Here is a 54,839-nt window from a genome sequence, read left to right on the forward strand (position 1 = left end):
CCGCAGCGGGGCGCACGCCGCGCCGGCCGCGCCGCCGCTGGCCGCGCTCAGTTCCAGCCCGACGCCGGCGCCCCGTGCGCGCCGGCGCCGCAAGGTGCTGCTGGCCGAAGACAATCCGGTCAACGTCGAGGTGGCCAGCGCCATGCTGGAAGGGCTGGGACTGGACGTCAGCCGCGCCTGCAACGGCGAGGAAGCGCTGCGCTCGGTGCTGCACGGCGATTACGACCTGATCCTGATGGATTGCCAGATGCCGGTCATGGACGGCTTTGCCGCGACCAATGAAATCCGCCGCCATGAAAAGCAGCGCGGCCGCGCCCGCAGCCTGCCGATCATCGCCATCACCGCCAACGCGCTGCAGGGCGACCGCGAATCCTGCCTGGCCGCCGGCATGGACGACTACCTGAGCAAGCCGTTCACCCAGCAGGCGCTGGGACAAACCATTTCGCGCTGGATCAGCCTGCCGCGCATGCCGGCCCCGCAGGAAGCCGCCGCCACCGGCGACCTGCCCGGCGGCCAGATCAACCGGCAGGCGCTGGAAAACATCCGCGCCCTCAGCGCCGTCCATGGCGACGCGCTGCTGGAACGGGTGCTGCAAGCCTATCTCGACGACACCCCCACCCACCTGCAAACGCTGCGGCAAGCCATCGCCATCGGCAACATCAGCCAGATCCGCAAGGCCGCGCACAGTCTCAAGTCCAGCAGCGCGAACGTCGGCGCCGACGTGATGGCGCAGCGCTGCAAGGAGATGGAGCAGCTGGCGCGTCACGACACCACCGCCGGCGCCGCTGCCCTGCTGGCGGACATGGACCGTTCTTTCCAGGCCGTGCGGCAGGCGTTGGGAGCTATCCTGGAAAAGGAAATATGACATGGCAAGCTCAACCTCCCCCAAGCGCGGCCTGGTGCTGGTCGTCGACGACGATCCCGTGATGCGGCTGCTGATGCTGGAAATGCTGGCCCAGGTCGGCCTCGACGCGGTCGAGGCCGAAAACGGCGACAAGGCCGTGGCCTGCTATCAGGCGATGGCGCCGGACCTGGTGCTGCTGGACGTGGAAATGCCCGGCATGGACGGCTTTGCCGTGTGCCGCGAAATCCGCCGGCTGGAAACGCAGACGACCGTGCCCATCATCATGGTCACCGGCGGCGACGAACTGGAATCGGTGACCCAGGCCTACGAGGCCGGCGCCACCGATTTCGTCTCCAAGCCGATCAACTGGCCCATCCTGGGCCACCGGGTGCTGTACGTGCTGCGCGCCAGCGACGCCATCACCCGCCTGCGCATCGCCGACGCCCACCACCGCGCGGTGCTGGCGGCGATCCCCGACACCTTCTTCCGCATGAACAAGGACGGCTACTACCTGGACTACGAACAAGGCCACGAGGCCAGCGGCGTATTTTCCAGCGACCACTGCGTCGGCCGCCACCTGAGCCAGGTGTTGCCGGAGGATATCGCCCGGCACATGCTGGAGCAGGTGCAGACCGTGCTCGAGACGCAGCACATCCATTCGCTCGACTACGAGCTGCCGATACCCGGCGCCGCGCCGCGCGTGCGCCAGGGCGAGCATGCCGCCCCCGCGCCGGTGCGGCACTTCGAGGCGCGGCTGGTGGCCACCGGCGCCGACGAGGTGCTGGGCCTGGTGCGCGACATCAGCGAGCGCAAGCGCACCGAAGAGCAGATCCGCCGCCTTGCCTATTGCGACAGCCTGACCGGCATCCCCAACCGGCAAGCCTTCCTGGAAACGCTGGAAGCCGAGCTGGTGCGGTCGCGCAAGGCCAACAAGAAGTTCGCCGTGCTGTTCATGGACCTGGACGCCTTCAAGCGCATCAACGACACCTTGGGCCACGACGTCGGCGACCACCTGCTCAAAGCCGTCTCCGAGCGCCTGCGCGAAACCACGCGCCCCAGCGACCTGGTCTCGCGCACCGAGCTCGGCGGCAACAACCTGGCGCGTCTGGGCGGCGACGAGTTCACCATCCTGATCCCGGACCTGGAGCGGGTCGAGAACGCGCTCAACGTCGCCCACCGCGTCAAGGAGGCGATGCGCCGCCCCTTCCTGCTGGGGGCGCATGAAATCTTCGTCACCGCCAGCATCGGCATTTCGCTGTATCCGGAGGACGGCGAGGATTGCAACTCGCTGCTCAAGTATGCGGACACGGCGATGTACCACGCCAAGAACTGCGGCAAGAACAACGCCAAGCTGTACAGCTCCTCGCTGACGATGCAGATCATGAGCCACGTCAAGCTGGAAGTGGGCTTGCGCAAGGCGCTGCAGAACGACGAGCTGTACCTGCTGTACCAGCCGCAGATCGACGTGCAGAGCTCGCAGATCGTCGGCGTCGAGGCGCTGGTGCGCTGGCGCCATCCCGAGCGCGGCATCATCTCGCCGACCGAGTTCATCCCGCTGGCCGAGGAAACCGGCCTGATCGTGCCGATCGGCGAATGGGTGCTGCGCACCGCATGCCGGCAGGCGATGGCGTGGCAGGCGATCGGCCAGCGGCCGGTGCGCGTCGCCGTCAACCTGTCGGCCAAGCAGTTCAAGGACGAGAACCTGACGCAGATCGTCATCTCCACGCTGCACGACACCGGCCTGCCGCCCGAGTTGCTGGAGCTGGAGCTGACCGAAGGCACGCTGATGGACGATGCCCGCGCCACCATGGTCACGCTGGAGCAATTGCGCGCCATCGGCGTGTATCTGTCGATCGACGATTTCGGCACCGGCTATTCGTCGATGAACTATCTGAAGCGCTTCGACGTGCGCGCGCTGAAGATCGACAAGAGCTTCATCAGCGGCCTGCCGCAGGATTCGGAAAACGCCGCCATCACGCGCGCCATCATCGCCATGGCGCATGGCCTGAAGATGGCGGTGGTAGCCGAAGGCGTGGAGACCGACGCCCAGCTCGTGCTGCTGGAAGAGTACGGCTGCGACATGGCGCAAGGCTACTACCTCGGCCACCCGTCGCCGCCGGAATCGATCAACATCATGCTCGGCAACCAGTTCGCCCTGGTCGGAACCGCGGCCAACGACACCGCGCCCAAGATAAAGTTCCCTGCTCAGCTTTGACGCCCGTCCCTCCGCCGCCGGCTCAGCTGTCTATGATGAATAGACCGCTGACCGATCACAGGAGTTCGTATGGACGACAAAGAACATTCCTTCCGCCTGGTGTTCGCGCCCGAGCGGCATGCCCATCGACGGCCGCTGGTGCTGCGGGCGGCAGGCGTCGCGCGCAGGGTGGACGCGCTGTTCAAGGCGATGGCGCAGGATTACCTGCTGCGCGAACAGTTCGTCACCGATCCGGCGCAGGTGCTGGCCGAATATGTCGATGGCGGCCAACTGCCGGAGCAGCGCAGCTCGGTCAGCAACCAGCTGGTGTATGCGTTGCTGTCCAATCGGCGCCTGCTGCGCTGGCTGAGCGACTACGCGGGCGAAAACCGCCACCGTACTCCCAGCCGCAATGAATTCATGACCGCCTTCGGCCATGCCGTCGTCGAACATGGCGGCGACCATGTGGTGCTTGCGCTGATACGCAGCGGAATCGAAAGCGCCTCGCCGTTCGCCACCATCGGCGTCGAACAGGCGATGCTGTTCACCAGCAGCCCGATCTTCGCCAGCGGTTTCCTGGTGCCTACCGACCACCGGACGATCAACGACTCCAACAGCACGCAAAGCTTCGAGCACAGTTCGGCCACCATCGGCACCGGCCCCGGCACGCAGCACGGCACGGAAGTGCGCACCGACGGCAACGGCACCCAGACCGGCACCCATCTGGGCACCGATGACGGAACGGACGACGGCACCGACGATGGCACCGATACCGGCACGGACACCGGCACCGATACGGGCACCGACACCGGTACCAATACCGGCACGGATACAGGCACCGACGATGGTACGGACGACGGAACCGACGACGGCACGGACGGTGGCACCGACACCGGCACCGACGACGATTCCCGCTTCGATCCCTACCGCGGCCAGGAATACATCCGCGTCACCATCGAAGCGCTGGTGCAGTACGCGGCAACGTTGCAGGCACGCGGCATCCTCAACATCGTCGACGAGCAATTCAATGTCTCCCGCTGAAACGGAAACGGCGATGCTGCGCCGGCGCGGCCACACGCTGTCCATCATGCCGACCTTCACCTGCCCGGCCGAATGCGCCGACTGCGGCACGCTCTCCAGCCCGCGCGACCGCACCCGGCTGGGGCCTGCCGTGGTCCTGGCCGCCATCGACGAGGCCAGGCATCTGAATTTCCACAACATCGTTTTCACCGGCGGCGAAGCCACGCTGGAATGGAAAACGCTGTTGCTGGGTATCCGCCGCGCCGCCGATCATGACTTTCCCGTGCGGCTGGTCACCAACGCGCACTGGGCCACCAGCCTGGAGACCGCCCGCGCCAGGCTCGCCGAACTGATCGACGCAGGCCTGTCCGAAATCAACTACAGCACCGGCGACGAGCACGTCCGTTTCGTGCCGCTGGAGCGCGTGGTCCTGGCCTGCGTGGCCGCCTGCGAACGCCGGTTCCGAACCCACGTGATGATGGAGCTGAAGCAGGACCGCGGCATCACGCCGGACTTGATACTGGAGCATCCACTCATCGCCACGCTGCCGCCCCACCAGTTCGAGGCGCTGACGATATTGAGCAGCCCCTGGATGCCGCTGCGCCACGAAACGATTTATCAATATCCCGAAGGCGTAGCCTGCGACGTGCAGGCGGCGGCGATACGCGGCGGCTGTTCCAGCGTGCTGAAGACCTACACGCTGCAGGCGGACGGCCGCATCGGCGCCTGCTGCGGCCTGGGCCTGCGCGTCATCCCCGAGCTCAACGTTGCCGATACCGCGCAACCGCAATTCCTGCGCCGGGCCATCCTCGACGCCGAGGAAGACTTCCTGAAACTGTGGATACACCATCAGGGCCCGGCCAAGATTGTCGCCTGGGCGGCCACGCACGACCCTTCGATCAGCTGGGAAGGCATGTACGCGCACCAATGCCAGATGTGCCAGCGCCTGTACCACGACGACGCCGTGCGCAAGGTCATCGCCGAGCACTGGCAGGAAATGATCGCCGACGTGCTGCAGGCGGCCTGGCTCGACAACGTGCACATCCCGGACACGCTGGGCAAACTGTCTGCGGCAGTCAACGCCTAGGACCGCGAGATGACGCAGGCGTCCTCCCCACTTTCCGTTGCCAAGCTGCGCCACGACGTCGCCCAGTTTTCCTATCTGCAGCGCCTGGGGGCCTTGGGAACCGAATTCACGCCCATCGTAAAGCGCTACCGTCAGATTGCCGACCAACTGGCCGCCAGCAAGATCAGCCGGCGCGAACAGCTGACATTGGCCGAGCAGATACAGATCGGCGCCGTCTACAACCGCACGGTCTACCTGCGCCCCACGCCGCGCGTCGAGCAACCGTTCTCCGGCACATGGCAAGGCGCCGAGGTGGAACAGGCGTATCAGACCCAGGCGCCGGGCATCGTCGTCATTGACGACTTCCTGTCGGCGGAGGCGCTGGAGGGATTGCGCCGCTTCTGTCTTGAGTCGACGATATGGTCGTCGCTGCGGTATTCGCACGGCCGCCTGGGCGCGCTGTATCACAACGGCTTCAACTGCCCGCTGCTGCGCCAGATCGCGCACGCGTTGCGCCGCACACTGCCGCAGCTGATCGGCGAGCGCCACCGCCTGACGCAAATGTGGGCCTACAAATATCCGCCGCTGCTGCCCGGCGACGATATCCATGCCGACTTCGCCGCCATCAACGTCAACTTCTGGCTGACGCCGGACGACGCCAACCTCGATCCCGAAAGCGGCGGCATGGTCATCTACGATGTGGAGGCGCCGCCGGATTGGGACTTCACCAGCTACAACCGCAGACCGGACCTGATACGCCGCTACCTCGGTTCGGTCCAGGCGAGTGCCCGCTACATTCCGTACCGGCAGAACCGTGCGATCATCTTCAACTCCGACCTGTTCCACGGCACCGCCGCCTGCCGCTTTCGCGACGACTACGAAAGCCGCCGCGTCAACGTGACGATGCTGTACGGCCATCGCCGCAACGATGCCTTCCGCCGCCCTCCGCCGGCGCCCGAGCGAACCGCCGATGCCACCGAGCCATACGCAGCCTGGCGGTCCGCCGCGTTGCGCCGTTCCCGCCGCTAGAAAAAAGGACCGCGATGAGCTCGCAGCTGGGGCAAGACCATTTCGTGCTGTCGGTATTGAACGGCATGCGCGGCGGCTACTTCCTCGACTCCGGTGCGGCCGACGGCATCCGCTCCAGCAACACGCTGTTGCTAGAATCGGCGTACGGCTGGCGCGGCATCTGCATCGAACCCAACGACCGTTATTTCCGGTTGCTGCAAGCGAATCGCCGTTGCATCTGTGTGCACAGCTGTCTCTACGATCAGGCGGGTGAAGTGGATTTCGTGGAAAACGCCAACATGTTGGGCGGCATACTGCAGGAATATCCGCCGGCGATGCTGCGTTATGCCCGCTCGCTGTTCGGCCCGCTGAACGCCGTGCGCAAGCCGGCGCGTACGATAGCCTCGATATTGAAGGAACACAAAGCGCCAGCCGTCATCGACTACTGGAGCCTGGACACAGAAGGCTCGGAGCTGGCGATACTGAAAAGTTTTCCGTTCGACGAATATCGATTGCGCCTGCTGACGGTCGAGCACAACCGGCAACCGGTGCGCGAGGCCATCCAGCACCTGCTGGAAGCGCGCGGCTACCGGCGCATCCATGACTTCGGCATCGACGATGGCTACCTCGGTCCAGGCGAACCGTTGCCGGGCAATTATGCGGCCTGGCGCAGCGCCGCACGGCGTCGTTAAAGCACGCCGTCCTGCTTCATGGCCGCGATGTCCTGCGCGCTGTAGCCCAGCGACTGCAACACCTCGTCGTTGTGCTGGCCCAGCGCCGGACCGATCCACTTGGTGTGGCCAGGCGTGGCCGACAGCTTGGGCGAAATCGCCGGCAGCTTGACCGGCGTGCCGTCGGCGAAGTGGTGCTGCTCGAACATCTCGCGCGCGATGAACTGCGGATCGACCATCATGTCGCGCACCGAATAGATCTTGCCGGCCGGGACATCGGCCGCCTTCAGCACCGCCAGCGCGCTGTCGATGTCGTGCGTGTCGCACCAGGCCTGGATGGCGTCGTCGATTTCCTGCGTGCGCTTGACGCGGCCGTCGTTGCGTTCCAGTTCCTTGTCGCCGGCCATGTCGATGCGGCCCATCGCCAGCATCAGCCGCTTGAAGATCGCATCGCCATTGCCGGCGATGACGATGTTCTCGCCATCCCTGGTCGTGTATGTGTTGGATGGCACAATGCCGGGCAAGGCGCCGCCGGTACGCTCGCGCACCACGCCGGCGTGGTCGAACTCCGGCACCAGCGATTCCATCAGGTTGAACACGGATTCGTACAAGGCGACATCAACCATCTGGCCTTCGCCCTTGAGCTTGCCCCCGGTCGCGTCGCGGTGACGCAGCGCCATCATCGCGCCGATCACGCCGTGCAGTGCCGCCACCGAATCGCCGATCGACACGCCCACCCGCACCGGCGGCCGGTCCGCATGGCCGGACACGTAGCGCAAGCCGCCCATCGATTCGCCGATGGCACCAAAGCCTGGCAAGTCCTTCATCGGCCCGGTCTGGCCAAAGCCCGACAGACGCACCATGATGGTGGCCGGATTGACCGCCTTCAATTGCTCGTAGCCGATGTCCCATTTTTCCAGCACGCCGGGACGGTAGTTCTCGATGATGATGTCCGCCTCCAGCGCCAGCTGGCGCGCGATGGCGCGGCCGCGGGCATCCTTCAGGTTCAGCGTCAGCGATTTCTTGTTGCGCGACTGCACCGACCACCACAGCGACGTGCCGTCCTTCAGCACCCGCCATTTGCGGATCGGATCGCCGCCGTCGGGCGACTCGATCTTGATCACCTCGGCGCCGAACTCGGCCAGCATGCGCGCACAAAAAGGGCCCGCGATCAGCGTGCCCAGTTCCAGTACCTTGATACCGGCAAGGGGGCCAGCAGGGGTTTCAGGCGGCATGCCGCCTGCCTGCTTGCGGTCTTCCCCTGCAGGGGAAGACTCCTTCCCAGAGATCTTTTCAGTCATGTCGCCCTTCGATCCAGCATCGCGCGGGCGATGGTGCCCGCGTCCACGTATTCGAGTTCGCCGCCCACCGGCACGCCGCGCGCCAGCCGGCTGACGTTCAGGCCGCGCGCCTTCAGCAGCTCGCTGATATAGTGCGCGGTCGCCTCGCCTTCGTTGGTGAAGTTGGTGGCCAGCACCACTTCGGTGACCAGGCCGTCGGCGGCGCGCGCCACCAGTTTTTCCAGGTGAATATCCTTGGGACCGATGCCGTCCAGCGGCGACAGCCGTCCCATCAACACAAAGTACAAGCCCTTGTAGGTCAGGGTCTGCTCGATCATCAACTGGTCGGCCGGCGTCTCCACCACGCACAGCAGGCGGCGGTCGCGCTGCTCGTCGTTGCAGGTGTCACAGATGTCTTCCTCGGTGAAGGTATTACACAGCGCGCAGTGATGCACGGCGCTCACGGCCTGATGCAATGCGCGCGACAGCATGTCCGCGCCTTCGCGGTCATGCTGCAGCAAGTGAAACGCCATCCGCTGCGCCGACTTGGGGCCGACGCCGGGCAGACGGCGCAACGCTTCCGTCAGGAATTCCAGCGATTTGGACATGGAGTCAGGCTGACGCTGTCCTTAGAAAGGCATCTTGAAGCCGGCCGGCAGATTCATGCCGGCGGTCAGGCCGCCCAGCTTTTCAGCGGAGGTGGCTTCGGCTTTGCGCACGGCGTCGTTGAAGGCGGCGGCGACCAGGTCTTCCAGCATGTCCTTGTCGTCGGCCAGCAGCGACGGATCGATCGTGACGCGCTTGACGTCGTTCTTGCAGGTCATGACGACCTTCACCAGGCCGGCGCCGGATTGGCCTTCGACTTCGATCAGGGCCAGCGCGTCCTGCGCCTTCTTCATGTTGTCCTGCATTGCTTGCGCTTGTTTCATCAAGCCAGCCAGTTGGTTCTTCATCATGATGGATACTCCGTGTTTGGAAACGAGTTTTTGAAAATTAAGGGTGTGATCAGTTGGCGGCCGCGGCAGGTGCCGAAGCGGCCGGCGGCACGATCGATCCCGGAACGACCCAGGCATCGAACTCGCGGATCATGCTGTTCACAAAGGGATCATTGGCCACCACGTCCTCGGCGGCGCGCTGGCATGCTTCGCGATGCGCTTGCGCTTCGGCGCTGGCGGTGTACCAGACGGCGCCCAGTTCGGTGTCCACGCGTACCGGGCGGCCGAAGCGTTCGGTCAGCGCGACGGTGAGCTTTTCGACGTTGCCGGGCGTGCGCCAGGTTTCGATCGGCACGCGCACCTTGAACACCACCGCGTTGCCGTCGATGGAGCAGTCGATCAGCTCGGCCTGCATCGCCAATTGCTGGGCCACACCGCGCAACGGCAAGGCGGCGGCTACGGCCGGCCAGTTGCCATCCCAGTTCAGTTCCGGAACCGGGGTGATGACATAGGCGTGCGGGGCCTTGGCGGGGGCCGGCGCGGCGCGGGCGGGCATGACGACCGCTTGCGCCTCATCGGCATAGGACAGTGGCGCCGGCGCCTGGTTGTGGGCTTGCGGCTGCGACTGCGCTGCGGGCGGCGCGTAAGCCTGCGCCGGGGCCGATTGCGCTACGGCGCTGTCGTCGGAAAATTCGGTCACCCAGGGTGGCAGGTCGTCTTCCTCATCGGCCTGCTGTTGAGCGGACTGCGCGGCCGGGGCGACGTACTGGGGCGCGGCGGCCGGTGCGGCTTGTTGTACCGGCTGTACCACGGCCTGGCGAACAGGCGCTTCCAGGACAGCCGCTTGCGCGTCGCCGCCCATGGTGGCGGCTGGCGGCATATCGTCCCACGGCGCGGGCCGCGACGGTGCGATAGCCGATGCGCTCGGCGGCGTGTACGACGCGGCAGGCGCTTGTGGCGCGGGAGCCGGCGGTGCGGCCATCGCGGGTGCGGTGTATGGTGCAGCCGACGGAGCTGGTGCGGCGGCGGCCGGTGGCGCCGAAGCGGCCGGCGCGGCGCTTGCCTGCGATGCCGACCGCGCACCAGGCTTGGACGCAGCGCGCGCAGCTTCCAGCGCCGCATTGATCGCGGCGCGTGCGGTGCTGATCGGCGCGGCTGGTGCGGCAGGTGCGTTCGCTGGCGGCGGCGCGGCGGGCGGCTGTGCGGCTGGCGCAGCGGCAGCCTGCGGCGCGGCTTGGGCAGGCTGCGGCGCGGCTTGGGCAGGCTGCGGCGCGGCTTGAACTGCTGCGGCCAGCGGCGCCGCTGGAGCTGCTGCGGCCTGCGGAGCAACTGGAGCCGCGGCGTTCGCCTGCGGTGCGGCTTGCACGGCAACCGCTGCCGGCGCTTGCGGCGCAGTCACCGCAGCCGGCGCGACACTGGCAGACGGGTTTGCAGGTGCGGTGTATGCCGCAGCATCGGCCCGCGCCATCGCGGCAACAGCGCCGGCAACCACCGCCGGCGGCGTCACGCTCGCGTGGCTCGCTTGCACATGCGCGGCCGCGCGCGCAGGCGGCGCACCGGCAGCGGCGCGTGCCGATGCCATCGCCGCCTGGCGCGACATCGCCGGCGCTGCGGCGGGTTGTCCTTCTGCCCCGCCTACGCCGGGCCGAAAGGCGAGCATGCGCAGCAAGGTCATCGAGAACCCTGCATATTCATCCGGCGCCAGACCCAATTCATTGCGGCCATGCACGGCGATCTGGTAATACAGTTGCACCTCTTCGGCGTCGAACGCACCGGCCAGGCGGACGATATCCGCGTGTTCCGGCAAATCGTCCGGCAGCGCGGCCGGCACCGTTTGCGCCAGGGCGATCCGATGCAGCAAGGTACCCAGATCCTGCAAGGCTCCGTTATACGACAGGCTGCGCGTGGCCATCTCATCGGCCACGGCCAGCAGATCCGCGCCATCCTGCGCGGCCAGCGCATCGAGCAAGCGAATCAGGTAAGACTGGTCCAGCGCGCCCAGCATGCCCTGCACCGCATCGAGCGTCACGGCGCCGGCGGCGTAGGCGATCGCCTGGTCGGTCAGCGACAGCGCGTCGCGCATCGAACCGTGCGCACCGGCGGCCAGCAGGCGCAAGGCCGGCTGTTCGAAGTTGATACCTTCCTGGCCCAGGATGTTTTCCAGGTGGCCGATGATGTGCCCCGGCGGCATCTGCTTCAGATTGAACTGCAGGCAGCGCGACAGCACCGTCACCGGGATCTTTTGCGGATCGGTGGTGGCCAGGATGAACTTGACGTGCTCCGGCGGTTCCTCCAGCGTCTTCAGCATCGAGTTGAAGGCGTGGTTGGTCAGCATGTGCACCTCATCGATCATATAGACCTTGAAGCGCGCATTGCTCGGCGCGTACACCGCCTGCTCCAGCAGCTGCGCCATCTCGTCGACGCCGCGGTTGGACGCCGCATCCATCTCGATGTAATCGACAAAGCGCCCCGCGTCGATCGCCGTACACGCTTCGCACACGCCGCATGGCGTCGGCGTGATGCCGCCGGTGCCGTCCGGGCCGACGCAATTGAGCGACTTGGCCAGGATGCGCGACAAGGTGGTCTTGCCGACCCCGCGCGTTCCGGTGAACAGATAGGCATGGTGCAGGCGGCCGCTGTGCAAGGCGTGCGTCAGCGCGCGCACGACGTGCTCCTGGCCGACGAGCGTTTCGAAATTCTTGGGGCGGTATTTACGGGCGAGGACTTGATAGGACATGCTGGAATTTTACCGTAGATAGCGGGTGCCAAAGCGGCAATTGTAACAAGCCGCGACCGGATTAGGTAAGTCGGCGATCAGGCCTTACAATTTGTTTTTCTTTTAACATGACAAAAATGAAAAAATCAGCCCTCCTCCTGCCATTGTTGTTCTCCCTCACAGCCCACGCCGACGAGCGCGAATGGCTGCCATATAAGAAGCTGGTCGAAGACCTGCGCATCGACAAGTTCTACGCCCTGCCGGCCCCCGAGCGCGACAAGATCAACCTGTATATCACCGTCAAGCCGAAAAACAAGAACTACAAGCCGGCCGACGTGGTGCTGACCGTGGTCCACGGCGCCGAACGCCAGCCGCTGCCGGCGCTGTCGCCCGACTTCCGCATGACGCTGGTGCCGAATTCCAAATGGATGACCGACGACACCAAGATCATGACCAGCCTGCCGAAGGAAGAAAAGTCGCAGGTCAACTACGACGTCACCACGCCGCTGCCGGAAGGCACGCAGTGGAACTATGCGCCGGTGATGGGCAGCGTCGGCCAGATGAACCAGGCGATCAAGAAGATGGCGGGTGCGCTGAGCATGTTCGCGCCCAGCGTCAAGGTGGTGGTGTTCAAGTTCAGCAAGCCGGCGCAGCTGAAGGTCGGCACGACGGTCTACAGCACCGATGCCAAAAACCAGATCAAGCTGAAACCCGAATCGGCATGGCTGAAGGAAAATCCGCTGATGGTGGCGTCCGAGCGGCCGTTCGAGGCGGAATTGGATAGTGAGTAAATAAGGAAGCAAATAAAAAAGCTGCCCATGGCAGCTTTTTTAATATCCCGAAGGAGGCGAGCCTGATCTGCGGCACTTATGGTTAATAGCCGTGGCTGCTTCGTTCCCGACCTGACCAGGTTAGCCATGCCACAATGCGCAGGGGCCCGCCGAGGGTGATTATACCCTACAGGCCCAACTCCTGCCAAATCTGATCCACCCGTGCTTTCACTTCGGGCGCCATGGTGATCACCGTGCCCCATTCGCGCGTGGTTTCGCCCGGCCACTTGTTGGTCGCGTCGATGCCCATCTTGCTGCCCAGGCCGCTCACCGGCGAGGCGAAGTCCAGGTAATCGATCGGCGTGTTGTCGACCAGCGTGGTGTCGCGGGTCGGATCGACGCGCGTGGTGATCGCCCAGATCACCTCGTTCCAGTCGCGGATGTTGACGTCCTCGTCCACCACCACGATGAACTTGGTGTACATGAACTGGCGCAGGAAGCTCCACACCCCGAACATCACGCGCTTGGCGTGGCCGGCGTACTGCTTCTTGATCTGCACCACCGCCATGCGGTAGCTGCAGCCTTCGGCCGGCAGGTGGAAATCGGTGATCTCCGAAAACTGCTTTTGCAGCAGCGGCACGAACACCTCGTTCAGCGCCAGGCCCAGGATCGCCGGTTCGTCCGGCGGCTTGCCTGTATAAGTAGAGTGATAGATGGGATCGCGGCGCATCGTGATGCGGTCGATGGTAAACACCGGGAACGAGTCCTGCTCGTTGTAATAGCCGGTGTGATCGCCGTATGGACCTTCGAGCGCGTGTTCGTAGCCGCTCGGGTGGTTTTCGTCAGGATAGATATGGCCTTCCAGCACAATCTCGGCCGACGCCGGCACCCGCAGTTCGCTGCCGATGGCCTTGACTAGCTCGGTGCGGCTGCCGCGCAGCAGGCCGGCGAACTGGTATTCCGACAGGCTGTCCGGCACCGGCGTGACCGCACCTAATATAGTAGCGGGATCGGCACCCAGCGCGACGCAGATCGGATAGGGCTTGCCCTTGCTCTGTATGGCGTGCTCGCGGAAATCCAGCGCGCCGCCCCGATGCGCCAGCCAGCGCATGATGACCTTGTTCGGACCCAGCACCTGCTGGCGGTAGATGCCCAGGTTCTGCCGCTTCTTATTAGGACCCTTGGTGATCACCAGGCCCCAGGTGATCAGCGGCGCGACATCGCCGGGCCAGCAATGCTGAATTGGCAATTTCGACAAATCGACATCGGCGCCCTCCCAGACGATTTCCTGGCACGGCGCGCCGCGCAGTTCCTTCGGCGCCATGTCCCACACGGCCTTCACCAGCGAGCCCATGCCCATCAAATCCTTGAAGTCCTTGGGCGGTTCCGGTTCCTTCAGCCGCGCCAGCACGTGGCCGATCTTGCGCAGCTCGCTGACGCTGTCGGCGCCCATGCCCAGCGCCACGCGGCGCTCGGTGCCAAACAGATTACCCAGCACGGGGATGCTGTGGCCGGTCGGGTTCTGGAACAGCAAAGCCGGTCCGGCGGCCCGCAAAGTGCGGTCGCAAACCTCGGTCATCTCCAAATACGGTGAAACGGGGATCAAAATGGGCTTAAGTTCGCCCATTCGTTGCAGTTGAGAAATAAAATCTCGCAGATCAGAATATTTCATCGTTTTTTAATTATTTCTTACAACGCAGCATACTGTTTAAAAAGACAGGTCAAGTAGTTGATTTTATTGGTTTTAGGCGCAATACAAGCAAAAAAGTAAGATTTAAAAGTTATAGCTTTCGATTGCGTTAGTATTGACTTGATATAAAACGGCTTCTACAATTTGCCCTACTTGAAGAGAACACGGTTCAGCGCGAACTTAGATCGCTAAACGAACCACATACATGTGTTGCTTATTCATTCACGGAGTCGGGGCTCCACATGACATTTTAAGGAGTGTTTTCAAAAGGCGTCTGCCTTACCCCCGAAAGAAGTTGTATTGCCACTGATCGAATACCACAGGGAAAGATCAGCTCAAGCAAACAATGACGGCGTCCAACGCGCGCTCCCAGCGGCGGCGGACGATGAGATATTTCTGATGCACGGCATTAGCACCCGGTTTAGCTGCGTTCAACGCTGGCAGGGACCCGCTTTTACGGACATTTCAGGGGAACTATATGATCAATCGCATCACCGGTGCAACGCAGTTTGCCCGCACCATGGCTCGCCAGCCAGCAACGTGGTTTTCCACGACTCGCGTTTCGGCAAAAGGCGTGTTAACCACCGCCCAACATACTCTGACCATTTTGGGTGTAACCGCTTTAGTAGTGATGGCAGTCCTGTTTGTCCGTCCGGACCTGGCCAAGGCATTGAGCAACAGCCTGAACCACGAACCAGAAGCAGAAGCCGTTGCCGTCGTGGCGCCGCCGCTGTCGGCCCTGATGGAAACGCCAGCCTCGGCACCGGTTCCCAGCCCGGCGCCGCTGACGGCCGAAGAAAAAGCCCTGCTGGGCACGCAGAAGCAGCAACAATGGGTTACCTCCTGGCTGTCCAAGCGTTACCGCGTAGCCGGCGACGCCGCCAACATGCTGGTGTCCACCGCCTACCTGACGGCACGCGAGATCAAGCTTGATCCGCTGCTGATCCTGGCGGTGATGGCGATTGAATCGGGCCTGAATCCGTTCGCGGAAAGCCCGGTCGGCGCGCAAGGCCTGATGCAGGTGATGTCGAAAGTGCACCACGACAAATTCCAGGAAATGGGCGGCCTGCAGGCAGCGCTGAACCCGGTGGCCAACATCCGTGTCGGCTCGCTGATCCTGAAGGATTACGTGACCCGCGGCGGTTCGGTGGAAGCCGGCCTGAAGATCTACGTCGGCGCCGGAGCTTTCGAGCACGACGACGGCTACGGCTCGAAAGTGCTGGCCGAGTACCAGCGCCTGAAGCAGGTTTCGGCAGGTAAGAAAGTGCCAACCATTACCCCGATGATGGCCGCAGCGCCAGTCAAGCCGGTGCCACCGGTGGCGGCGGCTGAAAAGTCGGTCAGCGGCACCCAGATCGCCGGCCTCTAATATATATGTAGGGCAGCAACGACGAAGCCACCGCAAGGTGGCTTTTTTACGTCCGTACTCCGCCTATGGACAAGACCGGACCGAGGCCCTCCCGGTATCCCGGAACGGATCGCGACCGCCGCTGAAGGTGTTGGGCTCTTTGTAGATGCACGCGGTGCCGCCACCCGGCATGCGCCATTTGGTCACGCGTGAGCCGTCGGCCATGACCATTTCCCCGATCGCGCCGCTGCCGCCGCCCACGTAGGCGCTGCCGATGGCCGCCGCCAGCGGCGTGGTGTCGTTGACGACCGCCCTGTCGCGCTGCGTCCAGGCTTCCTTGCGCAGTTGCTTGTCGACGTTGAAGGCACTTTTCAGCGCGCGCTGTTTCAGGTCGTCCTCAGGCTTGACCGGCAATGCGAAGGGATCGGGCGGCGCGGCCTGGGTAATGGCTTGCGGCTGCGGCGCGGCCGGAGGCGGAGGCAGCAGCGGCATCGGTGCCGGTTCGACGCTGCGGGCGTTCGTTGGCCGCACCGGCCGCATGCGCTCCGAAGACTGCACCGTTTTCGGCCGCTCCGGCGGGAGACGCCGCATCGGCGCCAGAATATAAGTGACCGGCGCGCGGACCGCCACAGACGCCGTTAAAGGCCGCTCAGGCGCCCGCCAGCAGAGAAACGCCACGATATGCACGCCGCCGATCAGCGCCAGCCAGCCGCACCGTCGCCAGGCCTGCGGGCCGGATGGTCGATTCAGTTCGATGATATGGCCTCTAGTTAGCTTACATTGGGCAGGTGCCGACCTTGGTCTTGACACCGTCGCGGAAGGGATCGCGGCCACCGGTCAGCGCGTTCGACTCCATGTAGGCGCAGTAGGTGCCGGCGGGGCCGTGGATCTTGGTCATATGGCGTCCGTCGGGGAGGCTGACCTCCTCGTACGTCACCGAGCCGCCGCCGATGTAGGCGCCGCCGATCTTGGCCGCCAGCGCGGTCTGGTCGTTGGCGACGAACTTGTCGCGCGGATTCCAGGCTTCCTTGCGCAGCTGCTTGTCGACGGCGGCCGCGCTTTTCAGGGCGCGCTGCCGCAAATCCTCGTCCGGCTTGGCCGGCAAGGCGAAGGGATCGGGCGGTGGCGCTGTCTGGGTGATGGCCTGCGGCACGGTCGGATGCACCGCCGGTGCCGGCGCCGGCAACGATGACGACGCCGGCGCTTCCCGCAACCGCCTGACTGGCGCCTGTGCCGTCTTCGGCCGCTCAGGCGGCGGCTGGACAGGGGCCAGGATATAGGTGATGCCCGCCTGGGGCGCCACGGGGGCCGCCAAAGGCCGCTCAGGCGTCCGCCAGCAGAGAAACGCCACGATATGCGCGCAGCCGATCAGCGCCAGCCAGCCTCGCCGTCGCCAGGCCTGCGGGCCGGATGGTCGATTCAGTTCGATGATATCGCCTCAAGTTAGCTTAAAACCAAGCGATACTGCTGCGCCCTCCTCTGCCCGTCAAAGCAAATATAAAAAAAGCCACCGCAAGATACCTTGGGTGGCTTTTAACAGTACCGGACGCCGCTTAGCGTTTCTTGTCGGCGGCGACCTCGTCGGGACGAACCTTGGCAGCCAGCTTGTCCAGCACGCCGTTGACATATTTATGGCCATCGATACCGCCGAAGGACTTGGTCAGCTCGACCGCTTCGTTGATGACGACGCGGTAAGGGATTTCCAGGTTGTTCTTCAGCTCGAACGCACCGATCAGCAGCACGGCGTGCTCGATCGGGGACAGTTCCGCCACGCCGCGGTCGACCAGCGAGGCGAAGCTTTCGCGCAGCGCCACCGAATCCTTGATCGCGCCGTACAGCAGCACAGTGAAGTGATCGCCGTCCGCCTTGTCGAAGCCGTGCGCGGCGCGGATGTTGTTCACCACGGTGGCGGCGTCTTCATTGTTCAGCAGCCACTGATACAAACCCTGCAACGCAAACTCGCGCGCGCGGTGGCGCGGCGTACGGTTCTTGCTAGGGTTGGCGTGCAAAATTTTATCTGTCATGGTTATACCTGTTCTTAAATACTTACAAAATTACTGATTACTCGTCGTCGCCGTTGTCCTGGTTCAGCTCTTCCAGGGCGATGGTCAGATTGGCCATCTCAACCGCGACGCGCGCCGCGTCGGCGCCCTTCTCGGCCATGCGCACTTCGGCCTGCTCATCGGTCTCGGTGGTCAGGATCGCGTTGGCGATAGGAATACCATAATCGAGGCCGATACGGGTGATGCCCGCGCCCGATTCGTTCGACACCAGCTCGAAGTGATAGGTTTCGCCGCGGATCACCGCGCCCAGCGCGATCAGCGCGTCGAACTGCTGCGACTCCGCCATCTTCTGCAGGATCAGCGGCACTTCCAGCGCGCCCGGCACGGTCACGTGCAGCACGTCTTCATCGGCCACGCCCAGGTGTTTCAGTTCGGCCAGGCAGGCCGACAGCAGGCCGTGGCAGACGTCCTCGTTAAAGCGGGCCTGGACGATGCCGACACGCAGGCCATCGCCGGACAAATTGGTTTCGTAGCTTCCTACAGTCATGGAGTGCCTCTTTATATGTTGGGTTGTTAGTTCGGTTTGGCCAGGTAGCCGGTCACTTCCAGGTCGAAGCCCGTCATCGACGGCATCTTGCGCGGGCTGGCCAGCAGCTGCATCTTGCAGACGCCGACTTCACGCAGGATCTGCGCGCCGATACCGTAGCTGCGCAGGTCCATGCTGGCAGCGCGGCCCTTCGGCTTGGTTTCCGGCTTGCCCAGCGCGTCGAACTGGGCGAAGAACTGCTCCGCCGTCTCTTCGCAATTGAGCAGCACGATCACGCCGCGCTCGGACGCCTTGACCGCCGCCAGCGACGACGACAGGTTCCACGAGTGGGTGGTCGCTTCCGATTCCAGGATATCCAGGATGGACACCGGCTGGTGCACGCGCACCAGGGTTTCCTTGCTCTTTTCGATGTCGCCGTGCACCAGCGCCAGGTGTGCCGAGCCGCTTGGCTTGTCGCGGAAGGCGATCATGCGGAAGTCGCCCTGCGCCGTCTTCAGCGGACGCTCGCCGATCTTCTCGACCAGCGACTCGTTGCGGCTGCGGTAGTGGATCAGGTCGGCGATGGTGCCGATCTTCAGGCCGTGTTCCTTGGCGAACTCCAGCAGGTCCGGCAGGCGCGCCATGGTGCCGTCGTCCTTCATGATCTCGCAGATCACCGAGGCCGGCGTCAGGCCGGCCATCGAGGTCAGGTCGCAGCCGGCTTCGGTATGGCCGGCGCGCATCAGCACGCCGCCCTTTTGCGCCTTCAGCGGGAAGATGTGGCCCGGCTGGACGATGTCCGACGGCAGCGTGTCCTTGGCCACGGCCACCTGGATGGTCTTGGCGCGGTCGGCCGCCGAGATGCCGGTGGTCACGCCCTCGGCCGCCTCGATCGACACCGTGAAGTTGGTGCCGAAGGCGGTGCCGTTACGGGCCGACATCATCGACAGGTTCAACTGGTCGCAGCGCTCCTCGGTCAGCGTCAGGCAGACCAGGCCACGCGCGTGCTTGACCATGAAGTTGATGGCTTCAGGCGTGACAAAGTCCGCCGCAAGCACCAGGTCGCCCTCGTTTTCCCGGTCTTCCTCGTCGACCAGGATCACCATGCGGCCAGCGCGCAGTTCGGCGACGATTTCTTCGGTGCTGGAAATAGACATTTTTAATCCTTTGTAGCTGAGCTAGAACGTTTCTTAACCCGCTATTTTAAAGGATTTACGCCACCCCAACCGGAAACGCCGGTTTTTCCGCGAAAAACCGCTGCCCAACGTGGTGACAGTCCTATTCTCCTCGATAGTGCCCGGCTGCGATATCTTCCAGCAGTGTCGGATGCCGTGGTTGCCAATCCAGCAACTCGCGGGTGGCGGCGCTCGATGCGGCCGCATCCAGGCCGAAGAACATGCCGAGCCAATCAAAATGCTCGCGCGCCTGGTCCGCCGGGATTGTCGTCACCGGCACATTGAGAAACTGGCCCAGCGCAGCAGCGATCTCCCGCGTGGCGACGCCTTCCTCGCCAACAGCGTGCAGCACGCTGCCCGCAGGAGCCTTGTCGATCGCCAGTTGAACCAGCTTGCCTGCATCCAGCCGGTTCACCGCGGACCACCGGTTCCGGCCATCGCCGATGTACGCCGACACGCCCTTCTTGCGCGCGATGCTGGCGAGCACGGAGACGAATCCATGATCGCCGCCGGCGCCGTGCACAGTCGGCGAAAAGCGCATCACCATCGCCCGAATGCCGCGCTCCACCAGGCTCAGCGTGTACGCCGCATTCCCCAGGCGCGGATGCATCGAGATATTGGGCATGTCGCGTTCCGTGCCGATCCGCCCCGTAGCCAGCCCCAGCGTGCCGGAGGCGATGAGCAGCGGACCATTCGAGTCTTCCAGCACATCGGCGAACGTCTCGATGGCCGTGCGGTCCATCCGCGCGGCGGCCGCCATTTGAGAGAAGTCGTGGCTGTAGCCGAGGTGCACCACGCCCTCTGCCCGCCCGGCGGCCGCGCGCAGGCTGACCAAGTCATCCAGGCTGCCGCGAACCACTTCGGCGCCCAGCTTGTCAACTTTGGCGGCGGCTTCATCCGATCGGGCCAGCCCAAGAACATGATGTCCTGCGGCGATCAGTTCGGTGACGGTGGCCGAGCCGATCCAGCCGGACGCACCGGTAACGAGTAAGCGCATGGGATTTCCTTTCGAAGTGATGTCATCAAGTGTCATCAGTATAGACCTATAATGTCACTTTGTGTCAACACCAGGAAAAATCATGGGGCGATGGGAACCGGATGCCGCAGGCCGCTTTCGGCAGGCGGCACTGGAATTGTTCGGTGATGTGGGATATGAGCAAACGACCGTTGCCGACATTGCCGCGCGGGCCGGGCTGACTGCGCGCACGTTCTTTCGCTACTTCGCCGACAAGCGGGAAGTACTTTTCAACGGGTCTGAGCGCCTGCAGCAGGTAATGATGGATGGGCTCGGCAACGCGCCGGCAAACGCTTCAGCGATGGAAGCTATTGCGGCCGCGTTGAACGGGACGGCCGACTTCTTCGTCGCCACGCATCGCCCGTTTTCGCGGCAGCGCAGTGCGGTGATCGCCGCCAATACAGAACTTCTTGAACGCGAGCTGATGAAGCTCGCCAACCTGGCGCTGGCGCTGGCCGCAGGCTTGCGCGCGCGCGGCGTTCCCGAGCCGGATGCCAGTCTCGCAGCCGAGACGGGCATCGCAGTTTTCCGCGTGGCCTTTGGTCAGTGGGTCGACGCATCGGAACAACGCAGTTTTGGCGAAATCGTCAACGAAGCGCTGGCCCGGCTCAGGGGCCTTGCCGCGCCCGCTTGAGGTTCCCCTTTACTTACCGATGATGCTGGACACCGACACCATCCGCTCCACGTAGCGGGCGATCAAGTCGATTTCCAGGTTGACCTGCTTGCCCACTTCCAGATGCTTCAGCGTAGTCATGGCGATCGTGTGCGGGATGAGGTTGATCGAGAACTGGCAGACCAGGTCCTTGCCGCTGCCGATGTCGGTCACGCGGTTCACCGTCAGCGACACGCCGTTGACGACGATCGATCCCTTGAATGCCAGGAACTTGGCCAGGTCGTGCGGCGCTTCGATGACCAGCTCCCACGATTCGCCCACCGCCTCGAACTTGCGCACCACACCCAGGCCATCCACGTGGCCGGAAACCAGGTGGCCGCCGAGACGCTCGTTCAGGGTCAGCGCCTTTTCCAGGTTCACTTCGGTCAGGGTGTCGAGGCCGACGGTGCAATTGAGGCTCTCGCGCGAGACGTCGACGCGGAAACTGGTGTCGTCCTTCTCGACCACGGTCATGCAGGCGCCGTTGATGGCGATCGAGTCGCCCAGCGCGACGTCGGCCAGCGGCAGGCCGCCGGCGTTGATGTCCAGGCGTACGCCCGCGAACGAGCCGCCTTCGAGCGGTTTGACCGATTCAATTTTGCCGATAGCGGCGACAATTCCAGTAAACATGTGAGTGCAATCTAAATTAATGAGTGAATCGTGCAAGGATACGCAAATCTTCGCCGACCTGCTTAACCTCGTGAAATTTCAACTGCTGCTTGAGCGACAGGTCGGTAAACGCCGGCAAGGCGAACATGCCCTGCCCGTCGCCGATCAGCGACGGCGCCAGGTACACCAGCAACTCGTCGACGCAGCCCTCGCGTATCAATGAGCCGTTCAGCTTGCCACCCGCCTCCACGTGCAGCTCGTTGATCTGGCGGCGGCCCAGTTCACGCATCAGCTCGGGCAGGTCGACCTTGCCCGATGCGTTGGGCAGCATGATGATCTCGGCACCGGCCGCGCGCAACGCCGCTTCCTTTTCCGGATTGGCCACCGCCGCCGCGATCCACGTGCCGCCGCCTTCCAATATCTTGGCGGAAAGGCTGATATCAAGCTTGCTGTCGACCACGATGCGGCGCGGCTGGCGCGGCGTTTCCACCGCGCGCACGTTCAGCTGCGGATCGTCGGCCTTGACGGTGCCGATGCCGGTCAGGATGGCGCAGGCGCGGGCGCGCCAGGCATGGCCGTCCGCGCGCGCTTCCGGGCCGGTGATCCATTGGCTGACGCCGTTGTGCAGCGCCGTCATGCCGTCCAGGCTGGCGGCGGTTTTCATGCGCACCCACGGCAGGCCGCGCGTCATGCGCGAGAAAAAGCCGATGTTCAGTTCGTAGGCCTGCGCAGCCAGCAGGCCGGTGCTGGTCTCGATGCCGGCGGCGGCCAGCTTGGCCATGCCCTGCCCGGCCACCAGCGGATTCGGATCCTCCATCGCCGCCACCGCGCGGCCCAGGCCGGCGCGCACCAGCGCGTCCGAACATGGCGGCGTGCGGCCATAGTGGTTGCAAGGCTCCAGCGTGACATAGGCGGTGGCGCCGCGCACATCGTGGCCGCGCGCCTGCGCATCCTTGAGCGCCTGGATTTCGGCATGGTCGCCACCGGCCTGCTGCGTCACACCGGCACCGATCACCTGGCCGTCGCGCACGATCACACAGCCGATGTGCGGGTTCGGCGACGTGGTGTACAAGCCTTTCGCGGCCCATTCCAGCGCCAGCGTCATGCCTTCGAGATCGTTGCTGATGTTCACTTTGTCCTTAGTCAGTAGCGCTGGAGCAGCTTGCGCCGTCCACCGCCGGATCGCATACGCGCACCCGGCCCAGCATATTGATCTTGATATTGCGCGTGCTATCCCCCTGCACCAGCGACAGCGTGCCCCAGCGGGCCGCCAGGCTGTTGCCGGCGCTGCAAGCACGCCCAGCGCTATTATAGGCAAGGTAGGCCGGTGTTGCACTCGATGAAAAAACCGAGGCCACACTGATGCCTTCCGCCAGCGGACCATGCTGGAACAGCAGCAGCTCGCCCGCGTCGGGGCGACGGTTGTTGTTTTCATCGACAAATACCACCCAGCCTTCGCGCCAGGAGCTGCCGGACGGGTCCAGCGGCACCAGCAATACCTTGCCGCCGCGCGCGACGGCATGCGAGCGTGTCAGGTTGATGGCGGCGACCAGGTCGTTGACGGCGATGCGCAGTTGCTGGCGCCGCAGCACGCCGACATAGCTGGGCACCGCGACCGCCAGCAGTATGCCGGCCAACACCAGCACGATCAGTAATTCGGTGAGCGAGTAGCCGCGCCGCGAGGGGCCGCTCATGGCCAGCACCGCGTGGACGGGCCGGACGCGAGCCGCAGGCCGGTGCTGGTCAGCGTCAGTTGCTGGCAATCTTCGTCGTGGAAATTGCGATCCACGACCGCGGTTCCCGGCTTGGCGACCAGTTGCACGCATTGCGAAATCAGTTCGCCATCGCAGGCCTTGCCTTCGATTTCGTAAGCGCTGGTCAGCGCGCCATTGCTGCTCCACCACTTGAACTGCCGCGCTTCCGGCTCCGTGACGCCGGCGGAGAATGCGATGTAGGTATTGGTCTGCGTGAAAAACCGTTCTTCCTGCTGCATCAACTGCAGCAGCGCGGCCTGCCCCTCGGCGCGACGCGCGCGTATCACGTGCTGCTGGTAGCTCGGCATCGCCTGCGCCGCCAGCACGGCCAGGATCACCAGCACCACCAACAGCTCGATCATGCTGAACGCCTTGCATCGTGCCCCGTTCATTTCAAGGCCTCATGCAGTTCGCGCCAGTTGGCCACCTCGCGCCAACTGAGCCGGCCGGCCCGCAACTTCACCTTGACGCTGCCAACAGGCGCGGCTCCAGGTGCGGCCGGATTGATCAGGTGGTAGGTCTTGTCGATGCGGGCCTGGCCGGTTGAATCGGGTGCTGTGCGAGTGACGGACGCCAACAGCAACGACGGCGTCGCCGCATAGGCAGTCATCGGCGCGCCTATCAGCGGGTAACCGATGCTGACTGGCGACGGCATAAAAACAGCATAGCCATCGGGCAAGCCGCTCAGCGCGTTCAAGGCGTAGCTGCGGCTACTGGAGGCGCCGCATGCACCGGTGCCGGGCAGCAGCGTGTTGAACACCACTTCGACGCCAAGCAGCCTGCCGCTGTCGATGCTGCGCTCGCCGCTGCTGGCGGACCGCAGGAAGTCCATATACCAGCCCTTGCTGCCAGGCTCCGCCTCGCGGCCGCTGATGCCGAGCAAATCGGCCACACCTGCGCCTGCCGTCAGCATACGCTCCGTTAGTTGGCGCCGACCGGACACAGCATCCATGGGCACGGCGAGACTGTCATGGATCGCGTAGAACGACTGCGTCGAGAAACTGGCGGGCAACAGGTCTGCTCGTTCTATCAGGGCGCCGGTGCCGAACAGCACCATGTAGCCGCCGCCCGTGGCGTAGGCCAGCATCGGCTGCTGGGCGATGGGCTGGCGCTTGCCGCTCGCATCCCGGGCGCTGAACAACGGCGTTTTGCCTGCGCCTTTCCACGGAGCGGGGCCGCCAAAGTCAAAGCGCCACAGATTGCCTTGCAGGTCGCCGGCATAGGCGTAGGCCAGCGCGCCGTCGTGGTCCAGCGCCAGCACCGGCGCGCTCAGCGCGTTCGCCAACGTGGCGTCGGCGATCGGAGTGATCAGGCGGTAGTAATTGCTGTTGATCTGCCACGGTGCGTCGCGCGCCTTGTCCAGCACCAGCAGGAACAAGGCGCCCTTGCCGGCTGTGCTGGCGTGGCCATCGCCGGCATAGTTGTTCAAGCCGCTGGCGACGATGGCGAAATAGCGGTAGCTGGCCACGCCGCCGCTCATGCTCATGCGAACCTTCGCGATCTGCGGTGATGTGGTGACGTTGCCCATCATGGGATCGTCGCGGTCGGTGAATTCCCACAGCGCAGTGGTGGCGTCCAGGCGTTCAGGATCGGTGACATCGAGTGCGAACACGCCTTGCGCGCCCCCGCCCATGCCTGACACCAGGACGGTGCGCCAGTTGCCGGCAATCAGCGCATCTGCCGTGCCGGCGGGGCCGTCGACGTAGGCGCGGTGGACGTAGTCTTTGCCCGGCAGCCGGTTCAGTACCGGCATCAGGGCGTCGGGCACATAGGCGTACAGCTCCTTGCCGGTGTCGGCGTCGAAAGCGTGCAGCATGCCGTCGTTGGCGCCCAGGTAGATGACTTGGCGGCGGGCTTTGTGGCGCATCCGGAAAACCTGGTAGTCGGCGCCCGGCGAAGCGCCAGCAGGCGGGCCGACGAACACCGGTGTGCCATGGACCGAGTCGCCCAGCACGCTGCCTCGGCGGCGGAACAGCGTGCCTTCGCCACTACGGTCGCCGCGCAGATAGGCGAGGCGCAATTCGCCCAAACCGTCTGCTGTCCGAACGGGCTTGGCCGCTGCTGTTGGCGGTGCTTGATTCAGCAACGCCTGCTGGGCGGCGGATAACGCGGACCACTCGAAGGGCGCGCCGCTCAGCGTACCGTCCGCCTGCACAACCGACGTGTAGATTCGCCGCTCCGCTGGTAGCGGCAACGGTGCGTGCGCGGAGTCCCCGGTGAGGATGGCGCCGGCATCCCACGACGCGGTGGGGGATGCCGACAGCAAGGCGATGCGTTCAAAGTGACCACTCCAGTCGCCGATATCCATCGTTGCCTGAAACAGATCGCCACTGCCCGCAGCCTCCACGAGCAGCGTGGGACCCGCGACGCTAATGGTCGCACTGCCCGGTGTCACGGTGCGACAAGTAGCGGCAAGCGGTTCACTGGCAATATTCAACACCGGTGGCGCGGCGCAAACGTCCATCGCCATTAGCAACCATACCGGCACCACTTTGAAGACATGCATGACACTCCCCTCAATCCGGCTTGCTGAACACCGTTTGCAGCACCACCTCGGTCGCCGGCCTGGCGCCAAAGCCGATCGCGGTCACGCGGTAGCAATAGCTGGCCGCCGCGCCGGCCGACGCATCCTCGCCCGGCGGATGACACTCCATGCGCTCGATCACATAGCGTGGCTTCTTGAACGGCAGGAAGCCCTCGCCGGTCGACATCGCGGCGCCGGTTCGCGCGCCATAAGAAAGCGTGCATTTGCCGCCGTCTTCCACGCCGGACAGATCCACCCGCTGCCAGACCGGCGCAGCACCGGGCACCGCGTCGCATGGCACCGCAGGGCCGGCCTGTATATCGCGCTCCGCATCCGCCAAGGCATCCTCCGCCGCCTGAAACGCCACGTCCCGGTCGCGCTCACCACGCGCGGCCTTCTCGCCCTGCAAGCTCATTTGCGCCGCCGACACACCCAGCAGCATCACCAGGATCAGCATCATCAAGCAGACCAGCACGGTCACGCCCTGCTGCCTCCGCGCGCGCTTCATCCGCCGCTCCGGTTGCGCAACGCGACTGTCATGCCGACCACGCGCCGCGCCCGCGTGCGCTGGGCCGCCGGCAAGCTGCCTTCCATGATGCGCACGCCCTCGTCGTCGCCGTGCGCCTCGGAATACGCGGCGCCGAACAGATCGAATTGCGTCGCCACCGTGTCGGCGCGCGAGTTGCTGTCGCCGTGCAGCAGCAAGGCGACCTTGATGCTGCACACGCGCTTCCACCAGGTCTTGCGGTTCAGGTCGCGCTGGCGTTCATCCGGCGTGCCGCCGACCAGCGCCAGCGCGGCATCCAGCGCGTCGACCGTCCTGGCGTTGACGTAAGTATTGGGAATGCCGTCGGCCACAACGTCGGTGTCCAGCCCGTACAGCACTTGAAAGGAATCGACGCCGTGCACGATCGCATCGGTGCCCCAGCCGGAGGCGCCACGGTATTTGCAGCGCAGCTCCGCTTCGCCGGCAGCATCGGCGGCGACATAGAATATGCTCCAGCCGCGCTCCGCCTCCGCGTGCGGTATGGCGACGCCAAAGCCGGCGCAGTTCAGGCTGGAGCCGTCGCCGTTGCCGCCCTCGCCCGAACCGGAGAAGCGCAACGCCAGCACGTCGCTGCCGTGCGCCACGGCCGGCAATGGCGCGGAGATGTCCGCGCTGCCCCGGCCGATGCCGCTCGCGTCCAGTCCGGCAACGGGCGCAGGCGCGTCGGCCGCCAGTTCGGCCGGCGCGGCCTTGCTGTCCCAGTTGACGTAGGCGCTTTGGCGTATGGCCTGCGCCATGATGTCCAGTGCCTGGCGGCCGTCGTCGTTGAGCCAGGAGTTTTCATTGTGGTTGCGGTAATTGCCGGCGGCCGCCAGCAGCAAACTGCCGGCCACCAAGGTGACGAGCAGGCCCAACAGCAGCGCGATGGCGAATTCGACCAGCGTCCAGCCGGCCGGGTGCGAGGGCGGCGATCGCATGAGCAGCCTCGGCGCGTTCATCGCGTCGCCCCCACCGCCAGCGCGACGCCGGGCGCGAATTCGCCGGCATCGTCCTTGCGCGGCGTGCCGTCCGGATTCTTGCCGTGCCAGCCGACCTTGACCACCAGCGGCGCGCCGGCCCCGCCGCCGCATGCCCAGCGCAATTTTCCGCCCACCCACAGGCCGGCATCGCGGCACACCAGCACGCGCCCCGCCGGCAGCCGGTCGCGCACCTGCACCTTGATCTCGTACAGATCGAACGATGCCAGCTGCGCGCTATCGCAGGCGCCGCCATAGCACAGCGCCGCCGGCGCCGACGGATGAGGATCGGCCAGCGCGTCGTAGTTGAGCAGCAAATAGGGATTGGCGCCGTCGCCGAGGCGCATTTGATCGGCGTTGGCGCGCATGCGCTCGGCCAGGCTGGTGGCCAGCTGCGTTGCCTGCGACACCAGCACCGCCTGATGCCGCGTGCGCAGCGCCGCCAGTTGCATCGCCACGCCGCCGACGATACCAAACGCCAGCAACAGCACGGCGACCAGTATTTCCACCAGCGTAAAACCGGACAACAAAGCACGTGCGCGCACGGCACACCTCCGCAAAGTCGATCACGACTGTGCTAGAAGTTAGCAGCGCTTACTGCAGAGAGTATGAGATGTATCAAAAGTGCGCCAGCCGTAGGCCGGCGGACGATCAAGCCTTGCGTGGCTTGCGGTCCTGGCCGACTTCGGCAATCGCATCCTGGAACTCGGCCAGGTCTTCGAAGTTTTTATACACCGACGCAAAGCGGATGTAGGCGATCTTGTCCAGGCGCTTCAGTTCCTGCATCACCAGCTCGCCGATGTAGCCGGTGTCGACTTCGCGCTGTCCGCTGGTCAGCAGCTTTTCTTCAATGGACAGTATGGCCGCGTCGACGGCGGGCGCCGCCACGGGCCGCTTGCGCAAGGCCAGGGTCAGGCTGCCGCGCAGCTTGGCCGCCGCATACTCGGTGCGGCTGCCGTTCTTCTTGACCACATACGGCATCACCAGTTCGATGCGCTCATACGTGGTAAATCGTTTATCACATTTACCGCAGCGCCTGCGCCGGCGTATGGAATCCCCTTCCTCGGATACACGCGTATCGAGAACCTGGGTATCGTCATGCTGGCAGAACGGACATTTCATATGGGCATGCGCCTCGGTGGTAGTGTGACGCCGGCGGTCGCCGGCGTCACGATGCTGCAATTACTTGGCGTAGACTGGGAACTTGTCAGCCAGCACCTTCACCGCCGCCTTGACGCGCTCGATGGTGGCCGCGTCGTGCGGGTTGTCCAGCACGTCGGCGATCAGGTTGCCCACTTCTTCCGCTTCCGCTTCCTTGAAGCCGCGAGTGGTCATCGCCGGCGAGCCCAGGCGGATGCCGGAAGTCACGAATGGCTTCTGCGGATCGTTAGGAATGCCGTTCTTGTTGGTGGTGATGTGCGCCGTGCCCAGGATCGCTTCCGCTTCCTTGCCGGTCAGGTTCTTCGGACGCAGGTCCACCAGCATCACGTGCGACTCGGTGCCGCCGGAAACGATGCGCAGGCCGCGCTTGATCAGGGTCTTGGCCAGCACGTCGGCGTTGATGACGACCTGTTGCTGGTAAGCCTTGAACTCGGGGGTCAGAGCTTCCTTGAACGCGACAGCCTTGCCGGCGATCACGTGCATCAGCGGGCCGCCCTGGATGCCTGGGAAGATGGCCGAGTTGATGATCTTCTCGTGCTCGGCCTTCATCAGGATGATGCCGCCGCGCGGGCCGCGCAGCGATTTGTGCGTGGTCGAGGTGACGAAGTCGGCGTGCGGCACAGGGTTAGGGTACAGGCCGGCGGCGATCAGACCGGCGTAGTGCGCCATGTCGACCATGAAGTATGCGCCCACCGCTTTGGCGACGGCGGCGAAGCGCTCGAAGTCGATCTTTTTCGAGAACGCCGAGGCGCCGGCGATGATCAGCTTGGGCTTGTGTTCCTTGGCCAGCGCTTCCATGGCGTCATAGTCGATGTCTTCCGCAGCGGTCAGGCCGTAGGAGACGACGTTGAACCATTTGCCGGACATGTTCAGCGGCATGCCGTGGGTCAGGTGGCCGCCTTCGGCCAGCGACATGCCCATGATGGTGTCGCCTGGTTTCAGCACGGCGAAGAACACGCCCTGGTTGGCCTGCGAGCCCGAGTTAGGCTGGACGTTGGCCGCTTCCGCGCCGAACAGCTGCTTGACGCGGTCGATCGCCAGTTGCTCGACGACGTCGACATACTCGCAACCGCCGTAGTAGCGCTTGCCTGGGTAGCCTTCGGCGTATTTATTGGTCAGCTGCGAACCCTGGGCTTCCATCACCGCTGGCGAAGTGTAGTTCTCTGAGGCGATCAGTTCGATGTGATCGTGCTGACGGGTGTTTTCTTTTTGAATGGCGCCGAACAGTTCCGGGTCAACGCTGGCGAGGGTGTGATCTTTTGCGAACATGAAAAACTCCAATCGATTGAGTAGCTTGTTACTGGCAGTTGGATCGAATGAGGGAAGCCGATAGCGGACAGGCAGCCTCTTCGTGCATTTCCATCGTGGGCTGCCCAGGCGAACGGCTATTGAAATCTCACGTTTCCCGGTGGATGCCCACCTTTCGCCGACAGTCGGAAAACGCACCAAATCAGGGACGTTTTGCCGATTCCTGCAGCTTTTCGCCAGTTACGTGAGACGTAATGGAAGCCCGATTGTAATTTATGCGCCAGAATTGAGCAAGGAAATGATTGCATTAAAAATAACTTTAAAGCCTTTTTCATGGCCGCCATAAGCAAAGCAGTCATTTCGGCTACAATTTTCCCCAACATTGACCACCAAGGATAGATCATGATCGTCTTCATCACGGGCGCCACCGCCGGCTTCGGCGCCGCCATGGCACGCACCTTCGTCCAGAACGACCACAAAGTGCTGATCAGCGGCCGCCGCGAAGACCGCCTGCAGGCGCTGTCGGCCGAACTGGGCGCGGCCGCCCGCCCCCTGGTGCTGGACGTGACCGACAAGGCCTCGATCAAGGCCGCGCTCGACAGCCTGCCTGCCGAATGGCAGCAGATCGACGTGCTGATCAACAATGCCGGCCTGGCGCTGGGCGTCACGCCGGCGCATGAGTCGTCGCTGGAAGACTGGGACACGATGATCGCCACCAACTGCAGCGGCCTGGTGGCGATGACGCGCGCGATCCTGCCTTCGATGGTGGCGCGCGGCAGCGGCACCGTCATCAACCTCGGCTCGGTGGCCGGCGACACGCCCTACCCGGGCGGCAACGTCTACGGCGCCACCAAGGCGTTTGTCGAACAGTTCACGCTGAACCTGCGGGCCGACCTGGTCGGCACCGGCGTGCGCGCCACCAACCTGGCGCCAGGCCTGTGCGGCGGCACCGAGTTCTCCAACGTGCGACTGAAGGGCAACGACGCGGCGGCGGCCAAGGTCTACGAAGGCACCGAGCCGCTGACGGCCGAGGACATCGCCAACACCGCGTACTGGATCGCCACGCTGCCGCCGCACATCAACATCAACCGCATCGAGATGATGCCGACCTGCCAGGGCTACGGCCCGCTCAACATCAAGCGCAGCGTTTAATCCCTAGCGTATTTGCGGCCCCTCTTGCTTAAGAGGGGCTTAGCCGACCATTCATTCATGAATTGATTCGTAAGCGGTTGTTACAACCCTTGGCAAGTTGCCAGTAAAACGCTTTACTGTCGCAAGTGCAATTTTTTGCGCGCAAGTTGAAAAATCCGGCTAATTATCGGATTTGACGTGAATTCACCCGTCCATGCTTCAACGAAAACAACAAAATCGCGTAGAATGTTGCTCAATCTCACTAGTAGTCAAAATAACATGCCTGCAGAGTTTATCTGGAACGTACGGGTCTACTACGAAGACACCGACGCCGGCGGTATCGTCTATTACGCGAACTACCTCAAATTCTTTGAGCGCGCCCGCACTGAATGGCTGCGCGCGATCGATGTCGAACAGCACGCCTTGCTGCGGGAACACGACGTCATGTTCGTCGTCAAAAGCGTCAGCGCGGAGTATCATGCGCCTGCTAGGCTGGACGATGAACTAAAATTAACACTTGGTATCGAAAAGCTAGGCCGCGCCTCGATTGTTTTCGTGCAACAGGCGTGGTGCGGCGAACAGTTGCTGAACACGGCCAGGGTTAAAGTCGGCTGTGTCGGCTCGGACCTGAATCCGCGTGCCGTACCTCCGGCGGTTGTGGAAAAAATGCGCAACAGTGTCACCACTAAAACAGACTGATCAGACTGAAAACTACATGAACGTCACCCAAGACCTATCTTTCCTGTCCCTCATCACCAATGCGCACCTGATTGTGCAGTTGATCATGGCGCTGCTGTTCATCATCTCGCTGACCAGCTGGACCTACATCTTCAGCAAGATCTTCGCCGTGCGCTCGGCGCGCCGCCTGACGATCGAATTTGAAAAGACCTTCTGGGCCGGCGGCAACCTGCACGCGCTGCACCAGAACGCCGGCAAGGACCGCGCCAACAGTGGCCCGCTGGCGCGCATCTTCGAAGCCGGCATGGGCGAGTACATCAAGAGCAAGGCGGCCTACACCTCCAGCCGCGAAACCATGGACTTCGGCGCCGTGCTCGACGGCGCCCGCCGCGCCATGCGCGCCGCCTTCCAGCGCGAGATGGACGTGCTGGAATCGCACCTGGCCTTCCTGGCGTCGGTCGGTTCGGTGTCGCCGTACATCGGCCTGCTCGGCACCGTGTGGGGCATCATGAACGCCTTCCGCGGCCTGGCCAACGTGCAGCAGGCCACCTTGGCGGCGGTCGCCCCCGGCATTGCCGAAGCGCTGATCGCCACCGCCATCGGCCTGTTCGCGGCGATTCCGGCCGTGGTTGCCTACAACCGTTTTTCGCACGATATTGACCGCCTGGCGATCCGCTTCGAAAGCTTCGTCGAAGAGTTCTCCAATATCCTGCAGCGCCAGTCGCGTTAAGAAGGCAGACAGATCATGGCTTCCTCATTCTCCAGCAGCATGCGCGGCAGCCGCGGCCGCAAGTTCAAGTCCGAGATCAACGTCGTGCCCTACATCGACGTGATGCTGGTGCTGCTGATTATTTTCATGGTGATGCCGTCGGCCAACGACCCGAGCGTGGTCAACCTGCCCAACGCGGAAAAATCCACCAAGCCGCCAAGCGACTTCGTGCAGATCGTCATCAAGCCGAACGGCGCGCTGTCGATCGGCGTCAAGGGCAAGGGCGAGGAAGCGCCGGAGACGGCGCCCAACCGCGACGCGCTGGTCAAGAAGCTGCGCACCATCCATACCGACCATCCCGACTACCCTGTGCTGATCGCCGGCGACAAGGAAAGCAAGTACGACGACGTGATCCAGCTGATCTCGGAAGCGAAAAAGATGGGCATAACCCGCGTTGGCCTGGCCACCAAGTAAACCATAGTGCAAACGATGAAACCCGCAACGGCAGGCGGCCCTTACAGAGTGCCGCGACAAAATGAAGGCTGGCGCTCCGTGCTGCTGGCCGCGGCGATGCACGCCGTGCTGCTGCTGTTCCTGTGGGTGGGCGTGAGCTGGCAAAACAACGAGCCGACCGAAGTGCAGGCCGAGATCTGGGACATGAAGGTGCAGGAAGCCGCGCCGCCGGCCCCGCCGCAGCCCGAACCGGAGCCGGAACCCGAGCCGGCGCCAGTGGTCAAGGCCCCGCCTCCGCCGCCGGTGGAAGCGCCGCCCGTGCCGAAGGAGCCGGACATCGCGCTGGAGCGCCTGAAGCTGAAGAAAAAACTCGACGAAGAGAAAAAGCTGGAAGAAGCCAAGCAGGCCAAGCTGAAGAAGGAAGCCGACGAGAAGCTGGCCAAGCTGGAAGCTAAGAAGAAGGCCGAGAAACAGGAAAAGCAGGACGCCGAGGACAAGCTGAAGGAAGAAAAGCTGCAGGCTGAAAAGGACAAGAAGAAAGCCGCCGCCGAGAAACTGGCCAAGGAAAAAGCCGACAAGGCCGCCAAGGACAAGGCCTTCGCGGCCGAGATGAGCCGCATCACCGGCGCCGCCGCCAAGGGCACGGCAGGCACGGCGGCCGTGTCGACCGGCGGCAAGGTCGACGGCGGCTACCAGGCGGCGATCCGCGCCAAGATCAAGAGCAACCTGGTCTACGGCACGGTCGACGACACGCTGAGCGCGACCTACCAGATCACGCAGCTGCCGACCGGCGAGATCATCGGCGTGCGCAAGATGAAGAGCAGCGGCTCGGCCGCCTATGACAGCGCGATTGAAAACGCCATCGCCAAATCGTCACCACTACCCAAGAAAAAAGATGGTACGGTAGAGCGCGAATTCGTCGCCGATTTCAACATGAAGGATATGCACTGATGACCACCATGAAAAAACTGAACCAAGTGATCCTGACCGCCGGCCTGGCGCTGGCCGCCACCGGCAGCGCCTACGCCCAGATGCGGATCGAGATTTCCGGCGTCGGCAGCAACCAGATCCCGATCGCCGTGGCCGGTTTTGCCGACGAGAACGTCGCACCACAGGAAATCTCCGCCATCATCAAGGCCGACCTGGAGCGCAGCGGCGCCTTCAAGATCATCGACGCCGGCGTCGTCACCAGCATGAACAACATCGACTACAGCGGCTGGAAGGCCAAGGGCGCCGACGCGCTGGCGGTCGGCACCGTCGCCAAGCTGGCCGACGGCAACTATGAAGTGCGCTACAAGCTGCTCGACACCGTCAAGCAGAGCGAGCTGTCGCAGCTGGGCCTGTCACCGACGCCGCAGTTCGTGCGCCTGACCGCGCACAAGATCGCCGACGACATCTACCTGAAGCTGACCGGCATCCGCGGCGCCTTCTCCACCCGCATCGCCTACGTGCGCCAGGACGGCCCGAAGAGCTTCCAGCTGATGGTGGCCGACGCCGACGGCGAAGGCGAACAGATGGCGCTGCGCTCGAACGAGCCCATCATCTCGCCATCGTGGTCGCCGGACGGCACCAAGGTCGCCTACGTGTCGTTTGAGCAGAAGAAGCCGGTGGTCTACGTGCAAAACCTGATCACCCGCGCCCGCACCGTGATCGCCAACGAAAAAGGCAGCAACTCGGCGCCGACCTGGTCGCCGGCCGGCAACAAGCTGGCGGTGTCGCTGTCCAAGGACGGCCACACGCAGATCTACACCGTCAACGCCGACGGCAGCGGTCTGAAGCGCGTCTCCAACAGCGCCGGCATCGATTCCGAAGCCCACTTCGCGCCGGACGGCAGCATCTACTTCATGAGCGACCGCAGCGGCGGCCCGCAGATCTACCGCATGAACGCCGACGGCGGCGACGCCAAGCGCGTCACCTTCACCGGCAACTACAACATCAGCCCGCACGTGTCGGCCGACGGCAAGACGCTGGCCTACATCTCCCGCCGCGACGGCAACTACCAGCTGTACGCGATGGACCTGGCCAGCGGCCAGGAGCAGCGCCTGTCCGACAGCACCGACGACCTGAATCCAAGCTTTGCCCCGAACGGCAAATACATCATGTACGCCACGCAAGCCGGCGGCCGCAAGTCGCTGGCCGTGGTGTCGGTGGATGGACGTGTAAAACAACGCCTGACGACTCAGGCGGGCAACATCAAGGAGCCCACCTGGGGTCCGTTCATGCAGTAAGTTCAAGCAGCAACCTTACCTTTCACTACTAGGAGAATCAAATGCGCAAACTCAGCAGCTTAGCTTTCATCATCACCACCGCCGCCATCCTGTCCGCCTGCTCGACCCCGGTCAAAGTTGCCGAGCCTGCACCAGTGGTTGAGCGTCCAGTTGAAAAAGCGCCTGCGCCACAAGCCGACACCCGCACCGTCGCCCCGGTTGAAACCAAATCGCTGGATCCGCTGGACGATCCAAAAGGCGTGCTGGCCAACCGCAGCGTCTACTTCGACTTCGACAGCTACGTCGTGCGCGCCGACGGCAAGCCAGTGGTGGAAAACCACTCCGCTTACCTGGCCAAGAACAAAAACCGTTCGATCCTGATCCAAGGCAACACCGACGAACGCGGCGGCGCGGAATACAACCTGGCCCTGGGCCAGAAGCGCGCCGAAGCCGTACGTAAAGCCATGAGCACCCTGGGCGTGCCGGAATCGCAGATCGAAGCCGTATCGCTGGGCAAGGAAAAACCAAAAGCCACCGGTTCGAACGAAGAAGCATGGGCGCAAAACCGTCGTGCTGACATCGTCTACAAGTAATCGAAAGCACTACCCTTTTGCCGGGTCACAGGCATAATACGGGGCGGCATGCGGATAACACCGCGTCCTGCCCCGTTTCCATTTAGATTTGTGTGAAAGCGCCCTACATGATGAAACTCTCCAAATCCGGCCTGAGCGCCGCCCTACTGGCCGCGCTGACCTGGCTGCCGCTGCAAGCCCACGCCGGTCTGTTCGACGACGACGAGGCCCGCAAGGCCCTGCTCGACCTGCGCGCCAAGGTCGAAGCCATGCGCATCGAGCTGAACGCCCGCCTGGACACCAAATCCGACAAATCCAGCACGCTGGACCTGGTCTCGCAAAACGAGGTGACGCTGCAGGAAGTGGCCAAGCTGCGCGGACAGATCGAAGTGCTGGCCAACGACATCGCCAACGCGCAAAAGCGCCAGAAAGACTTCTACGTCGACCTCGACGCGCGCCTGCGCAAGCTGGAGCCGCGCGAAGTGACGATCGACGGCAAGACCGCCCAAGTCGACCCGAACGAACAGCGCACCTATGAAGCAGCGATGAAGATCTTCACGGCCGGCGACTACAAGACGGCCGGCACGGCGTTTTCCGAGTTCGTGATGCGCTATCCGGGCTCGACCTACGCGCCCAACGCCCAGTACTACCTGGGCAGCTCCTACTACGCACAGCGCGACTGCAAGAGCGCGATCAACGCGCAGTTGGTGGTGCTGAAGAACTACCCGGACAGCCCGCGCGCGCCGGAAGCGATGCTGAACATCGCCAGCTGCCAGACCGAGTTGAAGGATAAGGCCGCCAAGAAAACGCTGCAGGACCTGATCAAGAACTATCCGGACTCGGCGTCCGCCGTCACGGCCAAAGAGCGCCTGAGCGGCAAATAATTACTTGGGGGTATTTGACAGTTAGCGTGGTTACCCCCTATAATCTCGCTTCTTCGGGGGTCGTTAGCTCAGCTGGTAGAGCAGCGGACTTTTAATCCGTTGGTCGCAGGTTCGAATCCCGCACGGCCTACCACCGAAGCACCCTTGGGTCGTTAGCTCAGCTGGTAGAGCAGCGGACTTTTAATCCGTTGGTCGCAGGTTCGAATCCCGCACGGCCTACCAAGACATATCAGAAAAGCCCACGAATTTCGGTTCGTGGGCTTTTTTGTTTCTGGTCGCTCTCTGGTCGAGTGGAAAAAAATGCCCTAGCAGCTCCTTTCCGCCCCCCTCCAGCCCCAAAGTCAGCGCTCTGCTTTGCTATGGCAAAAATATAGATACACCAGTCCGATCGGGGCGATAAAGATAGCAAGGCCCCGGCAAACCATCTCTCTAGCTCGTCACCCTGGATGCAATAGAGATAAAAAAAGCCCACGATCTTCAACTCGTGGGCTTTTTTCGTTCGCTACAACCAATCTTATCAAGCTTCCGCCGTGGCCTTGGCCTTGCGTGGCGCACGCGGCTTCTTTGGCTTTTCAGCGGCGACGGCTTCGCCCTTGCCTTTCACCGATTCGATCAGCGCGGCGACATAGGTGTTGCGCGCGGTCTGGGCGATTGCCACTTGCTGCTGCAGGCGGGCCAACTCGGCATCCACTACCTGGACATTCACTGCCTGCATTTTTGCGGCATCGCTGAGCTTCTCGGATGCGTAGGAAGTACCGTTGATCGTAATATATTGCGGCAAACTCATTATTTTCCTTTTTTATCCAATCCGAGGTAAAAATCCCGGTCGGCCGCAATTGTATGTCCAACACGCGCGGCTGGCAAAGGCCTACGCCGGCAACGGCCGCACAACAACACGTCGCGCAGTCGACTGGAAGACGCGACCCAGCGGAGTTTCAACACATTCGAAGAAGAAGGCGCCGGCTAACAGGCTGGAGGCCCACGCGACCAGCATGCCCATGGCCTGCCATTGCGGCTCGGCGGGAGCAAACTGGGTGAACATGGCGTTCACCAGCAGGCACACAGGGAAGTGAATCAGGAATACCGAATACGATATCCGGCCCAGGCCGTTGACGACAGCCCATCCTTGGCCGTCCGAAGCGGTTTTTACGCGGCCGAACAGGAACAACACGCAGGCGACCACCAGCGCCAGCGCGATGCGGCTGCGAAAGTCCACCACCAGCGCGACCAGCGCGGGCACCAGCGCCATCAGCACGAGCAGGAACACAGCACCCGGCTTGCGGCGTGCATCGCTCGCCCACCAAGCCATCATGCCAAGGCCATAGCTGCCGACGAAATACGGCGCCCAGTTATCCCAGTCGGCATCCAGATTGAAATACAGCAGGGAGAACATAATGCCCGACGCGATCACCACAGGCATCAGCCACAGCCATGGGCGTTTGCCCGCGACCAACCCGGCCAGCCACAGCGTCAAGGCGATCAGCGCATACAACTGAAAATCGATGGCGACATACCACGCGCCGGCCGACAGGGACTCGTAGCCCAGCACGCCGTGCAGCAGCAGCATATGCGCGCCCAGCTGGCTCAAGGTCGCCGGCGCCGAAATCGAATCATGTGTCATCCATGTGCGGGCCACGCCGGAGGCCACGACGGCAAGCAGCGTCGCCACAATAAAGGGAGGCGCCAGCTTGGCATAGCGCCGCCAGATCGCCCCCAAGGGATCGCGAAGTCCAGGATAACCAGAGGGAGTGAGCGATTTGGCAACCAGAAAACCGCTGATGACCAGGAATACCTGTACGGCAATGCGCGCGCTGGTACCCAGCCAGTCGATCAAGGCGGGCAACAGGGGGCGGACGTGATCGGCCATCGGGCCATAAAACGCCAGGTGATGCAGGACGATCAGCTGCGCCGCTCCCGCTTTCAACAAGTTAATGAGGCCAAACTGAGGCGAAACCGCCTCCGTTGTTCTCGAAATTCTCCCTGCGACCAAATTCATTCCTATTTTTGCCATATGCATTTATTCCTCCACAGCATCGCCAGGCAAGCAAATTGCTAGTGATTTGCCGGCCGGGCGCCATAATAGCCGAGGTTGGGAAATCGGTGGCGCAAGTTACCGAGATGTAATTCTCAAAATTACAGTATCGACAACCAATCGGGAGTCAATGCAGGAGTTGTAAACCGCCTTCATCGGCGGAACTTCTTCGGTTGCCGCTTGCGCGCAGCCGAGTTCTGATCCTGCAGGATCGAGTCGACCCGCTCCGAAGCCTGGCGCGACAGCTGCTGCGCCGCTTCCGTGTCGGGGAAATATTCGGGCTGGCGATACGCCAGCCACGCATAGGCCGAATACAGCCGGCACGCATCCTCCACCTCCTGCAGGTTCATGAAGTGCAGCGGGTTCTGCTCCGGCTTGATGGGCGTGATCTTCTTGGCCGCCAGTGCGGTCGCCCAATGCTCCCACGCGCGTTGCAGCGACGGCACCTTGGACGAGATCGGCACCAGCGACAGCGCGAACTTTTCCGCCACCGTCAGCTCCAGCGTATCGAGCCACGCGGCCCGCTCGAACTGGTCCTCTGTGATGCGCGGATAAAAGAAGCCGTCCGGCACGTCGATGTTGTGCACGAAGCGCTTGAGCAGCTTGGCCAGGCCGTGCTCGTTGGTCACCGACGAGATGCGGTGCAGATGCTCCAGCGTCGGCGCGACGGCAAAGCCGGTGGTCTTCAAAGGCACCGGTTTTTCCTGCAGCAGCGAGCGCATCACCTTGTGCGTCTCGTTGTCGTAGCCGGCCACCAGCCCTTCCTCATGCACGCCGAAGCGCCCCGCCCGGCCGGCGATCTGGCGCGCCAGCGCGGCCGGAATCTCTTCCTCTTCGTAGCCGTTGTACTTGACGGTGGTGGTCATGATGATGCGCGCGATCGGCATGTTCAAGCCCATCGCGATCGCATCGGTGCCGACCACCACATCGGCGGCGCCGTCGCGGAAGCGCCGTGCCTGCGCGCGCCGCACTTCCGGCGACAGATTGCCGTACACCGTGGCGACCGACAGGCCCAGCTCGGTCACCATGTCGCGCCACATCAGCACCTCGCGGCGCGAAAAGCAAATCACGGCGTCGCCGCGGCGCAGGTTGCTCATCTTGCGCACGGCCGACGCCTCCATCGACAGCGGCCCCTTGCGCTTGAGCACGTGTACTTCCAGCTCGCACTCCAGCCGCGCAGCCAGCACCTCGATCGCCCGCCGCGCTTCCGGCGCGCCGACCAGGTACACCACATGCGCCGGCGCGCCGCACACGGCGGCGGTCCAGGCGGCGCCGCGGTCGCGGTCGGACAGCATCTGGATTTCATCGACCACGGCCACATCCACCGGCGTGCGCGTGTCGAGCATCTCGACCGTGCTGGCGACATGGGTCGCGCCCGCCACCAGCCGGCGCTCCTCGCCGGTCACCAGGCTGACCTTCAGCGGCTTGCCGTGCTGCTCCATGCCCTGCAGGCGTTCATAGTTTTCCAGCGCCAGCAGCCGCAACGGCGCCAGATATACGCCGCTGGGCGCCTTGGCCAGCGCTTCGATCGCCTGGTGGGTCTTGCCGGAATTGGTGGGCCCCAGCAGCGCGATGAACTTGCGCTTCATGCGCCGCGCCACGTCGAACGAGGCGGGATATTCGGCCAGGTTGATGCTTTGCCGCGTGCGCTCGGCGTGCTGCTCCTCCATCTCGCGCTCGACGGCATGCTCGAGGCGCTGGCGGATGCGGTCGAACACGGTGCCGGCCGGCTCGGAGATCTGCATGTCGGCCAGCGCGCCCAGGAAGGGTTGCGCGTCGAGCCCGCAGTCGTCGCAGGCGTCGGACATTTCCGTCACGAAAGCGCTGACGAAGCCGTGCAGCTCGGCGATCACCTCGTCGCTGGCGCGCTCGCGCAGCAGCGACGAGCGGGTGTCCGTATCCATCTTGCGCCATTTGGACGGTTTGGCCAGCACGCCCTGCGCCGGCACCAGGTCGTATGGCACCTTCAGGCCGCCATATTCGATGATGCCGCTGAGCCGCAGGAACACCCGGCCCTCCTGGCGCGCCAGCACGATGCCCTTGGCGGCCAGTCCGAGCCGGCGCATCAGGTCGTCGTCTTCCCCCTGATCGCTGTCCGTGGCGGGCAAGTGGGTCGCGGGGGAGGAATTGCTCATATCTCAATACTCGGGTGATGGCCCTGGATTTTAGCAGATCGTTACAGTTGGAGAGAAAGCATTGCCTATAGGCCACCTATAATGCTCCGCCGGGGCTGCCAGCCCCGTCCATCATTTCATCAACTAAACCTACAAAAGGAAAAAATGGGCATGGTATTCTGCCGCGGCTGCGGTAAAGAAATTCACGAAACGGCTCCTTCTTGCCCACATTGCGGCGCGCCGCAACACGTCACCGCATCCGGCGCCCCCAAATCCGACAAGGACTTCGTCGTCACCGTATTGCTGTGCTTTTTCCTTGGTTTCCTGGGCGTGCACCGCTTCTATGCCGGTAAAATCGGCACCGGCATTTTGATGCTGCTCACCTTTGGCGGTTTCGGCATCTGGGCGCTGATCGACTTCATTATCATCGTCATTGGCAACTTCACCGACAGCGACGGCCTGCGCATTACCAACCGCTAAGACGCTTTGTCTTTCTCTCCGATTTCTGGCACCATGGCCCGGTTTACACCGCCGTCGTGCCAGAAATCCCCGCCATGCCCTTCTCTATCGCCACACCCGTCCACAGCGAATTGCTGATTAAAAAAAGCCGCTTTATCGCCTGCGTCCAGCCTATGGCCGACCGGGCTGCAGCGCAAAAAGTGGTGGCGGAATTATGGGCGCAACATCCAGGTGCCGCCCACGTTTGCTGGGCATTATTAGCGGGCGGTCAATCAGCTGCCGTCGATGATGGCGAACCCAGTGGAACCGCCGGCCGGCCGATGCTCGATGTATTACGCCATCAGGATCTGGAAGGTGTATTGGCGACCGTGGTCCGTTATTTCGGCGGGGTAAAGCTCGGCGCAGGCGGCCTGGTGCGCGCTTATACCGACAGCGTGGCCCAGGCATTATTAAAAGCCGATAAAGTCGCCATTATCAAGCTGCATTACCTGACCTGCACCGCGCCTTATGCGATGGAGGGCATGGTGCGCCGGGAAATAGAATCTGCCGGCGCCCATCTCGATAATGTCATTCATTCAGATCAAGTTCAATTCGAGCTCAGCCTGCCCGATAGCGCGGCAGCACAGCTGGTCCACCGATTGAATGAGGCCGGTCACGGCCGCATTCAATGGATCTCCCCCGACGACGAATAAAGGCGGCGAGCGGCCATATCCGCCGCTCGCCCTTCCCTAGCCATTTTTTGGTATATTCACGCCAATATTTGGCATGGTTTCACTACGGGCACCGACCCAGGTGGCTTTGTGCCACAGCGTTTCAAGCGGCCCCTGCTTGTGGCTGCGCAGCCACCACACGCTGAACTGCCGCTGCAGCAAGGCCAGTACCACGCCTATCGTCAAGGCAAAGCTGGCGCCGGTATATTGATACATGCCCAGGCCGAATCCATAATAAATCAATGTACCGACAACGGATTGCGTCACATAACAGGTCAGACTCATACGGCCTAGTGGCGAGAATATTCCTAGCCAATTTCCGGAATAAGACAGTAGCGTAAATCCGGATACCAGGACCACCATAAACGCGAGGTTCGACCAGGAGGTAATAATTACCAATAGCGGGCGACGGGTGGCTTCGCCTATATGCCAGGCATCCGGATTGGATTTCAGCAGGTACAGCGGAATAAATGCCAGCGCCGCTGTCAGCAGTGTTTTCCGCCAAAACAACTTATTCGCGTCGGATGGAATAAACAGCTCTTTTCGCCCAGCCAGCATACCCAACATGAATAAAGCCGGAATCTGGAATATGCGGCCATTTTCCCAGCTCCAGCGGATAACACCAATCTTCCCGTTGGTTAAATTACCCCACCACACCTGGAATGCCGATCCATGCGCCATATATTTCTCAGCACGGCCGAAATAGGCCCAGGATGCTGGGTCTGCGAGTTTTTCGTTTGGCGCAGGCAATGCCTGGAAAAATTCAATCCACGCATAAGGCTGCAGCAACAGAAATACCGCAATCGCCAATACCACGCCGCTGCGCAGCCGCGCCACCGGTATCAGCGCCAATCCCAATACGGCATAAATACTCAGGATATCGCCGTGGTAAAACATTGAATTGAATATGCCGAATCCCAGAAGCAACACCAGTCGCCAGGCAAAGCGGGGGCGGAAGTCTTCGCCGCGCAGTTCCCGGTTGCGATTCTGGATGTAGAACGTCATGCCGAACAGCAGCGCAAAGATCGCGTAGGATTTGCCGCCGAACAGGAAGAACAGGCTGTCCCAGATTGTTTTGTCCACAGCCTGCAGCCAGGCGGGCAAGCCGGTCGGGAGGAAATAGAAGTCGAAGTGCTCGATGTTATGCAGAAGCAATATCGAAGCAATGGCAAAGCCGCGCAAAGCGTCGATGACATCCAGGCGGGAGGTGTTTGTAGTCATTATGTTCCGTCAACCTTGGCAGTGAATAGGAGCGCATAGTGTAGATGAAAACGATTTCAATAAACACAACTAATATCTCTCAGCCGCTGACGGCGCCGGCCACGCTACAATCGCGGCATGAATCCACTGCACATCGAAGCCTTGGAATCGGCCGGCTTCGCCGCTTTCCTTCTTTACCTCAACGACCACCTGTCCGACAACGTCCGGGACGGTACCGCCTATTTCCAGCCGCTGTCGCGCGACGACTCGCGCTTCCCTGCCGACAAGGCCGAGGCGTTCAAGACCGGCATGGCGACCGAAGTCGGGATGACGGGTTGGCGGCGAGTATGGGTGGCACGCGACGGCGAAGGCCGCATCGCCGGCCACATCGACCTGCGCGCCCATGCGGAACGCTACACCGGTCATCGCTGCCTGCTTGGCATGGGCGTGGACCGGGAGCATCGCAAACAGGGATTGGGCAACCGCTTGATTGCGCACGCGGCGCAGTGGGCACAGGAATCGGCAGGATTGGAATGGATAGATTTGCAGGTGCTGTCCGTGAACGCGCCCGCCATCAAGCTCTACGAACGCAACGGCTTCCAAAAGACCGGCGAAATTGCCGCCATGTTCAACATTGACGGCCAGGATTTCGCCTACACCAGCATGAGTAAGTATTTAGCTAATGCGTGGCCAAATAGATGATTACTGCGATTGTATAGCCTACACCAAGGACAACCGCTATCGCGGTCAGCCACGTCATCAGGCGCTCACGCTGCTCGCGAACCGCGACGTATTCAAAAAACGATTCAAGTGGATTTTTCATGATGAACGCCCTCATGATCTACCGATGAGATAATGGGCTTCGGCGAAGATAAATGCAGAAACCATGGCTACCAAAATTGATAGTAGCATTATCCTCGACAGCCTCATATGTACAACGGCCCAAGCCAGAAACTGAAGAAGGTCCATGGCCTATCCTTTCAAGGGTGTCCGGATACGGACGATGTTGGGCGGAGACGGGCATGCGCTGCATGCGGCAGCGCCCGGCTCACTCATGCTATGCCTTTGATTTATATGGTTTTGTCTTTATATCAACCGCGTGGCACGGGGCTTGCAATAGAGGGAGCAACGCAAACTCACTCATCGCATCCACATGGACCAGGCGCTCAGCCCGACAATCATCTCCCGCCGCAACCGCAGGACGGCCATCGTCATCGCCGCCGTGCTCGCCACGCTGTGCGCGGCGGCCTGGGGCCTTAACCGCGTCGTCAGCCCCAGCGTCGACGCGGCCAGCGTGCTGCTGGCGGAAGTCCGCGTCGGCAATATCGCCAACACCATCAACGCTTCCGGCCTGGTGATCCCGGTCCACGAGGAACTCGTCTCCAGCCCGATCCAGACCCGCGTGTCCAGGGTCTACGCCAAGCTGGGCCAGCAGGTCAAGCAAGGCGAACTGCTGCTGGAGCTGGACAACCGCACCATCATCCTCGCCATCGACGGCATCAAGGAGCAGCTGGCGCAGCAGGAAAACCGCATCCTCGCGCTGACCTTGGAAATGGAACAGAAACGCAAGCAGATCGTCAGCGCCATCGAACTGCTGGAGCTGGACCTGCAGGCGACCCGCGTCAAGCTGGGCCGCTATCAAACCCTGCGCAAGGCCGGCGGCGTGTCGGCCGAGGACCTGCTGACGGCCGAACTGAACGTCAAGCGCAACGAGATCCAGCTGCGCCAGCAGCACGAGCAGATCGAGGACAGCAAGCGCGTCACCTCCTCCAGCATCGAAGGCGCGCGGCTGCAAAAGAACATCCTGCAAAAGCAGCTGCAGCAACAGGAACAGCTGCTGGCGCAAACCCAGGTGCGCGCGCCGTTCGCCGGCATGCTGACCTGGCTGCTGGCCGACGAAGGCGCCAGCCTGGCCACCGGCCAGCTGGTGGCCAAGGTGTCCGAGCTGAGCAACTACAAGGTCGAAGCCTCGCTGTCCGACTTCCACGCCCGCGCGCTCAGCGCCGGCCAGCCGGTGCGCATCGAACAAGGCAACGTGCGGCTGGACGGCACGGTGCAGACCATCCTGCCGGAAATCCAGAACGGCACCGTCAAGCTGCTGGTCACGCTGGCGCAACCCAGCCACCCTATGCTGCGCAACAAGCTGCGGGTCGAGGTCAACATCGTCACCGAACAAAAGAGCAACGCCCTGCTGGCCGACAACGGCCCCGCCTTCAACGGCCGCGGCCCGCAAGACATCTTCGTGGTGCGCGACGGCATCGCGCGCAAGACCACACTGAACATTGGCGCCAGCGATGGCAAGTCCGTGGAAATCCTGTCCGGCGCGCGCGCCGGCGACCGCCTCATCATTTCAGACACCAGCCGCTACAAGGATCGCGACAGCATCCGCGTGGCCCAATAAGGAGAGAGCATATGATACGCCTGCAAAACGTCAGCAAGACCTACCAGACCGACAAGGTCCAGACCCTGGCCCTGAAGGACATCGACCTGCACGTCGAAAAATCCGAATTCGTCTGCATCATGGGCCCCAGCGGCTGCGGCAAGAGCACCTTGCTGAACCTGATCGGCCTGCTGGACCGTCCCGGCAGCGGCGCCATCCATGTCGGCGGCGCACCGGTCGCCTCGTACAAGGACAAGCACGTGGCCAAGCTGCGCAACAGCACCTTCGGCTTCATCTTCCAGAGCTTCCACCTGATCAACGACCTGCGCGTGATCGACAACGTCGAGCTGCCGCTGCTGTACCGCGACATGTCGGCCAAGAAGCGCCAGCGGCTGGCGCGCGAGGCGCTGGAAAAAGTCGGCCTCGGCGCCCGCATGGACCACTATCCGAACCAGCTGTCGGGCGGCCAGCAGCAGCGCGTGGCGATCGCCCGCGCCATCGTCGGCCAGCCGCAGGTGCTGCTGGCCGACGAACCGACCGGCAATCTCGACAGCAAAATGGGCCAGGAAGTGATGGACCTGCTGCTCAAGCTCAACAGCGAAGGCACGACCGTGGTGATGGTCACCCACGACGAGCATGAAGCCCGGCGCGCCGGCCGCATCGTGCGCGTGTTCGACGGCCAGCTGGTCGCTTAAGGAGTCCGCATGTTCCGAAATTATCTGCTGACCGCCTGGAAGGTCTTCATGCGCCGCAAGCTGTTCACCGCGATCAACCTGTTGTGCATTGTACTGACCCTGGTCGTGCTGCTGGTGGTCACCGCGCTGCTGCAAAACACCTTCTACCCCACCGGCGTCGAAGGCAAGAGCGACCGCTTCGTGCAATCGATGCTGATCGAGTCGCGCCATACCGACAACCACCGCGTGCGCCGTAGCCCGCTCGGCTACAAGATCATCGACAAGTACTTCAAGACGCTGCCCGGCGTCGAAACCGTCTCCGCAGTGACCGCGCCGGAAACCGTCTCCGTCTACCAGGACGGCCGCGTCACCGAGTTACTGATGCGCCGCGCCGATGCCGAATACTGGAAGATCCTCGACTTCAAGGTGCTGCAGGGCCGGGTGCCCGACCAGGCCGATGTTGAACAAGGCCGCTTCGTCGCCGTGCTCAACGCCAGCACCGCGCGCAAGCTGTTCCCCGGCCAGCCGGTGCTGAGCCAGAAGATCAGCGTCGGCGGCCAGAATTTCACCGTCATCGGCGTGGTCGAAGACACCTTGCACATCAATTCGTACGCCGACATCTGGGCGCCGGTCACCACCTACCCGTCCACCGAATACCGCAACCAGGAGGACGGCAATTTCATCGCACTGGTGCTGGCGAAGAATGCGGCCGACCTGCCGCGCATCCAGCGGGACATCGAGCATGCCGCCACCACCGTGGTGTTCAGCGATCCGAAGGAATACAACATCGCCCACTTCTGGGGTGATACCAAGCTCGGCCTGTTCGCGCGGATGCTGCTGCAAAAGGAAGGCTCCGACTCCGGCGCCACCGAACTGCTGGCCGGCATCGCCACGCTGATGCTGCTGTTCATGCTGCTGCCGGCGCTGAACCTGGTCAACCTGAACACCGGCCGCATCCTCGAGCGCAGCAGCGAGATCGGCGTGCGCAAGGCCTTCGGCGCCACCAGCGCGCACCTGGTCAAGCAACTGGTGCTGGAGAACGTCTTGCTGTGTCTGGTCGGCGGCATGCTGGGCCTGCTGTGTGCGCGCGTGGTGCTGTGGTGGCTGGAAGGCTCGGGCCTGATCCCCTATCTGCATGTCGAGCTCAACCTGGCCGTGTTCGGCTGCGGCGTACTGCTGGCCACCGTGTTCGGCCTGCTGTCCGGCGTGCTGCCGGCCTGGAAGATGTCCCGTCTCGATCCCGTCCACGCGCTGAAAGGAGCCGCATGATGCTGCGCCACTTGTTCAAACTGATCTGGAAGCGCAAGTCGCGCAATATGATGCTGTCGCTGGAAATCCTGCTGGCCTTCGTCATCGTGTTCGGCATCGCCGCTTTCGCCCTGCGCAGCCGCCAGCTGTATGAGCTGCCGGTCGGCTTCGACTACCGGCCGATGTGGTCGGTCCTCATCAACACCCGCGACAACAAGGGCGTGGGCACCGATCCGGCGGTCTACGAGACCATACGCCAGAGCCTGCGCGCGCTGCCGGAAGTCGAGGACGTCGGCTTCTCCGGCTTCCCCGTCTACGAATCGTCGCGCATGACCAGCGACTTCTCGCTGCCCGACGGCAGCCGTCAGCTCAACAGCAACATGATCATCGTCAACGACGAATTCCCCGCCATCGCCGGCATGAAGCTGGCCGGGGGACGCTGGTTTTCCAGGGCCGACGACGGCGCCGCCATCACGCCGGTGGTGATCAACCGCCGCCTCGCGGACGCGCTCTTCCCCGGAAAGTCGGCGGTCGGCCAGGTGTTCGCGGAAGGACATCACTCGGACGGCCCGAAGAACGCGCCAGAACTGTTCAAGGTGAGCGGCGTGGTGGAGGAATTCCGCAACCAGGGCGAATACATGGCACCGGTCAACATGATGCTGGTGCGTCTGGGCCAGGCCGCCGACAAGTACCAGTTGAACGTCATCGCCATCAAGGTCAAGCCGGGCACGCCGCGCATCTTTGAAACCAAGCTGAACAGCCAGCTGAAGCTGCTGCACAGCGACTGGAGCTACACCATCACACCGGTCGCCGATGCGCGCGCCTCGATGCTGAAGCTGCAGAGCGTGCCCTTGATGATATTGTCGGTGATCGCCGCCTTTCTGCTGGTGATGGTCGCCTTCGGCCTGTTCGGCGTGCTGTGGCAAAACACCACGCAGCGCATCCCTGAGATCGGCCTGCGCCGCGCTGTCGGCGCCGACGCCGGCCACATCTACCGCCAGATCATCGCCGAGCAGATGCTGCTCAGTTCGGGCGCCATCGCCATCGCGCTGCTGTTGCTGGTGCAGCTGCCGCTGACCGGCGTGCTGGGCGAAAACCTGAACTGGCCGGTGTTTTTGATGGCGGCGGCGCTATCGGCGGGTGTGATCTATCTGCTATCCTTGCTCTGTTCGCTCTACCCCGGCTGGCGCGCCGCGCGCCTCAGTCCGACACAAGCGCTGCACTACGAATAGGCCAGTCTGAATCAATGGAATCATCCCACAAAGAATCATCCGACAAGCCATGCATCCTGGTCGTCGACGACGATAGCGCGGTACAGGTGTCGCTGGCCCTGCTGCTCAAGCAGTCCGGCTTCGACACCTTGTGCTGCGACGATCCGCAGCAGGCGCTGGCCGCGCTGGCGCGGCAGCCGGTCGACCTGGTCTTGCAGGACATGAACTTCTCGCTGCAAACCAGCGGCGAGGAAGGCTTGCAGCTGCTGGCCGCCATCAAGCAGGCCCAGCCCGCGCTGCCGGTGCTGCTGATGACGGCCTGGGGCTCGATCGCGCTGGCGGTCAAGGGCGTGCAGGCCGGCGCCGCGAACTTCTTCACCAAGCCCTGGGACAACGCCCAGCTGATGGCGCTGATCCGCACCACGCTGGAGACGGCCGCGCCGGCGCCCGCCGCCTGCCCCACACGCCAGGCGCTCGACGCGCAGTTCGATTTCAGCGGCATCGTCGGCGAGCACCCGCGCCTGCTGAAGGTACTGTCCACCATCGGCCAGGTGGCCGCCACCAGAGCGCCGGTGCTGATACTGGGCGAGAGCGGCAGCGGCAAGGAGCTGATCGCCGACGCCATCCACCGCAACAGCCCGCGGGCCGCGCGCGCCATCGTCAAGATCAACATGGGGGCGATCACGCCGTCGCTGTTCGAGAGCGAAATGTTCGGCCACGTGCGCGGCGCCTTCACCGACGCCAAGAGCGACCGCAAGGGTCACGTCGCCACCGCGCATGAAGGCACGCTGTTCCTCGACGAGATCGGTGAACTGAACCGCTCGGACCAGGTCAAGCTGCTGCGCGTGCTGCAGGACCAGACCTACCAGGCGGTGGGCGCCAGCCGCACCGAGCGGGCCGACATCCGCGTGGTGTCGGCCACCAACCGCGAGCTGGCCGAGCTGGTGGCCAGCGGCGAGTTCCGCGAGGACTTGTTCTACCGCCTGAACCTGATCACGATACGCCTGCCGCCGCTGCGCGAGCGGCGCAGCGACATTCCGCTGCTGGCGCGGCACATCATCGGCCAGGTCTCGGCCAGCTACGGACTGGGCCCGGCCAGCATCGCTCCGGCCGCGCTGGACTGGCTCAGCGCGCAGCCATGGCCGGGCAATATCCGCCAGCTCAAGCAGACGCTGGAACGCACGCTGCTGCTGGTCGGCAGGAGCGAGTTGAAGCAGGCCGATTTCATCGCCGCCGAGCAGCACGAAAACGGCGGCGCGATCGGCGCCCCCGGCCAGCGGCTGGGCGTGGACGGCATGACCTTGGAACAGGTCGAGCGCCACATGATCGCCAAGGCGCTGGAGCAGCACCAGGGCAACATCTCGCGCGTGGCCAAGGCGCTGGGCCTGAGCCGTACGGCCCTGTACCGGCGGCTGGAACGTCACGGCCTCGGCGCCGACGCCGACCAGGCTGAAACCGGCGAATCGCGCCCATGAGCCTGCGCCGGCGCTTGTACGCCTACCTGGCCGCCGCTCACCTGCTGTTCCTCGGGTTGACGATCACGCTGTTCCGCGACGCGCCGTGGCTGATGCTGGGACTGGAAGCGGCGGTGTTCCTGAGCTTTGCCGCTGGCGTGCTGCTGATGCGCCGCGCGCTCGAACCGCTGGGCTACACCCGCCACTTCCACGACCTGCTGCAAGACCAGCACTACGCCGCGCGCCTGCAGCAAAGCGGCGACGTCGAGCTGAACGAGCTGGTCCAGCTGTTCAACACCATGCTGGGTGCGCTGTATCAAGAGCGCCTGCAGATCGGCGAACAGCAAGGCTTCCTCGACCGCCTGCTGGAAGCCACGCCGAGCGCCGTCGTCGTGTTCGACTTCGACGGCCGCATCAGCCTGCTGAACGCCAGCGCCCAGGCGTTGCTCAAGCTGGACGACGCCAAGGGCAAGCCCTTGTCCGCATGGCTGCCGCCGCTGGCCGGCGATGCGCAGACGGCCGGCGGCAATCCCAGCCTGCTGGCGCAGCTCGACGCCCTGCCGCCCGGCGACAGCCAGCTGCTGACCGACACCGACGGCCGCCGCTACCGTGGCCAGCGCGGCCACTTCTACGACCGCGGCTTCGCCCGCCATTTCCTGTTGATCGAGGAACTGACGCAGGAACTGGAAAGCTCGGAAAAAGCCACCTACGACAAGCTGATCCGCGTGCTGGCGCACGAGGTCAACAACACCGTCGCCGCCACCGGTTCGGTGCTGGATTCGCTGCTGTACTACCGCAGCCAGCTGGCCGAGCGCGACGGCGAAGACTTCAGCACCGCCATCGTCGCCGTCAAGCGCCGCAACGTCAGCCTGGGCGAGTTCATCGAGCGCTTCACGCGCGTGGTGAAGATGCCGGCACCGGAACTGCGCCCGGTCGCGGTCAAGGACTTGATGGACGACATCCTCTACCTGTACCGCGAGCCCTGCCGCAGCCGCGGCATCAGCATCGCCTGGCGGCATTGCGACGACGTGCCCGCCGTCGCCATGGACCGCCACCTGATGGAACAGGCGCTGCTCAACGTGGTGAAAAACGCGATGGAAGCGGCGGACGGCGGACCGCAGCCGGCATCCATCGAATTCGCGCTGGGCCAGGATGGCGACGGCCTGCGCCTGTCGGTCATCGACAGCGGCAACCGCCTGGGCGACGTGCCGGCGCGCCAGCTGTTCACGCCCTTCTTCACCACCAAGAAAGGCGGCCAGGGCATAGGCCTGCTGTTTGTGCGCGAGGTACTGAACCGCCACGGCTTCCCCTACCGCCTGGCCGCGACCGGCGACGGCAGCACCCGCTTCGATATCTGGCTGCGGCCGGCAGCCGGCGCTTAAAACTCTTCCCAGTCGCCGCTGCCGCCCGTGTCGGCCGGCACAGCGCTGAGGCGCTTCTGCGGTTTGGCGGCGGCAGTCCGCACCACCGGACGCGCGGACGCGGGCAAGGACTTGACCGCTGGCGCAGGCTTGCTCGGTGCCGGCGCGCTGCGCTGCTCGCGATCGACCTTGAACACGCTCACCACGCGCTCCAGGTTGGCCGCCTGCTGCTGCATCGCTTCCGCCGCGGCGGCGGCCTCCTCCACCAGCGCGGCGTTCTGCTGCGTCACCGTATCCATCTCGCTGACGGCCTGGTTGATCTGCTCGATGCCCGCGCTCTGCTCGTCGCCGGCCGAGGCGATGTCGGCCATGATGTCGGTCACGCGCTGCACGCTGGACACCACCTGGTTCATGGTCTGGCCGGCCTGCTCCACCAGCTTGCTGCCGATCTCCACCCTCTCCACCGAATTGCCGATCAGCTCCTTGATCTCCTTGGCCGCCACGGCCGAGCGCTGCGCCAGGTTGCGCACCTCGGAGGCCACCACGGCGAAGCCGCGCCCCTGTTCGCCGGCCCGCGCCGCCTCGACGGCGGCGTTCAGCGCCAGGATATTGGTCTGGAAAGCGATGCCGTCGATGGCGGCGATGATGTCGACGATCTTGCGCGACGAATCGTTGATCGCGCCCATCGTATCGACCACCTGCGACACCACCGCGCCGCCCTGCTGCGCCACCGCCGACGCCGACTGCGCCAATTGGTTGGCCTGGCGCGCGTTGTCGTTGTTGTGGCGCACCGCGCTGGTCAGCTCTTCCATCGACGAGGCCGTCTCCTCCAGCGAACTGGCCTGCTGTTCGGTGCGCGTCGACAAATCCTGGTTGCCGCTGGCGATCTCGGTCGACGCGGCGGCGATCGTCTCGGTGCCGGAGCGTACTTCGGTGACGATGCCGGCCAGGGCGTCGCGCATCATCTTCATCGCGTGCAGCATGCTGTGGCTGTCGTCGCCGCGGGTATCGACCACCACCGTCAGGTCGCCGGCGGCGATGCGGCCGGCGACGGCGGCCGCATAATCGGGCTCGCCGCCCAACTGGCGCAGCAGCGTGCGGCCGATGACGATGGCGGCCACGGCGCCGATCGCGATGGCGATGCCGCTCAACACCAGCATCAGCAGCCGCGCACGCTCGTAGGCGGCGCTGGCGGCGGCGGTATCGGCCAGGTTCTGTTCTTTTTGCAGCAGCGCATAGTCATCCATGGCGTCCTGCCAACGCTGGGTGGCCGGGGCGGCCTGCTTCATCAGCAGTTCGGTGGCTTCGGCATCCTGGTTGGCCAGCGCCAGCGCCAGCACCTTGTCGGTCAGCGGGCGCGCTTCCTGCGCCGCCGCCTCGATGCGGGCCCGCAGCGCGGTGTCCTTGTCCGACGCAGGGAATTTCTCCAGGGCCTCCTTCGCCTTGCCGTAGCCGGCGCGCGCGGCGGTCAGATGCGCCAGTTCGGCCTGCATATGGCCCGGCTCGGTCAGCAGCACCACGGTGCGCGTCACGCGCGCCGCCACATGCACCGCCTCCGACATCTCCTGCACCAGGTCGGTCCTGGCCACGTTCGTGTTGACGATATTGTCGAGCTTGGCATGAATCGTGCTCATGTTGAACACGCCCAGCGTGGCGATGAGCACCAACAGCGTCAAGACCAAACCGAAACCAAGACTGAGACGGGTACCGACTTTCATGTTTGCGATCGTCATACGAACACTCCTGCGGTTGGAAGCCTATGTAACAAATTGTACGCCAACACTTAAGTTGGTTTTGTAAAATTTCCGAGGGCAAACATACAAAAACCACTGAGCCGGACAGGCGGAAACCTCATATCGATATAGCCAAATATTCGACTTTAAAGGGATTTTGGCGGACTTTATATGCAGTAACACCTTTAAAATAAGCAATTCCGTCACCGGCTGGTAAGACCAACGGCACGCCAAGGTGACGATCAATGACTATTTATTTTCGTAGCGAAGGGCAGACGATGGCGATCAACGTGATTCTCAACTTGCTGGCGGCACTGGTGTTGCTGGGCCTGCTGTACGCGCTGCAGCGCCGGCACGCATCCTTTTCGGTGCGCGTATTCACCGGCATGGGGCTGGGCGTGGTGCTCGGCGCCGCGCTGCAGGCGCTCTACGGCGCCAGTTCGGCCGAGCTGAAGCTCACCGGCGACTACCTCGACATCGTCGGCTCCGGCTACGTCAAGCTGCTGCAGATGATCATCATGCCGCTGATCATGGTGTCCATCATTTCCGCCATCATCAAGCTGAAGGGCATTAACTCGCTGGGCAAGATCAGCGCGCTGACCATCGGCACGCTGATGCTCACGACGCTGGCGGCAGCCGCCATCGGCATCGCCATGGCCAAGGTGTTCCACCTGACGGCCGTCGGCCTGACCGCCTCGGCGGCCGACATCGCGCGCGGCGTCTACCTGCAAGGCAAGGTCGAGGCGGCGCAGGCGATTTCGCTGCCGAGCATGCTGCTGAGCTTCATCCCGGCCAATCCCTTCCTCGACATGACCGGCGGGCGCAAGACCTCGACCATCGCGGTGGTGATCTTCTCGGTGTTCATCGGCATCGCCGCCACCGGCATCCACGACAAGAAGCCGCAGATCTTCGCCGCGTTCGAACACTTCATCCAGGTCGCGCACGCGATCGTCATGCGCATCGTCACGCTGGTGCTGCGGCTGACGCCGTACGGCGTGTTCGCGCTGATGGCGCAGGTGGTGTCGACCTCCAGCTACGCCGACATCCTGCACTTGATCGACTTCGTGCTGGCCTCGTACAGCGCGCTGCTGCTGATGTTCCTGGTGCACCTGCTGATCGTCGGCGGCGCCGGCCTGAACCCGGCGCGCTACGCCAGGAAGATCCTGCCGGTGCTGACCTTCGCCTTCACCTCGCGCAGCAGCGCCGGCGCCATCCCGATGAGCGTGCAGACGCAGACGCTGCGCCTGGGCACGCCGGAAGGCATCGCCAATTTCGCCGCCTCGTTCGGCGCCACCATCGGCCAGAACGGTTGCGCCGGCATCTATCCGGCGATGCTGGCGGTGATGATCGCGCCGACCGTCGGCGTCGATCCGTTCACGCTGGGCTTCATCGCGCCGCTGCTGGCCATCATCACCATCGGCTCGGTCGGCGTGGCCGGCGTCGGCGGCGGCGCCACGTTCGCCGCGCTGATCGTGCTGTCGTCGATGAACCTGCCGGTGGCGCTGGCCGGCCTGCTGATCTCGATCGAACCGCTGATCGACATGGGCCGCACCGCGCTCAACGTCAGCGGCTCGATCACCGCCGGCACCGTCGCCAGCCGGGTGTTGGGCGAAACCGACCTGGCCGTCTTCAACAACGACGCCGAGCTGCCCATCGACAGCGAGCGCCAGGCCGCCTGATCGAAAAAACAGGGAACCGCCGGTGGTGCGTCGGGTCTAATTTTTTCCATGTAATGAAAGGAAAAAATGATGACTACCCTCACCCTTACCTCCCGTCTTTTACTGGGCGCGGCCATGTCGGTCGCTTTGCTGGGGGGCTGCAACAAGCGCCCCGCCGACCAGCCGACGCCGAGCGTGACCAGCCCTGAGCCGGCCACGCCGGCAACCACGCCACCGGCCAACACGACGCCACCGGCCA

55 protein-coding genes, 2 tRNA genes, 1 other RNA gene and 1 riboswitch (1 of these 59 running past the window's edge) are annotated in these 54,839 nt (G+C 63.5%); of the genes, 30 read left to right on the plus strand and 28 right to left on the minus strand.

All coding sequences use genetic code 11. From position 1 onward, the window contains the following. From ABWW33_RS30425 to ABWW33_RS30450, 6 genes are all read left to right on the plus strand, one after another. Window positions 1-865 (plus strand): response regulator (locus ABWW33_RS30425; protein ID WP_353405197.1); only part of this gene is annotated, 865 nt, incomplete at its 5' end. A 1-nt stretch (window position 866) separates the two neighbouring features. Further along, window positions 867-3,059, plus strand: a complete 2,193-nt coding sequence (locus ABWW33_RS30430; RefSeq protein WP_353405198.1) for a putative bifunctional diguanylate cyclase/phosphodiesterase — start codon at window positions 867-869, stop codon at window positions 3,057-3,059. Between the two features lie 69 nt (window positions 3,060-3,128). Then, window positions 3,129-4,079: a hypothetical protein gene (locus tag ABWW33_RS30435; RefSeq protein WP_353405199.1), complete on the plus strand. Its 951-nt coding sequence runs from the start codon at window positions 3,129-3,131 to the stop codon at window positions 4,077-4,079. Then, window positions 4,066-5,145, plus strand: coding sequence for a radical SAM protein (locus tag ABWW33_RS30440; RefSeq protein WP_353405200.1), 1,080 nt, complete (start codon window positions 4,066-4,068; stop codon window positions 5,143-5,145). The genes ABWW33_RS30435 and ABWW33_RS30440 overlap by 14 nt, the downstream gene beginning before the upstream one ends. 9 nt (window positions 5,146-5,154) lie before the next feature. Further along, window positions 5,155-6,153 (plus strand): phytanoyl-CoA dioxygenase family protein, encoded by a 999-nt coding sequence (locus ABWW33_RS30445; protein WP_353405201.1) that lies wholly within the window; start codon window positions 5,155-5,157, stop codon window positions 6,151-6,153. Window positions 6,154-6,167: 14 nt separating this feature from the next. After that, window positions 6,168-6,824 carry an FkbM family methyltransferase gene (locus ABWW33_RS30450; RefSeq protein ID WP_353405202.1) on the plus strand — a complete coding sequence of 219 codons (657 nt, stop codon included), beginning with the start codon at window positions 6,168-6,170 and terminating at the stop codon, window positions 6,822-6,824. Here ABWW33_RS30450 and ABWW33_RS30455 read toward each other — a convergent pair. From ABWW33_RS30455 to dnaX, 4 genes are all read right to left on the minus strand, one after another. Next, entirely contained in the window at window positions 6,821-8,038 is a 1,218-nt protein-coding gene (locus ABWW33_RS30455) for a CaiB/BaiF CoA transferase family protein (RefSeq protein WP_176654053.1), read from the minus strand. The genes ABWW33_RS30450 and ABWW33_RS30455 overlap by 4 nt on opposite strands. A 62-nt stretch (window positions 8,039-8,100) precedes the next feature. After that, on the minus strand, window positions 8,101-8,691 hold the full coding sequence (gene recR, locus ABWW33_RS30460; protein WP_176653584.1) for a recombination mediator RecR: 591 nt from the start codon (window positions 8,689-8,691) through the stop codon (window positions 8,101-8,103). Window positions 8,692-8,712: 21 nt separating this feature from the next. Further along, window positions 8,713-9,039, minus strand: a complete 327-nt coding sequence (locus ABWW33_RS30465) for a YbaB/EbfC family nucleoid-associated protein (protein WP_176653583.1) — start codon at window positions 9,037-9,039, stop codon at window positions 8,713-8,715. A gap of 49 nt (window positions 9,040-9,088) precedes the next feature. Beyond that, the gene (gene dnaX, locus ABWW33_RS30470; RefSeq protein ID WP_353405203.1) at window positions 9,089-11,755 is read right to left on the minus strand and encodes a DNA polymerase III subunit gamma/tau; all 2,667 of its coding nucleotides are present in this window, start codon (window positions 11,753-11,755) and stop codon (window positions 9,089-9,091) included. 116 nt (window positions 11,756-11,871) lie between these two features. Here dnaX and ABWW33_RS30475 point away from each other — a divergent pair, with 116 nt between their 5' ends. Next, window positions 11,872-12,525: a DUF2987 domain-containing protein gene (locus tag ABWW33_RS30475; RefSeq protein WP_353405205.1), complete on the plus strand. Its 654-nt coding sequence runs from the start codon at window positions 11,872-11,874 to the stop codon at window positions 12,523-12,525. Window positions 12,526-12,577: 52 nt separating this feature from the next. Here the strand turns inward: ABWW33_RS30475 and ffs are convergent. Beyond that, an RNA gene (gene ffs, locus ABWW33_RS30480) (signal recognition particle sRNA small type) lies at window positions 12,578-12,676 on the minus strand. 15 nt (window positions 12,677-12,691) lie between these two features. Then, window positions 12,692-14,176, minus strand: coding sequence for a 4-hydroxy-3-polyprenylbenzoate decarboxylase (gene ubiD, locus ABWW33_RS30485; RefSeq protein WP_353405206.1), 1,485 nt, complete (start codon window positions 14,174-14,176; stop codon window positions 12,692-12,694). 496 nt (window positions 14,177-14,672) lie between these two features. Between ubiD and ABWW33_RS30490 the strand changes: the two genes are divergently transcribed. Beyond that, complete coding sequence (locus tag ABWW33_RS30490) at window positions 14,673-15,563, plus strand: transglycosylase SLT domain-containing protein (protein WP_413448967.1); 891 nt, start codon at window positions 14,673-14,675, stop codon at window positions 15,561-15,563. A gap of 63 nt (window positions 15,564-15,626) precedes the next feature. On the opposite strand, the gene ABWW33_RS30495 is transcribed toward ABWW33_RS30490, so the two are convergent. The 6 genes from ABWW33_RS30495 to ABWW33_RS30520 all read right to left on the minus strand — a co-directional run bounded on the left by ABWW33_RS30495 (window position 15,627) and on the right by ABWW33_RS30520 (window position 20,243). After that, window positions 15,627-16,133 (minus strand): hypothetical protein, encoded by a 507-nt coding sequence (locus ABWW33_RS30495; RefSeq protein WP_353405207.1) that lies wholly within the window; start codon window positions 16,131-16,133, stop codon window positions 15,627-15,629. 184 nt (window positions 16,134-16,317) lie between these two features. Then, window positions 16,318-16,857: a hypothetical protein gene (locus ABWW33_RS30500; RefSeq protein ID WP_353405208.1), complete on the minus strand. Its 540-nt coding sequence runs from the start codon at window positions 16,855-16,857 to the stop codon at window positions 16,318-16,320. A gap of 238 nt (window positions 16,858-17,095) precedes the next feature. Next, complete coding sequence (gene nusB, locus ABWW33_RS30505; RefSeq protein WP_353405209.1) at window positions 17,096-17,566, minus strand: transcription antitermination factor NusB; 471 nt, start codon at window positions 17,564-17,566, stop codon at window positions 17,096-17,098. 37 nt (window positions 17,567-17,603) lie between these two features. Then, a complete protein-coding gene (gene ribH / locus ABWW33_RS30510; RefSeq protein WP_176653578.1) occupies window positions 17,604-18,092 on the minus strand; it encodes a 6,7-dimethyl-8-ribityllumazine synthase in 489 nt (162 codons plus the stop codon). A 26-nt stretch (window positions 18,093-18,118) separates the two neighbouring features. Next, window positions 18,119-19,228, minus strand: a complete 1,110-nt coding sequence (gene ribBA / locus ABWW33_RS30515) for a bifunctional 3,4-dihydroxy-2-butanone-4-phosphate synthase/GTP cyclohydrolase II (RefSeq protein WP_176653577.1) — start codon at window positions 19,226-19,228, stop codon at window positions 18,119-18,121. A gap of 121 nt (window positions 19,229-19,349) precedes the next feature. Next, window positions 19,350-20,243, minus strand: coding sequence for an SDR family oxidoreductase (locus tag ABWW33_RS30520; protein ID WP_353405211.1), 894 nt, complete (start codon window positions 20,241-20,243; stop codon window positions 19,350-19,352). Window positions 20,244-20,325: 82 nt separating this feature from the next. Between ABWW33_RS30520 and ABWW33_RS30525 the strand changes: the two genes are divergently transcribed. Further along, a complete protein-coding gene (locus tag ABWW33_RS30525) occupies window positions 20,326-20,895 on the plus strand; it encodes a TetR family transcriptional regulator (RefSeq protein WP_353405213.1) in 570 nt (189 codons plus the stop codon). Window positions 20,896-20,904: 9 nt separating this feature from the next. Here the strand turns inward: ABWW33_RS30525 and ABWW33_RS30530 are convergent, their stop codons facing one another. The 10 genes from ABWW33_RS30530 to glyA form a co-directional block, all read right to left on the minus strand. Further along, on the minus strand, window positions 20,905-21,543 hold the full coding sequence (locus tag ABWW33_RS30530) for a riboflavin synthase (protein ID WP_353405214.1): 639 nt from the start codon (window positions 21,541-21,543) through the stop codon (window positions 20,905-20,907). A gap of 16 nt (window positions 21,544-21,559) precedes the next feature. Further along, window positions 21,560-22,654 (minus strand): bifunctional diaminohydroxyphosphoribosylaminopyrimidine deaminase/5-amino-6-(5-phosphoribosylamino)uracil reductase RibD, encoded by a 1,095-nt coding sequence (ribD, locus tag ABWW33_RS30535; protein ID WP_353405215.1) that lies wholly within the window; start codon window positions 22,652-22,654, stop codon window positions 21,560-21,562. 7 nt (window positions 22,655-22,661) lie between these two features. Next, complete coding sequence (locus ABWW33_RS30540) at window positions 22,662-23,216, minus strand: GspH/FimT family pseudopilin (protein WP_353405216.1); 555 nt, start codon at window positions 23,214-23,216, stop codon at window positions 22,662-22,664. After that, window positions 23,213-23,668, minus strand: a complete 456-nt coding sequence (locus tag ABWW33_RS30545; RefSeq protein WP_176653571.1) for a type IV pilin protein — start codon at window positions 23,666-23,668, stop codon at window positions 23,213-23,215. The genes ABWW33_RS30540 and ABWW33_RS30545 overlap by 4 nt, the downstream gene beginning before the upstream one ends. After that, complete coding sequence (locus tag ABWW33_RS30550; protein WP_353405217.1) at window positions 23,665-25,584, minus strand: pilus assembly protein; 1,920 nt, start codon at window positions 25,582-25,584, stop codon at window positions 23,665-23,667. The genes ABWW33_RS30545 and ABWW33_RS30550 overlap by 4 nt, the downstream gene beginning before the upstream one ends. A 208-nt stretch (window positions 25,585-25,792) precedes the next feature. Beyond that, window positions 25,793-26,308 (minus strand): pilus assembly PilX family protein, encoded by a 516-nt coding sequence (locus ABWW33_RS30555; RefSeq protein ID WP_353405219.1) that lies wholly within the window; start codon window positions 26,306-26,308, stop codon window positions 25,793-25,795. Beyond that, window positions 26,305-27,264 (minus strand): PilW family protein, encoded by a 960-nt coding sequence (locus ABWW33_RS30560; protein WP_353405220.1) that lies wholly within the window; start codon window positions 27,262-27,264, stop codon window positions 26,305-26,307. The genes ABWW33_RS30555 and ABWW33_RS30560 overlap by 4 nt, the downstream gene beginning before the upstream one ends. A gap of 17 nt (window positions 27,265-27,281) precedes the next feature. Further along, window positions 27,282-27,848: a type IV pilus modification protein PilV gene (gene pilV, locus ABWW33_RS30565; RefSeq protein ID WP_353405223.1), complete on the minus strand. Its 567-nt coding sequence runs from the start codon at window positions 27,846-27,848 to the stop codon at window positions 27,282-27,284. A gap of 106 nt (window positions 27,849-27,954) precedes the next feature. Next, window positions 27,955-28,425: a transcriptional regulator NrdR gene (gene nrdR / locus ABWW33_RS30570; protein WP_176653567.1), complete on the minus strand. Its 471-nt coding sequence runs from the start codon at window positions 28,423-28,425 to the stop codon at window positions 27,955-27,957. A 60-nt stretch (window positions 28,426-28,485) separates the two neighbouring features. Further along, complete coding sequence (gene glyA, locus ABWW33_RS30575) at window positions 28,486-29,733, minus strand: serine hydroxymethyltransferase (protein WP_176653566.1); 1,248 nt, start codon at window positions 29,731-29,733, stop codon at window positions 28,486-28,488. A 95-nt stretch (window positions 29,734-29,828) separates the two neighbouring features. Continuing rightward, a riboswitch (ZMP/ZTP riboswitch) is annotated at window positions 29,829-29,966 on the minus strand. Between the two features lie 148 nt (window positions 29,967-30,114). Here glyA and ABWW33_RS30580 point away from each other — a divergent pair. The 10 genes from ABWW33_RS30580 to ABWW33_RS30625 all read left to right on the plus strand — a co-directional run bounded on the left by ABWW33_RS30580 (window position 30,115) and on the right by ABWW33_RS30625 (window position 36,568). Beyond that, on the plus strand, window positions 30,115-30,864 hold the full coding sequence (locus ABWW33_RS30580; RefSeq protein ID WP_353405225.1) for an SDR family oxidoreductase: 750 nt from the start codon (window positions 30,115-30,117) through the stop codon (window positions 30,862-30,864). Between the two features lie 258 nt (window positions 30,865-31,122). After that, window positions 31,123-31,542 carry a tol-pal system-associated acyl-CoA thioesterase gene (gene ybgC / locus ABWW33_RS30585; RefSeq protein ID WP_176654047.1) on the plus strand — a complete coding sequence of 140 codons (420 nt, stop codon included), beginning with the start codon at window positions 31,123-31,125 and terminating at the stop codon, window positions 31,540-31,542. A 16-nt stretch (window positions 31,543-31,558) separates the two neighbouring features. Continuing rightward, the gene (tolQ, locus tag ABWW33_RS30590; RefSeq protein WP_176653563.1) at window positions 31,559-32,251 is read left to right on the plus strand and encodes a protein TolQ; all 693 of its coding nucleotides are present in this window, start codon (window positions 31,559-31,561) and stop codon (window positions 32,249-32,251) included. Window positions 32,252-32,266: 15 nt separating this feature from the next. Beyond that, complete coding sequence (locus ABWW33_RS30595) at window positions 32,267-32,704, plus strand: biopolymer transporter ExbD (RefSeq protein ID WP_353405227.1); 438 nt, start codon at window positions 32,267-32,269, stop codon at window positions 32,702-32,704. Window positions 32,705-32,719: 15 nt separating this feature from the next. Continuing rightward, window positions 32,720-33,634, plus strand: coding sequence for a cell envelope integrity protein TolA (gene tolA / locus ABWW33_RS30600; protein WP_353405229.1), 915 nt, complete (start codon window positions 32,720-32,722; stop codon window positions 33,632-33,634). Continuing rightward, window positions 33,634-34,911: a Tol-Pal system beta propeller repeat protein TolB gene (gene tolB, locus ABWW33_RS30605; RefSeq protein ID WP_353405230.1), complete on the plus strand. Its 1,278-nt coding sequence runs from the start codon at window positions 33,634-33,636 to the stop codon at window positions 34,909-34,911. The genes tolA and tolB overlap by 1 nt, the downstream gene beginning before the upstream one ends. A 41-nt stretch (window positions 34,912-34,952) precedes the next feature. Continuing rightward, a complete protein-coding gene (gene pal, locus ABWW33_RS30610; protein ID WP_176653560.1) occupies window positions 34,953-35,483 on the plus strand; it encodes a peptidoglycan-associated lipoprotein Pal in 531 nt (176 codons plus the stop codon). A gap of 107 nt (window positions 35,484-35,590) precedes the next feature. After that, window positions 35,591-36,346: a tol-pal system protein YbgF gene (ybgF, locus tag ABWW33_RS30615; protein WP_353405232.1), complete on the plus strand. Its 756-nt coding sequence runs from the start codon at window positions 35,591-35,593 to the stop codon at window positions 36,344-36,346. Between the two features lie 57 nt (window positions 36,347-36,403). After that, window positions 36,404-36,479, plus strand: a tRNA-Lys gene (locus tag ABWW33_RS30620). Window positions 36,480-36,492: 13 nt separating this feature from the next. Continuing rightward, window positions 36,493-36,568 (plus strand) — tRNA-Lys (locus tag ABWW33_RS30625). A 295-nt stretch (window positions 36,569-36,863) separates the two neighbouring features. Here the strand turns inward: ABWW33_RS30625 and ABWW33_RS30630 are convergent. From ABWW33_RS30630 to ABWW33_RS30640, 3 genes are all read right to left on the minus strand, one after another. Then, the gene (locus ABWW33_RS30630) at window positions 36,864-37,133 is read right to left on the minus strand and encodes a hypothetical protein (RefSeq protein WP_353405233.1); all 270 of its coding nucleotides are present in this window, start codon (window positions 37,131-37,133) and stop codon (window positions 36,864-36,866) included. 81 nt (window positions 37,134-37,214) lie between these two features. Next, window positions 37,215-38,363, minus strand: a complete 1,149-nt coding sequence (locus tag ABWW33_RS30635) for an acyltransferase family protein (RefSeq protein ID WP_444551022.1) — start codon at window positions 38,361-38,363, stop codon at window positions 37,215-37,217. Window positions 38,364-38,530: 167 nt separating this feature from the next. Beyond that, entirely contained in the window at window positions 38,531-40,513 is a 1,983-nt protein-coding gene (locus tag ABWW33_RS30640; RefSeq protein WP_353405234.1) for a helicase-related protein, read from the minus strand. A 144-nt stretch (window positions 40,514-40,657) separates the two neighbouring features. On the opposite strand from ABWW33_RS30640, the gene ABWW33_RS30645 reads away from it, so the two are divergent. Then, complete coding sequence (locus ABWW33_RS30645) at window positions 40,658-40,972, plus strand: NINE protein (RefSeq protein WP_353405235.1); 315 nt, start codon at window positions 40,658-40,660, stop codon at window positions 40,970-40,972. A 74-nt stretch (window positions 40,973-41,046) separates the two neighbouring features. Beyond that, window positions 41,047-41,643: an IMPACT family protein gene (locus tag ABWW33_RS30650; protein ID WP_353405236.1), complete on the plus strand. Its 597-nt coding sequence runs from the start codon at window positions 41,047-41,049 to the stop codon at window positions 41,641-41,643. A gap of 36 nt (window positions 41,644-41,679) precedes the next feature. Here the strand turns inward: ABWW33_RS30650 and ABWW33_RS30655 are convergent, their stop codons facing one another. Continuing rightward, the gene (locus tag ABWW33_RS30655) at window positions 41,680-42,882 is read right to left on the minus strand and encodes a DUF418 domain-containing protein (protein ID WP_353405237.1); all 1,203 of its coding nucleotides are present in this window, start codon (window positions 42,880-42,882) and stop codon (window positions 41,680-41,682) included. A gap of 117 nt (window positions 42,883-42,999) precedes the next feature. Here ABWW33_RS30655 and ABWW33_RS30660 point away from each other — a divergent pair, with 117 nt between their 5' ends. Beyond that, window positions 43,000-43,563: a GNAT family N-acetyltransferase gene (locus tag ABWW33_RS30660; protein ID WP_353405239.1), complete on the plus strand. Its 564-nt coding sequence runs from the start codon at window positions 43,000-43,002 to the stop codon at window positions 43,561-43,563. On the opposite strand, the gene ABWW33_RS30665 is transcribed toward ABWW33_RS30660, so the two are convergent. After that, a complete protein-coding gene (locus tag ABWW33_RS30665; RefSeq protein ID WP_353405240.1) occupies window positions 43,541-43,684 on the minus strand; it encodes a hypothetical protein in 144 nt (47 codons plus the stop codon). The two genes, ABWW33_RS30660 and ABWW33_RS30665, sit on opposite strands and share 23 nt — an antisense overlap. A 330-nt stretch (window positions 43,685-44,014) precedes the next feature. Here ABWW33_RS30665 and ABWW33_RS30670 point away from each other — a divergent pair, with 330 nt between their 5' ends. Genes ABWW33_RS30670 through ABWW33_RS30695 form a run of 6 tightly spaced genes read left to right on the plus strand, consistent with a single transcriptional unit; the run spans window position 44,015 to window position 51,210 of the window. After that, on the plus strand, window positions 44,015-45,262 hold the full coding sequence (locus tag ABWW33_RS30670; RefSeq protein WP_353405241.1) for an efflux RND transporter periplasmic adaptor subunit: 1,248 nt from the start codon (window positions 44,015-44,017) through the stop codon (window positions 45,260-45,262). An 11-nt stretch (window positions 45,263-45,273) separates the two neighbouring features. Continuing rightward, on the plus strand, window positions 45,274-45,936 hold the full coding sequence (locus ABWW33_RS30675) for an ABC transporter ATP-binding protein (RefSeq protein WP_176653551.1): 663 nt from the start codon (window positions 45,274-45,276) through the stop codon (window positions 45,934-45,936). A gap of 9 nt (window positions 45,937-45,945) precedes the next feature. After that, window positions 45,946-47,184, plus strand: coding sequence for an ABC transporter permease (locus ABWW33_RS30680; RefSeq protein WP_353405243.1), 1,239 nt, complete (start codon window positions 45,946-45,948; stop codon window positions 47,182-47,184). After that, window positions 47,181-48,395 (plus strand): ABC transporter permease, encoded by a 1,215-nt coding sequence (locus tag ABWW33_RS30685; protein WP_353405245.1) that lies wholly within the window; start codon window positions 47,181-47,183, stop codon window positions 48,393-48,395. Before ABWW33_RS30680 ends, ABWW33_RS30685 begins: the two co-directional genes overlap by 4 nt. 14 nt (window positions 48,396-48,409) lie before the next feature. Continuing rightward, window positions 48,410-49,849, plus strand: a complete 1,440-nt coding sequence (locus ABWW33_RS30690; protein WP_353405246.1) for a sigma-54-dependent transcriptional regulator — start codon at window positions 48,410-48,412, stop codon at window positions 49,847-49,849. Then, a complete protein-coding gene (locus tag ABWW33_RS30695) occupies window positions 49,846-51,210 on the plus strand; it encodes a sensor histidine kinase (protein ID WP_353405247.1) in 1,365 nt (454 codons plus the stop codon). The genes ABWW33_RS30690 and ABWW33_RS30695 overlap by 4 nt, the downstream gene beginning before the upstream one ends. Here the strand turns inward: ABWW33_RS30695 and ABWW33_RS30700 are convergent. Beyond that, a complete protein-coding gene (locus ABWW33_RS30700; protein WP_353405249.1) occupies window positions 51,207-52,922 on the minus strand; it encodes a methyl-accepting chemotaxis protein in 1,716 nt (571 codons plus the stop codon). The two genes, ABWW33_RS30695 and ABWW33_RS30700, sit on opposite strands and share 4 nt — an antisense overlap. A 278-nt stretch (window positions 52,923-53,200) precedes the next feature. On the opposite strand from ABWW33_RS30700, the gene ABWW33_RS30705 reads away from it, so the two are divergent. Further along, on the plus strand, window positions 53,201-54,601 hold the full coding sequence (locus ABWW33_RS30705) for an L-cystine transporter (RefSeq protein WP_176654044.1): 1,401 nt from the start codon (window positions 53,201-53,203) through the stop codon (window positions 54,599-54,601). A 66-nt stretch (window positions 54,602-54,667) separates the two neighbouring features. Further along, on the plus strand, window positions 54,668-54,839 hold the 5' portion of the coding sequence (locus ABWW33_RS30710; RefSeq protein WP_353405251.1) for a hypothetical protein. Its footprint extends 77 nt past the window's final position; the window shows 172 of its 249 coding nt (coding positions 1-172); it begins with the start codon at window positions 54,668-54,670; the stop codon falls past the right edge of the window.

The organism is Duganella hordei (assembly GCF_040369125.1).
GTDB classification, from domain to species: Bacteria; Pseudomonadota; Gammaproteobacteria; order Burkholderiales; family Burkholderiaceae_D; genus Rugamonas; species Rugamonas hordei.

What these genes read in the sequence shown, in the direction of transcription:
- ABWW33_RS30430 (WP_353405198.1), top strand. Translation starts at nt 867, where the DNA reads ATGGCAAGCTCAACCTCCCCCAAGCGCGGCCTGGTGCTGGTCGTCGAC.
- ABWW33_RS30435 (WP_353405199.1), top strand. Translation starts at nt 3,129, where the DNA reads ATGGACGACAAAGAACATTCCTTCCGCCTGGTGTTCGCGCCCGAGCGG.
- ABWW33_RS30440 (WP_353405200.1), top strand. Translation starts at nt 4,066, where the DNA reads ATGTCTCCCGCTGAAACGGAAACGGCGATGCTGCGCCGGCGCGGCCAC.
- ABWW33_RS30445 (WP_353405201.1), top strand. Translation starts at nt 5,155, where the DNA reads ATGACGCAGGCGTCCTCCCCACTTTCCGTTGCCAAGCTGCGCCACGAC.
- ABWW33_RS30450 (WP_353405202.1), top strand. Translation starts at nt 6,168, where the DNA reads ATGAGCTCGCAGCTGGGGCAAGACCATTTCGTGCTGTCGGTATTGAAC.
- ABWW33_RS30455 (WP_176654053.1), bottom strand. Translation starts at nt 8,038, where the DNA reads ATGCCGCCTGAAACCCCTGCTGGCCCCCTTGCCGGTATCAAGGTACTG.
- recR (WP_176653584.1), bottom strand. Translation starts at nt 8,691, where the DNA reads ATGTCCAAATCGCTGGAATTCCTGACGGAAGCGTTGCGCCGTCTGCCC.
- ABWW33_RS30465 (WP_176653583.1), bottom strand. Translation starts at nt 9,039, where the DNA reads ATGATGAAGAACCAACTGGCTGGCTTGATGAAACAAGCGCAAGCAATG.
- dnaX (WP_353405203.1), bottom strand. Translation starts at nt 11,755, where the DNA reads ATGTCCTATCAAGTCCTCGCCCGTAAATACCGCCCCAAGAATTTCGAA.
- ABWW33_RS30475 (WP_353405205.1), top strand. Translation starts at nt 11,872, where the DNA reads ATGAAAAAATCAGCCCTCCTCCTGCCATTGTTGTTCTCCCTCACAGCC.
- ubiD (WP_353405206.1), bottom strand. Translation starts at nt 14,176, where the DNA reads ATGAAATATTCTGATCTGCGAGATTTTATTTCTCAACTGCAACGAATG.
- ABWW33_RS30490 (WP_413448967.1), top strand. Translation starts at nt 14,673, where the DNA reads ATGATCAATCGCATCACCGGTGCAACGCAGTTTGCCCGCACCATGGCT.
- ABWW33_RS30495 (WP_353405207.1), bottom strand. Translation starts at nt 16,133, where the DNA reads ATGCGGCGTCTCCCGCCGGAGCGGCCGAAAACGGTGCAGTCTTCGGAG.
- nusB (WP_353405209.1), bottom strand. Translation starts at nt 17,566, where the DNA reads ATGACAGATAAAATTTTGCACGCCAACCCTAGCAAGAACCGTACGCCG.
- ribH (WP_176653578.1), bottom strand. Translation starts at nt 18,092, where the DNA reads ATGACTGTAGGAAGCTACGAAACCAATTTGTCCGGCGATGGCCTGCGT.
- ribBA (WP_176653577.1), bottom strand. Translation starts at nt 19,228, where the DNA reads ATGTCTATTTCCAGCACCGAAGAAATCGTCGCCGAACTGCGCGCTGGC.
- ABWW33_RS30520 (WP_353405211.1), bottom strand. Translation starts at nt 20,243, where the DNA reads ATGCGCTTACTCGTTACCGGTGCGTCCGGCTGGATCGGCTCGGCCACC.
- ABWW33_RS30525 (WP_353405213.1), top strand. Translation starts at nt 20,326, where the DNA reads ATGGGGCGATGGGAACCGGATGCCGCAGGCCGCTTTCGGCAGGCGGCA.
- ABWW33_RS30530 (WP_353405214.1), bottom strand. Translation starts at nt 21,543, where the DNA reads ATGTTTACTGGAATTGTCGCCGCTATCGGCAAAATTGAATCGGTCAAA.
- ABWW33_RS30540 (WP_353405216.1), bottom strand. Translation starts at nt 23,216, where the DNA reads ATGAGCGGCCCCTCGCGGCGCGGCTACTCGCTCACCGAATTACTGATC.
- ABWW33_RS30545 (WP_176653571.1), bottom strand. Translation starts at nt 23,668, where the DNA reads ATGAACGGGGCACGATGCAAGGCGTTCAGCATGATCGAGCTGTTGGTG.
- ABWW33_RS30550 (WP_353405217.1), bottom strand. Translation starts at nt 25,584, where the DNA reads ATGGATATCGGCGACTGGAGTGGTCACTTTGAACGCATCGCCTTGCTG.
- ABWW33_RS30555 (WP_353405219.1), bottom strand. Translation starts at nt 26,308, where the DNA reads ATGAAGCGCGCGCGGAGGCAGCAGGGCGTGACCGTGCTGGTCTGCTTG.
- ABWW33_RS30560 (WP_353405220.1), bottom strand. Translation starts at nt 27,264, where the DNA reads ATGCGATCGCCGCCCTCGCACCCGGCCGGCTGGACGCTGGTCGAATTC.
- nrdR (WP_176653567.1), bottom strand. Translation starts at nt 28,425, where the DNA reads ATGAAATGTCCGTTCTGCCAGCATGACGATACCCAGGTTCTCGATACG.
- glyA (WP_176653566.1), bottom strand. Translation starts at nt 29,733, where the DNA reads ATGTTCGCAAAAGATCACACCCTCGCCAGCGTTGACCCGGAACTGTTC.
- ABWW33_RS30580 (WP_353405225.1), top strand. Translation starts at nt 30,115, where the DNA reads ATGATCGTCTTCATCACGGGCGCCACCGCCGGCTTCGGCGCCGCCATG.
- ybgC (WP_176654047.1), top strand. Translation starts at nt 31,123, where the DNA reads ATGCCTGCAGAGTTTATCTGGAACGTACGGGTCTACTACGAAGACACC.
- tolQ (WP_176653563.1), top strand. Translation starts at nt 31,559, where the DNA reads ATGAACGTCACCCAAGACCTATCTTTCCTGTCCCTCATCACCAATGCG.
- ABWW33_RS30595 (WP_353405227.1), top strand. Translation starts at nt 32,267, where the DNA reads ATGGCTTCCTCATTCTCCAGCAGCATGCGCGGCAGCCGCGGCCGCAAG.
- tolA (WP_353405229.1), top strand. Translation starts at nt 32,720, where the DNA reads ATGAAACCCGCAACGGCAGGCGGCCCTTACAGAGTGCCGCGACAAAAT.
- tolB (WP_353405230.1), top strand. Translation starts at nt 33,634, where the DNA reads ATGACCACCATGAAAAAACTGAACCAAGTGATCCTGACCGCCGGCCTG.
- pal (WP_176653560.1), top strand. Translation starts at nt 34,953, where the DNA reads ATGCGCAAACTCAGCAGCTTAGCTTTCATCATCACCACCGCCGCCATC.
- ybgF (WP_353405232.1), top strand. Translation starts at nt 35,591, where the DNA reads ATGATGAAACTCTCCAAATCCGGCCTGAGCGCCGCCCTACTGGCCGCG.
- ABWW33_RS30630 (WP_353405233.1), bottom strand. Translation starts at nt 37,133, where the DNA reads ATGAGTTTGCCGCAATATATTACGATCAACGGTACTTCCTACGCATCC.
- ABWW33_RS30635 (WP_444551022.1), bottom strand. Translation starts at nt 38,363, where the DNA reads ATGCATATGGCAAAAATAGGAATGAATTTGGTCGCAGGGAGAATTTCG.
- ABWW33_RS30640 (WP_353405234.1), bottom strand. Translation starts at nt 40,513, where the DNA reads ATGAGCAATTCCTCCCCCGCGACCCACTTGCCCGCCACGGACAGCGAT.
- ABWW33_RS30645 (WP_353405235.1), top strand. Translation starts at nt 40,658, where the DNA reads ATGGGCATGGTATTCTGCCGCGGCTGCGGTAAAGAAATTCACGAAACG.
- ABWW33_RS30650 (WP_353405236.1), top strand. Translation starts at nt 41,047, where the DNA reads ATGCCCTTCTCTATCGCCACACCCGTCCACAGCGAATTGCTGATTAAA.
- ABWW33_RS30655 (WP_353405237.1), bottom strand. Translation starts at nt 42,882, where the DNA reads ATGACTACAAACACCTCCCGCCTGGATGTCATCGACGCTTTGCGCGGC.
- ABWW33_RS30660 (WP_353405239.1), top strand. Translation starts at nt 43,000, where the DNA reads ATGAATCCACTGCACATCGAAGCCTTGGAATCGGCCGGCTTCGCCGCT.
- ABWW33_RS30665 (WP_353405240.1), bottom strand. Translation starts at nt 43,684, where the DNA reads ATGAAAAATCCACTTGAATCGTTTTTTGAATACGTCGCGGTTCGCGAG.
- ABWW33_RS30670 (WP_353405241.1), top strand. Translation starts at nt 44,015, where the DNA reads ATGGACCAGGCGCTCAGCCCGACAATCATCTCCCGCCGCAACCGCAGG.
- ABWW33_RS30675 (WP_176653551.1), top strand. Translation starts at nt 45,274, where the DNA reads ATGATACGCCTGCAAAACGTCAGCAAGACCTACCAGACCGACAAGGTC.
- ABWW33_RS30680 (WP_353405243.1), top strand. Translation starts at nt 45,946, where the DNA reads ATGTTCCGAAATTATCTGCTGACCGCCTGGAAGGTCTTCATGCGCCGC.
- ABWW33_RS30685 (WP_353405245.1), top strand. Translation starts at nt 47,181, where the DNA reads ATGATGCTGCGCCACTTGTTCAAACTGATCTGGAAGCGCAAGTCGCGC.
- ABWW33_RS30690 (WP_353405246.1), top strand. Translation starts at nt 48,410, where the DNA reads ATGGAATCATCCCACAAAGAATCATCCGACAAGCCATGCATCCTGGTC.
- ABWW33_RS30695 (WP_353405247.1), top strand. Translation starts at nt 49,846, where the DNA reads ATGAGCCTGCGCCGGCGCTTGTACGCCTACCTGGCCGCCGCTCACCTG.
- ABWW33_RS30700 (WP_353405249.1), bottom strand. Translation starts at nt 52,922, where the DNA reads ATGACGATCGCAAACATGAAAGTCGGTACCCGTCTCAGTCTTGGTTTC.
- ABWW33_RS30705 (WP_176654044.1), top strand. Translation starts at nt 53,201, where the DNA reads ATGGCGATCAACGTGATTCTCAACTTGCTGGCGGCACTGGTGTTGCTG.